Source organism: Pseudodesulfovibrio sp. S3 (assembly GCF_004025585.1).
In the GTDB taxonomy this organism is placed as follows: domain Bacteria; phylum Desulfobacterota; class Desulfovibrionia; order Desulfovibrionales; family Desulfovibrionaceae; genus Pseudodesulfovibrio.
The window spans coordinates 56665-113835 of sequence record NZ_QTZO01000009.1 but is presented as its reverse complement, the minus strand read 5'-3'; the positions used below and the strand labels follow the sequence as shown (position 1 = coordinate 113835).

Here is a 57171-nt window from a genome sequence, read left to right as displayed (position 1 = left end):
GGAACTGGAGGATGTGCTTGAAATACTGTATGAATGCCACGGCAGAATTACCCATTTCGAGGTGTTCAACACCAAGAACCTGACCCCGCTTCAGTCAAAGCAACGAAAGCCGTTCTGCCAACTGCAACGGGCCATCAACGAACAGAATGCGGTCAAGCTCAAGCGGTTGATCCGCGATTGCATGGAACGGGTCCGCAACTCCGGTGCTGCGGATGCCGAAGACCGGGAACGCGTGCTGGCTTCGGTGCTCGCCAGGTTCAACGTCCTGCTTGAATACTACAAGCGGTCCACCCTCAAGACCAAGATAGGCAGCGGCTCTACCGGACGGTCCACCCGAACGCACGGGATGGGATTCGCCGTTGTGGAGACCATGCCGTTGTCGGCACAGAGAGAGGTCCGGCGACTGAGGAAAGGCGACCGGCTCCCGGTGGAAGGGATAGCCATTAAATCCAAGGAATACACGCTTCCGCGCACCACGCCCGGCATCTTCGGCGCCATTAAAAAGATTGCCGCACAGTTGCCGGTGTTGCGCAACCTGTTGTGCCGCACACGCAGTCGATGGCATGTGCGAGAGTATCGGGTGGAGGAAGCGTGCTGCGGCAACGTGGTGGCACTGGGCGGCATGAGCCATGAAGGAAACGGATTGGATTTTTTCGAGCATGACAAGTCCGGCCACCAGAAACCCTCCATTGGCCACTTGAACTCATCCCTGATGAACCTGCTCAAGATATTTGCAGGGTTCGTCCCGGCATTCCTCACCTTCTATCTCACCAAGGAATGGTGGGTGCTGGCCTATCTCGGAGGTGTGATCTGGTTCTCCATCACCGGGCTGCGGAATGTTATCCAGTCCATTCTCGGCGGAGGAGGGTTCCGGCGCTCACCATACCTTACGTGGAACAGCTACATAGATTGGGAAAGGATATCCGATTCGCTCCTGTACACCGGGTTTTCCGTCCCCCTGCTGGATTGGCTGTGCAAATCGGTCGTGCTGGATTCGATGTTCGGCATCACCACCACGACCGGTCCGCTTCTGCTCTACTCCATCATGGCGCTGACCAACGGCATCTACATTTCGAGTCACAACATCATCCGTGGATTGCCCAAGGAAGCGGCAGCGGCCAACTTCTTCCGAAGTGTCCTGTCCATTCCCATAGCAATGCTGTTCAACACAGGTGTGGAAATACTCCTGAACATGGCCGGGACAGCGGATCCAATGGCCGTCCTCCAGCTGTGGGCAGCGGTCATTTCCAAACTCGCCTCAGACTGCGTGGCCGGAGTCATCGAGGGGTGCGCGGACCGCAGACGCAACATCGCCATGCGCCAATGGGATTATTCGGAAAAGCTCAAGCAGGTTTTCGAAATCTTTTCCCGGCTGGAGATCGAGTACCCGACACAGGATATGCTCAAGGTGCTGAACACGCCGGGCGCCTTTCTCCAACTCACCCGGGAATCAAACACAAAACACCGCCCGGAATTGATAGCCAACGCTCTGGATTTGTTATATATAATAGCATACAAACCGCGCGCCCGCGAAGCCCTGCGTCAGGCCATGGCGACCATGTCGCAGGATGAAAAAGCGGTCTTTCTGGCCTCACAGCAGATACTGGCCGAAGAGCAGTACGTATCCCTGCTTTTCGTTGAAGGCCTGGTCGGACGCAACTTTTCCAAAGCGCTCTCTTTCTACCTGTTGCGGTATCGGGACTATCTCGATCAGATAAACCGGATAGCCGGCATAACAGCCACGGATAAACTCGAAAAAAGGGGCGTGGTCAACGCTTGCAGTACTTAGCCCGCCCCTCCCTTGGAGCTTAGCTGCTCTTGCCCGGTATCACCACGGTGAAGGTAGCGCCTTCACCCTTGCGGCTGTCCACCGTAAGTTCTCCGCCCATGGAGTCTATGATGCTGTGACAGACCGACAAACCAAGGCCCGTTCCCTGACCCGGAGCCTTGGTGGTAAAAAACGGCAGGAATATCTTGGCCAGGGTGTCCTGGCTCATGCCGGAGCCGTTATCCTTCACGGTAATGACCGCATTGCCCCGCTCATCGCCGTGCGCGGCAACATCAATCCTGCCACCATGGGAGCCGTTGCGTTCCACCACCGCGTGAATGGCATTGTTCATCAGGTTTATCATGACCTGCTGCAACTGACCGGGGTCCGCTTCAATTGACGGAACACCCGCATCCACCTCACAACTCAGCTGCACACCGTGAACCGTGGCCTTGTTCTCGACCATGGCCCATACCTTCGGCAGGTAGGTGGTCAGGTCAATGGGCTGCAATTGCGGGGCATCCTGCCTGCCGAAACGGAGAATCTCCCGCGTAATGGCGGCGCATCGCCCGATCTGAATCTGAAACTGTTCGGCTATTTCCATAATCTCAGGGATAGTGGTGCTGTCCCCCTTTTCCTCCGCGACATCCTTGAGATTCAAATCGAGCAATGCAAGGTCGGTCTTCATTATCTGGAGCGGGTTGTTGATCTCATGGGCGAACCCGGCAGCCATTTCTCCCAACTCGGCCAGCCTTGCCGCCTGCAACAGCTGATTCTCCAGCTTGTACACTGCCTCTGCCTGTTCGCGCAGGGTATCCAGCAGACGACGGCTTATAACGAAAGCCAGAGACACGATTATCGCCCCGCCGACGAGAAGAACCAGCGCAACCGCATATGCCGCCATGACCGTGGAGTGAAATGCCTCCTCCTTCTTCTGACGGACGAGGAGCCGCCACTTGCCGCCATTGATCAGAGCGGAAGCAAACAGATAGTCCACGGCCCTGTCTTCTCCGGTAAAGGTCATGAGTCCGTCGGTCTGGGCAGGATAGACGCACGTATCCCGCTCCAGCAATGCGCCACCTGAGCGCCGCCGGGTCTGAAACCACCCATCATGATTCACTATATACGCCTCACCGGAATCGCCGATATTGACCACGTTGACGATCTTCCCGAACACGCCGGGATCAATGGTTGCACGCAAAACCCACGCCTGCCCGTTCACATGTCGGGCAACAGCGATCACGAAGTGCGGGACACCCCGATAGCCCAGGAAAACATCACTGACGTAGTACCCATTCTTCAAAGTCTCCAGATACCATTGAGCCTCCCGGTAATCCTTGTCGGTCAACTCGTAAGGACCGGCATAGGCCACATGCCGCCCCTGCGGACCAATGATTCCCATATCCTGAAAAACGGCCCTGCCGACGCTCTGCATGGCATCGACTTCGTCTCTGACAGCCGCTCCCGTCAACGATTCAGCCGGAATCATGGTTAAAAACGACTCCAGGTCGTTGCGCCGTTCCCAAAGAAAATCATCAATCATTTTCTTGTGATCCAAGGCGACCTGCCGGATGGAAGAAATCGCGAACCGCTTGGTCACATCAGAAAAAGAGAAAAAACCCACGGCCACCGACAGCAGGAGGGGTACTGCGGGCATGAGGATCATGGTTGTGAGGAGGAGTTTGTGAGTCTCGCAAGATTTTGCGTTCTTCTTCATGGTAAATCCGCCCGATTGTTGCAAGATATAAATTTTTTTAATGATACATTTCAACTGGTAATTAATTTAGCAATACCACCAGCGTGGCGAGATGCTCTCAAGGCAGATTTAGCAATCATCATGCCAGAAAGCGTTTGACAAAGACTTGAAGTGGGCATACCCGCAAGACATGGGAGAAGCTCGGCATGCTGTCTCCCAAAGCCTTACCAAAAGGAAGAACCGATGTCAGAACCCAAGACTCCGAACATGCAGACTCCCTCCCCAAGGCGCAAACAAGCTCCCGGTCTCATTCGCAAACTCGGGTTACGCGGAAAGCTCCTTCTCGCCCTGCTCCCGTCCATCGTGCTCATTCTCCTGATAACCGGCTATGCCTCATATACGGTATCTGAAGAATTCATCGATATCGCGCTCAAACGCACCGTGAAGATGCACACCATGGCCGTTGCCCATGAGATGGAACAATATCTGGAAGAATGCCGCTCGGACCTTCTGTTCTTTGCACAAGGGGAAATGGATGCGGAAGCGCTGTCCACAATGTTTGAAAGACGTCTGGCCTCCGGCGGAAAGCCCTATTTCGAGCTGTGCTTCCTCCCGGCATCGGGAGGCCGCCCCGTGGTTTTGGTCCGGCAGGGCAAAACCGTCCACGAAATCCAGGAACCTGAACTTGAAAAGGTGCAGCCGACCCCCTTTGGAGAGCTGAACAGGGTCGGGACTCTTACGCCGGGACAGGTTGTACTTTCGGACATACTCGAAGTGACCTACCCCATACCCACCGAAAGAACCTCCAACAGGTTCAAAACCTCGAACGTCATCCGATTCTACACCAGTACTCCGGGAGACGGCTCGACTCCTCCCGGCATCCTGTTTCTGTCGGTCGATGCCACACGATTTCGCAATATCCTGTCCTGGCACAACTCCAAACAGTCACCTCTGTGGGCCTTTCCTCGAAGTGATGAGCTGCGATTCAGCTATTTCCTGAACAACGATGGGTGGATACTCTTTCAATCAGAGGACTATGCGGACACCGACAAAAAGCTGACCACATACCACGCTCGTGACGGATTCAGCGGAGCCCTTGGCAAACCCGGCCACAGTGCTGCCTTCCGGCCCAATGACAAGCAGGCGCTGTACTGGAATGCGGTGGCAGAGTTGCAAAAGGGCAAAACCGGCCTCCAGAAGGTGCCGGAGACTCATGCCGGGAATTCCGCGGTCAGTTCTTTCTATTTCAGCTATGCCCCGGTAACCTTTCGCAAAGATGCCCACAGCGCTCCCTCGGTCTATGGAGGGGTGGTCTTTGTGGACAGAAGCCAACTCCCCATTGTGGCCGGATACAAAAACCTGGACATGATGCTCCTGGTGACAGCCGGGACCATCATCCTGATTTCGATCCTCATATACTGGTTCGGACGAATTCTGACCAAGCCGATCAGCATCCTTGCCGCCAAGGTGAACTCTCAGAGTCGTATGGAAGAGATGGAAGAAATTCACCTTCCCTACAGCGGATTCGACATCACCACCCTGCAGGACTCCATCAATAACATCATCCGGCGGGTCAAAAAACAGATGGTGGAGATTCAGGCCAAGGACGAGGCCATCCTCAATGTCAACAGACGGGAATGCGCACCCCTTGACCGCGAACGGGAAACCCTGCTCGAAGCGGAACTGAACCGCATCCCGGAAATCATCGGCACCGGACCGGCCATTTCCAATATGAAGGTAAACATTCTCAAGGCCGCCCAAGTGGAGGTGGACGTGCTCATCACCGGAGAAACCGGCACGGGCAAGCAGTTGGTGGCCGAAGCCATCCACAACCACAGTGCCCGTTCGGAAATGCCCTTTGTCTCCATAAACTGCGGAGCGCTTGACGAGAACCTTCTGCTCGACGCCCTGTTCGGACACGTCAAAGGCGCATTTTCCGAGGCGAAAGAAGACAGGAACGGCGCATTCATTGAGGCCAACGGGGGAACCCTGTTCCTTGATGAGATTCAGTCTGCATCGCCCAAGGTCCAGCAATCGCTGCTCCGGGCTCTGGCCTCGCGAAAGGTAAAACCCCTGGGAAGCGACCGGGAGCTGGTCGTGGATGTGCGCATCGTGGCTGCGACCAACGAAGACATCCCTTCACTTATCGAGGACAAATCCTTCCGCGAGGATCTGTACTATCGGCTCAAGGTGGTCTCCATCGCCACACCCGCCCTGCGCGAACACCGGGAAAACATCGCGTTGCTCAGCGTCTATTATCTGAAACAGGCGGAAGCCCTGGCCGGGCGCGAGAACCTCAACCTGAGCAAGGGCGCCCTGGCCAAACTGACGAGCTATGACTGGCCCGGCAATGTTCGCGAATTGGTAAACTGCATCACCCGAGCCGCCGTCATGGCGGAAAACGACATCATCCAGCAGGAGGAAATCCGACTGGAAAACGAGCTCTATGCATGGCCGGCACACCTGGCCCAGCCACAGTCGTCCACGGACAACACCAAGTCGGCAGAGATAACCGCTGAAGAGCCGGAACGACCGGTACCGACCCGGCCGCAGGAACCGGAATCCGCGTTGAATGTACGCCAGAAGGAAGCATGGACCGTCATTCGCAAACAGGGGACCGTTACCCGCAAGGACTATCAGGATCTGGTCGGAGGGAACCTGCCTACGCGTACCGCCATTTATGATCTGCAGGATTTTGTCAAACGGGGACTGCTGGTCAAGCAGGGAAAAGGGCCATCCACCCGCTACGAAGTAACTGCCAAAGACTGACGCTCCCCGAACCGTGCTTTTCCCAAGCCCCCGCGAAGCACCCTTTGCAGGGGCTTGCCTTCTTTTCCTGATGGGAGAGCCGCTGACGCCCAGATGCGCCACCGCATTGACATCATGGGCGCCATGGCCGAGGGGGGTGCCGTCGGCCCAGACAGGCGTCTCGTCGATGTATTCCCGCACGATCCGGGGATGGGTATTGCGTACGTCCGCCATGGATTCTCCTCGGTGAAGGGCCTGTCGGGAAAAAAAATCTGACCTTAGCCTTTCAATCAAAGCCTCTGAGGCATCAAGGGATTGCCCGGAGAACCAAAAGCCCGACAGCGCGCGACCCCCTTTCGCTGGTCTACAAAAGCCACTTGTGATCCGGGGAGGCAAACCTGTTCCATGCCGCGTCCCCATGACCAGACCACTCCGATCCGCCAACCTGCTCCCGGCTCTCGCGCACCTGGTTGGCGGCCAAAAACATCACGTAAGGGACGGCAGGACCAAGGGTTCTGAGACCGGCCCCGGCGGTTTCAAGGACGGCGTAACCTGCTTTTTTTATACAGACAGAGACGCCCTAAAAATTCTTAATTGAATCTAAAGGGTTTTTTAGGTTACTAGAAGAACACGGCACGGGGCCGTGCGAGGGTGGAAGCACCAACCGGGAGATATCGTTAGGAGGAACGCGATGCGTAAATTTCTTTTTTCCGTTTGTCTTATATTGGCCATGCCGATGAGCGCAATGGCGGCGTCCGACATCATCGCCACCTATACCTATTCCGACGGGACCATGGTCACCATGTGCACCAGGGACAACCAGCATGTGCGCATGGACACTTCGCCCACGACCTACACCCTGCTGTCCAACGGCAAGGTCTACTCCGTGACCTGTGAAGACGGCCAGTGCAATGCCATGGACATGGGTGCCATGGCCGGTATGGCCAGCGGGCTTTCGTCCATGTTCGGCGGAGGCGACGACCCGGCCAATTACGAAGTCCGTTACGAAAAAACCGGCAAAACGGAAACCGTGGCCGGATACAAGGGCACGATATACGAAGCCGTGGTCCTCGAAGACGGGAAAGTGGTCAGCCGGGACGAGATGGTGCTGTCCACACACTCCAACATAAAGAAGCTCACCGACGGATGGATCGCCATGGCCGAAGTCCTGACCCATTCCATGGGCCAATCCTTCCAGGATTCCCTGGATGAGGCCAAGAAGATGGGCTACGGCGGCATGCTCCGCTACGGCGACCAGATGCGCCTGACCAAATTGGCCGTCAAGAATCTTAACTCCGCATACTACCAACTGCCCAAAGGCACGCAGCAGATGCAGGCCCAGCAGCCGACCCAGCAACAGGACAGCATGGGCCTGGACAACGACGCCAAGGAAATAGGCTACGACGCCAAGGAAGCGACCAAGGACGAGATCAAGGGCGGCATCCGCGATGCCATCGGCGACCTGTTCAACTGACCCCGCCCGGCACAATTCATGGCCCTGCAAAAACCCTTTGCAGGGCCTTTCTTCTAGCTGCCGGAACGCAGCAGAATTAGTTGGCGTTCCTGTCCATTTCCATTATCATGATTCCCAATGCGCTGTGTTGTCCCTCAACGATTGAAGGACGGTGCATGACCGGGCGCGAACCGGCCCGGCTTCTTTTGAAAAAGCCCGCATGAAACCGGGAACTTTTCACAACAACCGTGGAGGATGCATGACCCGCAAGTTCACCATACCCGCTCTCATTGCCTTGGTTCTGGTGTTGTTCACCGGCAATGCCCTGGCCGTCAATCCCGCCGTCATCTATGACATGGGCGGCAAATTCGACAAATCCTTCAACCAGGCAGCCCATATGGGGGCAGAAAAATTCTCCAATGAATTCGGCATAAAGTACCGTGATTTCGAGCCTACCAATGAATCCCAGTACGAACAGGCCCTGCGTCGCTTCGCAGCCCGAGGCAACGACCTGATCGTGGTGGTGGGTTTTTCCTTTGCCTCGGCGCTGGAAAAAATCGCCCCGGAATTTCCCGACACCAAGTTCGTCATCGTGGACATGGTCGTCGAACTGCCCAATGTCCAGTCCATCATCTTCAAGGAACATGAAGGTTCCTTCCTGGTGGGCATGTTGGCGGCCATGAAATCGCAGACCGGCAAGGTCGGATTCGTGGGCGGCATGGACGTACCCCTGATCCGCAAGTTCGCCCTGGGCTACAAGGAAGGCGCACAATATACGAACAAGGACATTGAGGTTTTTCAGAACATGACCGGCACCACCCCGGCTGCCTGGGGTGACCCGATCAAGGCCGGTGAGCTGGCCCGCTCCCAGTTCGACCGGGGCGCAGACGTCATCTTCACCGCAGCAGGCGGTTCCGGCATGGGCGTGCTCCAGGCCGCTGCCGACCTGAAGAAGTTCTCCATCGGTGTCGACTCCAACCAGAACTACATCCATCCCGGTTCTGTCCTGACCTCCATGGTCAAGCGCGTGGACCTGGCCGTGTACGAGGCCATGCGAGATGCCAAGGACGACTCGTGGAAACCCGGCCTCAAACTGCTGGGGCTTGCCGAAGGCGGCGTGGACTATGCGCTGGACAAATACAACGAGGCCCTGATCACCGACGAGATGAAGGCCAAGGTTGAGGCCGCCAAGGCCGACATCATCTCCGGCAAGATCAAGGTTACCAACTACTTCGACATCATGGACCAGTAACGCGGTCCCTTTGGGCATTCATCTGACGGCGGGGGCACCGGCTCCCGCCGCCGAACGCACCAATTGGTTGGCGTTCCTGTACATATTAATTATCATGCAGCCCGCTGCACCGCACACCCTTCCCGGATGGAAGGACTGCGGTAAACCGGGCGCGAACCGGTCAAACTTCTCTTGCCACAACCGCGTGGGAGCAGGGAGTGTTCACAGATACGTGGAGGATGCATGTCCCGCAAGCTCACCATACTGACTTTCATTGCCTTGGTTCTGGCGTTGTCCGCAGGCAATGCCCTGGCCATCAGCCCCGCCGTCCTCTACGACCAGGTAGGCAAATTCGACAAGTCCTTCAACCAGGCCGCATATTTCGGTGCCGAAAAATTCTCCAGGGAATTCGGCGTCACCTACCAGGACTTCACACCGACCAACGAGTCCCAGTACGAACAGGCCATGCGCCGTTTCGCCTCCCGCGGCAACGATCTGATCGTGGTGGTGGGCTTCTCCTATGCTTCGGTGCTGGAAAAAATCGCCCCGGAATTTCCCGACACCAAGTTCGTCATCGTGGACATGGTCGTGGACCAGCCCAATGTCCAGTCCATCATCTTCAAGGAACACGAAGGCTCCTTTCTGGTGGGCATGTTGGCAGCCATGAAGTCACAGACCGGCAAAGTGGGTTTCGTGGGCGGCATGGACATCCCCCTGATCCGCAAGTTCGCCCTGGGTTACAAGGAAGGCGCGCAGTATGTGAACAAGGACATCGCGATCTTCCAGAACATGACCGGCACCACCCCGGCTGCCTGGGGCGACCCGATCAAGGCCGGTGAACTGGCCCGCTCCCAGTTCGACCGGGGCGCGGACGTCGTCTATCAGGCAGCAGGCAGCTCCGGCCTGGGCGTGCTCCAGGCAGCGGCCGACCTGAACAAGTTCTCCATCGGCACCGATGCCAACCAGAACTACCTGCACCCCGGCTCTGTCCTGACCTCCATGGTCAAACGCGTTGACCTGGCCGTGTATGAAGCCATGCGCGACTTCAGGAACGGCACCTGGAAGCCCGGCCCCAGACTGCTGGGTCTGGCCGAAGGCGGCGTGGACTACTCGCTGGACAAATACAACGAAGCTCTCATCACCGAAGAAATGAAGGCCAGGGTGGAGGCCGCCAAGGCCGACATCATCTCAGGCAAGCTCAAGGTTACCAACTACTACGACATCATGGACAAATGACATGACCCCTTCGGGCAGCCATCCTTCAACGACAAAAGCGTCGACTCCCGCAGTTGAGCTCATCAAGCTGAACAAGTTTTTCGGTCTGGTCCACGCCAACCGCGACGTGTCCATGTCCGTGGCTCCGGGGACGGTGCACGGCATCGTGGGGGAAAACGGTGCAGGCAAGTCCACACTGATGGCCATGCTCTATGGTTTCTATCAGGCCACCTCCGGGCGCATCAAAATCCATGGCCAAGAGGTCAGGATCACCAGCCCCTCCCATGCCATCAGTTTCGGCATCGGCATGGTCCATCAGCACTTTATGCTGGTAGAGCCGTTCACGGTGCTGGAAAACGTCATCCTGGGGGCGGAAGAGGGCGGCCTGATCAAGACCTCCCTCAACCACGCCCGAAAGGAACTGGCCCGGCTTGGCCGGGAATACGGCCTGGAAGTTGACCCTGACGCCATTGTCGGAGATCTGCCCGTGGGTTTGCAACAGCGGGTGGAGATTCTCAAGGCCCTGTACCGGGGGGCAGAAACCCTGATCCTGGACGAGCCCACCGGCGTGCTCACGCCCCAGGAAGCGGACCAACTCTTTCGCATGCTCGACACCCTGCGCTCCCAGGGCAAAACCGTCATCCTCATCACACACAAACTGCGCGAAATCATGAAAACCACCGACACCGTCTCCATCATGCGGCGCGGCACCATGGTGGCCCACCGCAAGACCTCGGAGACGAGCAAGGAAGAGCTGGCGGAACTCATGGTCGGGCGCAAGGTCCTGCTCCAGGTGGAGAAGACCGAGGCCACACCGGGTGAGCCGATCCTGGAATTGGATAACGTCGGCTATGCGGACGAAGCGGGCGTGAACCGGCTCAAGGATATTTCCTTCACCCTGCGCAAGGGCGAAATTCTCGGCGTGGCCGGGGTCTCGGGCAACGGTCAGTCCGAACTGCTGGAGGTTCTGTCCGGGGTCTCCAAGGTGGCCCGTGGCTCCATCAGATTCAAGGGCCGCACCATTGCCGGTCCGGGTATCCACACCAATCCTCTGGGTATGCACGAGCTTGGCGTGGGCCACGTGGCCGAAGACCGCCATCACACCGGCATGGTCATGGATTTCACCGCAGCCGAGAACATGATCCTCGGCTACCACAACGGCCCGGATATCAACGGCCCCATACTCATGGACCTGAAAAAGGTCGATACGCTTTGCAGGCAATACATGGATAAATTCGATGTGCGCCCGCCCGACCCGGACCTTCCGGCCGCGGACTTTTCCGGCGGCAACCAGCAGAAGATCGTCCTGGCCCGAGAGTTCGAACGCGACCCGGAACTGCTCCTGGTGGGCCAGCCGACGCGCGGGGTGGATATCGGGGCCATCGAGTTCATCCACAAGAGCCTCATCTCACTGCGCGATCATGGCAAGGGCGTACTTCTTGTGTCGGTGGAATTGGACGAGATCCTGTCCCTGGCCGACCGTATCCTGGTCATGTTCGATGGCCGGATCGTGGGCGAAGTGGCCGCAGACGAAGCCGATGTACGCACCCTGGGACTGATGATGGCGGGCTGCGACCCGGCCCGGCAGCCCCGGACCGAATCCCGCGAGGAGGTGTCCTAGATGGCACAAGCCAAACTCCCCGGCTGGGTCAACGCGGGCCTCATTCCGGCACTCAACCTCCTTGTCGCCTTCCTGGTGTCCGGTTTGGTCATCCTGGCCATGGGCGAAAATCCGGTAGAGGCCTTCGGCTACCTGATATACGGAGCCTTCGGCTATGCCGAGGCCATCGGCTACACCCTGTTCTACGCCACCAACTTCATTTTCACCGGTCTGGCCGTGGCCGTGGCCTTCCACTGCTATCTGTTCAACATCGGCGGCGAAGGACAGGCATACATGGGCGGCCTGGGCATCGGCCTGGTCTGTCTGTACCTGGGCGACCTCCCGTTCTGGGCCATTCTGCCCCTGGCCGTTCTCGGCGGCGCACTGTTCGGTGCGGCCTGGGCGGCTGTCCCGGCCTATCTCCAGGCCAAACGGGGTTCCCACATCGTCATCACCACCATCATGTTCAACTTCATAGCCTCGTCGGTCATGACCTTCCTGCTGGTGGAATGGATGAAACGGCCCGGCTCCCAACTGCCTGAGACTACCCATTTTCCGGACCAGACCTGGATGCCGAAAATTTATGAACTTGCAAAACACCTCGGCGTGGACATGGCCCATTCCCCCCTGAACCTCGCCCTGGTCATCGCCCTGCTTTGCTGCGTCGCGGTATGGATATTCGTCTGGCACACCCGCTGGGGGTACGAGATGCGCGCCGTGGGCAGGAACCCGGCCGCTGCCGTATACGGCGGAATATCTCCGGCAAAGGCGATCATGATCAGCATGCTCATCTCCGGCGCACTGGCCGGAATGATGGGTTTGAACGAACTCATGGGCGTACAGCACCGGCTGATCATCAATTTCACCAACGGCTACGGATTCACGGGCATCGCCATAGCGCTCATGGGCCGCAACCATCCGGTGGGCATCGTCCTGGCCTCGCTGCTCATGGGCGCGCTGTTCCAGGGCGGAGCCGAACTGGCCTTTGAAATGCCCAACATCACCCGCGACATGATCTGGACCATCCAGGGATTCGTCATCCTGTTCACCGGCGCACTGGAGCACATGTTTCGGCCCCGGCTGGAAAGGATCTTCATCAAAAAGGACACGGAGGCAGCGGCATGAACGACATCCTGATGCATCTGGTCCTGGTGGCCGACGCCACCATCCGCATGTCCACCCCGCTCATCCTGGCCGCCATGGCCGGGCTCTGTTCGGAACGGGCCGCAGTCATCGATATCGGGCTGGAAGGCAAGATGCTCGGCGGCGCATTCGTTGCCGCAGCCGTAGCCTACACCACCGGCTCGGTCTGGCTCGGGCTGATCTGCGCCGTCATTGCCAGCATGCTGCTCTCACTCCTGCACGGCTTTGCCTGCATCACCCATCGCGGCAACCAGGTGGTCTCGGGCATGGCCATCAACATCGTGGTGGCCGGGCTGGCCCCGACATTGGGTCACGCCCTGTTCCACATCAACGGCGACACCCCGGCGCTCCCGGCCACAGCCCGATTCATGTCCGTCACCCTGCCCGGTGCCGAACTGCTCCGTGGCGTGCCAATCATCGGTCCCTTTTACTCCGAGCTGATCAGCGGACACAACCTGCTTACCTATCTGGCCTTTGCCCTTATTCCTTTCATCTCCTGGATGCTCTACAAGACCCGATTCGGGCTGCGCCTGCGGGCGGTAGGAGAAAATCCCGAGGCTGTGGACACAGCAGGCATCTCCGTGGAATGGCTGCGCTACCGGGCCGTGCTCATAGCGGGCGCGCTCTGCGGCATTGCCGGAGCCAGCCTGTCCACGGCGATGGGTGCAAGCTTCATCCGCGACATGACCGCCGGCAAGGGTTACCTCGCCCTGGCCGCCATGATTTTCGGCAAATGGAAACCGGGGCTGACCGTAACCGCCTGCCTGCTCTTCGCCTTTACCGATGCCATCCAGGCCCGGCTTCAGGGCGTGGAGCTGCCGCTGGTGGGCGAAATTCCGGTCCAGTTCATCATCATGCTGCCCTACGCCATGACCGTGATCCTGCTGGCCGGTTTCGTGGGCAAGGTGGTGGCCCCCAAGGCGGACGGCATCCCCTATATCAAGGAACGCTAGGTGACTCCCATGAAGAAACTCATCCGACTGGCCGTAGAAGCCCGCAACATGGCCCACGCGCCTTACTCCAACCATCCTGTGGGCGTGGCCCTGGTTACGGATACAGGCGAGATATTCACGGGCTGCAACGTGGAGAACGCAGCCTACCCGCTGGGCAGTTGCGCCGAACAATCCGCCATCAGCGCCATGGTGCGCGGCGGCGGGCGCGTCATCTCCGCACTGGTGGTGGTCGGCCCATCAAACGAGGCCTGCACCCCGTGCGGCGGTTGCCGCCAGCGCATCCGCGAATTCGCCACACCGGACACCGTCATCCATTCCTGCAACGAACAGGGAGTCCTGCTGACCATGACCATGGATGAACTGCTGCCCGAATCCTTCGGACCGGAAAACCTCAACAACCGAAAGATATGAAAGACAAACTGCACACACTAACGACCGAGGCCGCAAAGGTCCGGGCAAACGAAACCTATGCCCTGCGCACCCTGACCTCCATGGACCTGACCTCCCTTGGCGAGGACGACACCGATGCCATGATCATCGACCTGTGCGGACGCGCAGTCACGCCCAAAGGGCATGTGGCAGCCGTGTGCGTGTACGACAAATTCATCCCCTTGGCCCTGAAGGAACTGACCGGAACCGGGGTCCGCGTGGCCACGGTCTGCAATTTCCCCCACGGCACGCCGGATGCGGTTGCGGCCGTGGCCGAGGCCCGTGCCCAGGTGGCTGCCGGTGTTCATGAGGTGGATGTGGTTTTGCCCTACAAGCGCTACAAGGCAGGCCACCAGGACACGGCCATCGCCTTGTTGCAACAGGTCCGAGAGGTCTGCGGCGAAAGGGTCAAGCTCAAGGTCATCCTGGAGACCAGCCAGCTCCAATCCCTGAAGATCATCGAAGAGGCCAGCCGGGACGCCCTCATGGCGGGCGCGGATTTCATCAAGACCTCCACCGGCAAGGTGCCGGGAGGAGCCACCCTGGACGTGGCCGCGGTCATGCTCTCGGTCATCCGGGAAATGCAGCCCAAGGTGAGCCGCCCCCTGGGCTTCAAACCGTCGGGCGGCCTCAAGACCGTTTCCGATGCCGCAGGCTACCTGTATCTGGCCGACCTGATCATGGGCGAAGGCTGGGCCACGCCCGAGACCCTGCGCTTCGGTGCCAGCAGCCTGCTCAACGACGTCTTGCAGGAACTCGGCCTGGCCCCGGGCACAACAGACAACAGCAACTATTAAGACGCTCACTATAACGACACCCCCACCCGCGCAACGGCACTATCAAGTTTCGGAAAAGGAGGGATGGGGGGTCCGGGGGCACTCACATGACGTTCATACCGCAGGAAATCATTCGCAAAAAGCGAGACGGTTTGGCCCTGACCAGGGCCGAGATCGAGGCCATGGTCAGGGGCATCACGGACGAAACGGCCTCCGAAGGCCAAGTGGCGGCCTTTGCCATGGCCGTGTTCTTTCAGGGCATGACCATGGAAGAACGCATCGACCTGACCAGGGCCATGAAAAACTCGGGCACGGTCATCGACTGGCCGTCCCTCGGCTTTGCATCCGGGGTGGTGGACAAGCACTCCACCGGCGGGGTGGGCGACAAGGTCAGCCTGATCCTCGGTCCCCTGGCTGCGGCGTGCGGAGCATATAATCCCATGATCTCCGGGCGCGGCCTTGGGCATACGGGCGGCACGCTGGACAAATTCGACTCCATCCCCGGCTACAACACTGCACCGGACCTCGACACCTTTGCCAAGGTGGTCCGGGAAGCGGGCTGCGCCATCATCGGCCAGACCTCGGACCTGGCCCCTGCGGACAGGAGGCTCTATGCCATCCGCGACGTCACGGCCACGGTGGAATCGCTTGATTTGATCACCGCATCCATCCTGTCCAAGAAACTGGCAGCCGGGTTGCAGGGGCTGGTCATGGACGTGAAATTCGGATCAGGCGCGTTCATGACAAAATATGAGGACGCTGAAGAACTGGCCCGATCCATTGCCACGGTTGCCACAGGTGCAGGCGTGCCCACGGTGGCCCTGCTCACGGACATGAACGAGGTGCTTGGTAACAGCGTGGGCAATGCGCTGGAAGTGCAGGAGGCCGTGGATTTCCTCACGGGCAGAAGCCGGGAACCGCGCCTCAAGCAGGTCACCCTGGCCCTCACCGGCGAGATGCTCCTGCTGGCGGGCGTTGTCCGCAACATGGGCGAGGCCATGACCCGCATGAATGCGGCCCTGGACAGCGGCGCAGCGGCGGACCGCTTCGGCACAATGGTCGCGGCCCTGGGCGGGCCGAAGGATTTCGTGGAAAAGGCGGACACATATCTCGACAAGGCCCCTGCCAAACTGGCGGTATATCCCGAATCTGCGGGCTTTGTGACCGCCATGGACAACCGCGCCGTGGGCATGACCCTGGTGGCCATGGGGGGCGGCCGTTCCCGTGCGGACCAACCCATCGACTACGGGGTGGGCATGACGGATTTCGCCCACATCGGCGATCGGGTTGGGCCGGATGTCCCCTTGTGCTGGATATTTGCGCGGGACAAGGAACAGGCGTCCATGGCTGCCGGACGCATCCGCCAGGCCTTTGAGGTCGGACCGGACAGGCCTGCCGACAGGCCCGTGGTCAGAGAGCGAATCACCGGGGAAATGCCGTAATGGGCCGCGCCTTCATCCTTGTGCTGGACAGCCTCGGCATAGGCTGGGCACCGGACGCCGACCGGTTCGGCGATGCCGGAGCCGACACCCTGGGCCATATTGCCGAGGCGTGCACCAACGGCAAAGGTAACAGGGAAGGGGTACGCTCTGGGCCGCTTCACCTGCCGTGCATGAGCTCGCTGGGCATGGGCATGGCCGCCCAATTGGTCACCGGGGTGGTTCCGCCCGGTCTTCAATCGCCGGTCCTGCGCGGCCGGTTCGCGGCAGCACGCGAGATCAGCCGGGGCAAGGACACGCCCAGCGGCCACTGGGAGCTGGCAGGCGTGCCCGTGCATTTCGACTGGGGCTATTTCCCGCCGGATTTCCCGAGCTTTCCCGCACCGTTGATCGACGCACTCATCAAGCAGGGAAACCTGCCCGGCATCCTGGGCAACTGCCATGCCTCGGGCACTGAGATCATTGCCCGGCTCGGACAGGAGCACATGGAGTCGGGCAAGCCCATCTGCTATACTTCGGCGGACTCGGTCTTCCAGATCGCAGCCCACGAGAAAAGTTTCGGCCTAAACCGGCTCCTTGAATTGTGCGTCCTCACCAGGAAACTGCTGGAAGAGTATAATATCGGTCGGGTCATCGCCCGCCCCTTTGTCGGCGAACCCGGTGCCTTCACACGCACTCCCAACCGGCGGGATTACTCTCTGCCGCCGCCGGCCCCGACCCTGCTGGACAAGCTCCAAGAAGCCGGACGCGAGGTAGTCTCCGTGGGCAAGATTGCGGACATCTTCGCCCATCAGGGACTGACAAAGAAAGTCAAGGCGCCGGATTCGGACGGGTTGTTCGATCTGGTGGAGGAAGAGGTGGCAAACGCACCGGACGGCTCCCTGACCTTTGCCAACTTCGTGGAGTTCGACTCGGAATGGGGGCACCGCCGGGACGTGGCCGGATACGCGGCAGCCCTTGAGAGCATGGATAAGCGGATTTCCGGCCTGATCCCGCAGCTCAGGCCCGGCGATCTGGCCGTGATCACCGCCGACCACGGATGCGACCCCACATGGAAAGGGACAGACCACACCCGCGAATGCGTGCCGGTACTCCTGTTCGGACCGGAAGTCCTGCCCGGCACGGCAGGAGTGCGCGAGACCTTTGCCGACGTGGGCCAGACCGTGGCCGCGCACCTGGGCATCGATCCGCTTGATGACGGCAAGGCCATCCCGTTACGCTAAATCACGCCCCGAAATCGTCCAGCGTTTCCTGCATGAACTCGTAAAAGCGGCCCATGTGCAAGCCGTCGGCCAGGGCGTGGTGGACCTGCACGTTCACGGGCATACGCCAACGGCCGCCATGCTCCGTGAACTTGCCCCAGGCCACACGGGGAAAGCTGTCGTCCGGCCCTTGCACCGGGTGGTGCATGGAGGTGAAGGATACCCACGGCAGGCAGGTGGTGAAAATGAGGTCGTCGCGAGAACCGGAATCGTCCTTGAGCTCGGTCTGTTGCTTCCCGGCCTCAATGGCGCTGGAACAGGCCGCGTTGAACCCCTCCCACTCCGGCACATGGTCGAAATAGCAGAATGCAAACCGGTCACCGTCGATGGGCACCGTGGGCGCAGGGTGAACCATGTCGTACTGAACCACATCACGCCCTCGAAAGCGCTGCCTGAATTCCGGTATCCGGTTGCAAGCAGCCATGACCGCATACAGGCAGGCATTGAACACCGACACACCGCGCGGCTTGGCCGACAGGATCAGATCGGTCACATCCACTTCGGCGGTCAGGGAAAAATGCGGAGACGACAGGTTCCGAAAATAATCGTGAAGGCTCTTTCTCGGCCATGCAGTCATATCGATTTTCTTCATGACCCTTATTTTACTGGAACAATTGCCGGCTGTCAAAACAACCGGACAGCGACCATTATTTCAAAATCATCGACAAAATAACCCAACCGCCAAAATGCACTCGAAGAGAAGTGGGCCGAACCCGCCCCTCTTTTGAACGCAAATAATAATCATTTTTTTATTTTATTTTTTTCCTTTTGAATTTCAGCATCTTTTCTTTCAATTGACAGACTTCGAAACACTGACAAGTCGATGACGCGGCCAACAATTTTACACAGCAAGTTGTTTAAAAGTTTTGTAAACACTTATTATAAACCCTTAAACACCTGTGGTTGTGATTGTTGGTATGGCTTGGTCAAAAACAGCCATTCTATGAATTTGCACAGCTTAACGCTCACGGATTCCTGAATAATTCAATATTGACAATATATGAAGTTTAACCTAATTATTATGTAGGAAAACAAAATTATTTTTTCTTAAGAATAAAGGAGTGCATCATGTCTGAACAAGTACGCATAGACCTGCCCGGCTCTGGCTCGGAGCAGACCTACCAAATGATGGCTGATGCCCCGGTCCGATTCAACTTTGATATCACGGAAGCCGTACTCACCAGTTCCGGCAATGATCTGATCATTACCGTTGAGGGTGGCGGCTCGGTTGTTCTTCAGGATTATCTGACACTGGCCCAGGAAGGCTCTCTGCCGGTTTTCGAGCTCATGAACGGCGAGCAAGTTCCCGGCGATATCTATCTGTTCGCTTTTGGCGAAGTACAACAGACCTCAGATGCGGTCGAGACCGCTGCCGACGGCGCTGCCGGCGGCTCCGGCGCCGGCACATACTCCGACGACGCCGGCTCTCTGGGAGACGCGCTGGATGCGCTCGGCGGTCAGGACGACGCCTATGGCAGCACCACTTTGGCTACTGCCCCCGAAGACAGCGCCCCCCTCCTGGCTGAAAACGGCGCAGTGGTCTATCCCGAGAATGAAGCCGTACAGATCGTGCTCAACCCGAGCTACGAAGCCTCCAGCTATGGCGGAAGCAACTGGACCTATCTCAACGATGTGGATCACTGGAAGAATACCGGTGGCCCGCAGCAGCGTGCGGAAAGCTCCGGCTCGCAGCCCCACAGCCCCATGGAAACCTGGGGCCCCCGCATGCCGCAGACGCCTGAGGACGGTGTCCGCCACATGGAACTCGACTCCGTGCGAAACTCCGTTGATCAGCTTTCCCAGACCATCGCCACCCAGGAAGGCGAAGAGGTGACCATAACCTTCAATTTCGCCCCGCGCGTCGGCGGCGCCGTTGACAGGCTCGGCATGGATACCAACGACTTCGAGGTCACCCTGGGCGAACAGGTCGTGGCCACCGTCACCTGGGACGCCGAGTACGAAGACGGCGCATGGCTCGTGACGCTAGGCGAAGGCGTGACCACTGCCGACGGCAGCTCAGAGAACTTTCACTTCGTCAACTACGGCTATGAATACGGCCCGGACGAGTCCAGGAGCACAGACTGGACCGAGCTGTCCTTCAACGTGACCGCTGACCAGGATCACGCCAGCCTGACCTTCTCGGAATTCGCCGAGCATGACGACAGCTATGGAACCCTGATCGATTCCGTGACCGCTGTCCGCAATTTCCACACCTACACCGTGGGCGAAAACGGACATGAAGGAACCGAATACATCCAGGGCACCGACGGCGACGACGCCATCTTCGGCGCTTCCCGGGATGTGGTGGACGGCACCGAGCGCGATTTCGCCATGGCCGACGTCATCGACGGCCAGGGCGGCGACGATGCCTTGTACGGCGGCCAGAACCTGATCAACATCATCTCCGGCGGCGAAGGAGACGACTTCATCGTGGCCGGTCGACCCCTCGGAATCGGCGAAGGAGACGACAACGGCATCGGTTTCAACCTGATCATGCCCGGCAGCGGCAACGACTACGTCCGCATGGGCGAAGGAAGCGACGGCATCATCATCAATCAGGATGCCATGGTGAACGGCGAGACCATTCTGGTCGAGAACTTCACTGTGGGACGCCACCATGGCGGCGATGAATCTCAGGCCATATTGGGCGGCATCCTGGACGGTTCCGACCACATCTTCCTGGCCGACGGCCTGAGCGTCACAAATCAAACCTACGACGGAGACCTGCATCTGTTCGTCTCCGACGGCAGCAACACCATTGAAGTGACCCTGCTCGGCGTGAGTCCGTCCAGCATGGATTCGTTCGTCCATGACGGCCCTGAGTCCGATGCCCTGAACGACCTCGTGCAGAACATCATCGACTCCGGCACCAACTCTGTCGCCTAATACTCAACGAACATCCGAAACCGAACCCGGTCCCTTTTGGGGCCGGGTTTTTTTACACGAAAAACGGCCCCGACTGCATGAGCCGGGGCCGTATATCATTTTCGAATCAACAACCGCTATTCCACGACGAACCCGCCCACCGACTTGGGAGGGACATCCGTCCCGGCCTTTGCGGTTCCCTTTCCGGCTCCGCCCTTGCCGAAACCGCAGCTCTTCCTGGCTGAGGTCGAACTGACAATCTCCGTGACCGAAGCGACCATGCTGGCCATGTTGCCCAGATCCGCCGGGATGATCATGGTGTTGTTGGTCTTGGCCAGATTGCCGAATTCCTCGATATACTGCTGGGCCACCTTGAGGTTCATGGCTTCGGCACCGCCCGGCAGGTTGATGACCTCGGCCACCTTCTGCAAACCCTGCGCCGTGGCCTCGGCCACCAGCAGGATTTCCTGGGCCCGGCCCTGGGCCTCGTTGATGCGCTTTTGCTTCTCGCCCTCGGAGATCTGCACGGCCTCCTGCTTGAGCCCCTCGGAACGGTTGATACGGGACTGACGATCACCCTCGGACAGGGCGATGTCGCCGCGCTTTTCACGCTCGGCCTTCATCTGCCGCTCCATGGCCTCCATGACCGTGGCCGGAGGAGTGATATCCTTGATCTCGTAGCGCATGACCTTGACGCCCCACTCCTGGGCGGCCTCATCCACGGCCTGAATCACGGAATAGTTGATGGTCTCACGCTCTTCAAAGGTCTTGTCCAGGTCGATCTTGCCGATGGCGGACCGCAGCGATGTCTGGGCCAACTGGGATGCTGCAATATAATAGTTTTCGATACCGTAGCAGGACATCTTGGCGTCGATGACCCGGATGTAGAGCACGCCGTCGATGGTCACGGAAACGTTGTCCCGGGTGATGCAGCTCTGCGCCGGAATGTCCATGACCTCTTCCTTGAGGCTGCGTTTGTAGGCTATCTGGTCGATGAACGGGATGAGAATGTGCAGGCCCGCCCCGATGGTCTTGGAATACTTGCCGAGCCGCTCCACCACGAAATGGCTTTTCTGCGGCACGACCACGGCGGTCTTGACCAGCAGGACCACCAGTATCACGACGAATACCAGGGCCGTTATCAGGGATGTCAGGGTTGCTGGATCCATATCAATTCTCCTTTTCCACCACGAAGGCGTTTACATCTTTTTCGTCACGCTTGACGATGCGTACCACAGCCCCGGCGGGTACGGTCTCGCTGCAATGGGCACCCCAGAAGGAGCCCTGGAACTTGATACGGCCCGGCTGCGGGGGTTCAATGGCTTCCACGACCTCGGCCTGTCCGCCGATGGCTCCATCAACCTCCTCGTCTCCGGCCGTGGAACCGGAAAAAGTCGATGCCATAACCCTGCGAAACAAAAGAAGCAGGGCCAGGGAAGACACCCCGAACACCACGAGTTGCACCTGGATCGTGGACCCGAAAAAGGCCGTGACGCCGGCAATGAGCGCGCCCACTCCGAAAAAGATCACGATGAAGGCCGGCACCATCAATTCGGCAACGAGAAAGGCCACGCCAACGCCCAACCATATGAGCCAGAGCACATTTTCCACTGAGTTGAATATTTCCATGAATCCTCCTGAGGGAATATAGTAAATACCCTTCAAGGCCTTTGTTGTCGACTGCAATCGGGTGGAAATGAGAATAATCGAAACCTCGCTCCGGAAACGGGCTCCCTCCTTGCGCAACCGCTACCTCTGGTATAGTGTGCCTTTCGTGTTTAGATATTAAAATGTAAGAGTTGTTGAAATATATGAAGATTCGCATTTTCCTCCTGGCCATGACGCTCCTGCTGGCTGCGTGGCCCGCACAGGCTGAAGAAACAGACTACCTGGCCCTCATGGCCCAAAAATCCGAAATCAAGGCCATTGCCAAGGTCTCCAAGGTGCAGCGCATGAGTCCCAACGCGGACGGCACCATCAAGAGCGTCACCTTCAAAAAGATTTATGAAGTCACACCCTATACGCCCATGGCTTTCACCGGAAGTTGCAAGACCCTTGAGAGCAGTTGGCAAAAAAAAGCCGCAGGCATGGTCTATTTCAACCCGAAACCCGGCCAGCTTGTCTTTGTGACCATCACCACCAACGAGGGGGCCATCACCAGCTTCACGCCCATCACCCCCGAATTGGAACATGTGATCCGCACGGAACCCCACCGGCTGACCTACAGCCACGGCAAAGCCAAGATCACCCCCAAGGATTGGTAGCCCCTTTTTTTTGTAAAGAGACAGGCCCTGCCCCTTGACATCGTCCAACGTTTGGCTATATTGCCAAACATAAGGAGCGCAGACAACCGATGCAGGCAGATATCGTATTGAAAGACAGATTCGAAGAGCGGGCCAAGGTCATCAAGGCCATGGCGCACCCGTCCCGGCTGCTGATTATCGACGAGCTCTCCCGCGGCGAGAGGTGCGTATGCGACCTGCGCGACCTGGTCGGGGCGGATATGTCCACGGTCTCCAAACACCTCACCGTTCTCAAGAAGGCGGGCATCGTGACGGACGAACGGCAGGGAAAGCAGATATATTACCGGCTCAAGGTCCCCTGCGTGCTCAACTTCTTTCACTGCATCGAATCCGTGCTCGAGTCCAACAAGCGCTAAAAAATTTAACCCATCACTTGGCAAATCGGCCAAACGAGGTCCCATGTTCACACAACCAAACAACATTTCCTGCAATTGCCAGTCTGAACAAACCGAAAAGAACGGCGGGGCCGGGAATTCCGGCCTGCTCCGCACCCTGCTCATGGGAGGGGCGGCCCTGGCCGTCTGGTTCGTTGTCTACGAGCAATTGCTGCCGTTCTCGAACTGGTTTGCCTATTCCCTGCTCGGCATGGGGCCGGAGAGCCATCTCGGCTCGGCCGTCCAGTTCTTTGTCTATGACACGCCCAAGGTGCTCATGCTCCTGGTACTGGTCGTGTACGGCGTGGGCATCCTGCGCTCCTTCGTGACCGTGAACTGGACGCGCAGCTTCCTGGCCGGAAAACGGGAATCCGCGGGCAACGTTCTGGCCGCCCTGCTCGGCGTGGTCACCCCCTTCTGTTCCTGCTCGGCCGTGCCGCTGTTCATCGGGTTCATGACCGCAGGCATCCCGCTGGGCGTGACCTTCTCCTTCCTGATCGCCGCGCCCATGGTCAACGAGATCGCGCTGGTCCTGCTGTACGGCCTGCTCGGCTGGAAGATTGCGGCCCTGTATTTCGTCACCGGCATCAGCATCGCCGTGGTGGCGGGCTGGGTCATGGGTCGCCTCGGCCTGGAAGAGCATGTGGAGGACTGGGTCAGGGAAATACGCGCCGGTGAGGCCGCCAGTGAAGAAAGCATGACCTGGGCCAAACGGCTCGACTACGCCCTTGATTCCGTCAAGGATATCGTGGGGCGGGTCTGGAAATTCGTGGTGCTCGGCATTGCGGTGGGCGCGGCTATCCACGGCTACGTCCCCGAAGGCCAGTTGGCCGGGATCATGGGCAGCGAGGCGTGGTGGTCCGTGCCCTTGAGCGTCATCCTGGGCATCCCCATGTACACCAATGCCGCAGGTGTCATCCCGGTGGTGGAGGCCCTGCTCGGCAAGGGAGCGGCGCTCGGCACGGTCCTCGCCTTCATGATGTCCGTCATCGCCCTGTCCTTCCCGGAGATGGTCATCCTGCGCAAGGTCCTCAAGCCCCGGCTCATCGCGGTCTTCATCGCGGTGGTGGGCTGCGGCATCCTCATTGTCGGCTACCTTTTCAACGCCGTCATCTAATCAACCTATCAGGAGTATATCATGAAGATTCTGGTCATGGGCCCCGGCTGCCCCAAGTGTGAACAGGCCGAAAAGACCGTACGCGAAGCCGTTGCCGAAGCAGGCATTGAAGCGGACATCGAAAAGGTCAAGGACTTCCAGGAAATCGCCAAGCACGGCATCTTCTCCACCCCGGCCGTGGTCATCGACGGCGAGGTCAAGGTGGTGGGCAAGGCTCCGAGCAAAAAAGAAGTGCTCGGCTGGTTGAAATAATACCCCCGCAAAAACAAAGGATCACTGTCATGTCAAAATGTGCCTGTTCATGCGAAGCGGCTCCGAAATTCGTGTTTTCCTGTTCCGGCGCAGCAGACGTCGGCGAGGTGGCGGACCAGGCTGCCAGAGAATTGTCCCGGCAGGGTAAGATCAAAATGTTCTGCCTGGCCGGAATCGGCGGCAAGGTGTCCGGCATTGTGAAAAGCACCGAGGCAGCGGACCAGATTGTCGCCATTGACGGCTGCCCGCTGAATTGTGCGCGCAAGACCCTGGAAGAAGCCGGTTTTTCCGGTTTTGAGCACGTGGAACTCGACGGTCTTGGCCTGAAAAAAGGCGAGTCGCCTGCTTCCGCGGAAAACATCGATATCGTCGTTCAAGAAGTCTCGAAACGTATTCAAGGATAAAATTCGTGTTCAAAAGAGTGACTGTTCTGATCTCCTGTCTGATCCTTGTGGGGATGTCCCATGCCGCTTGTTCCGAAGAAGCACCGATGCCGGACAAGACAACTGCATCGGCGTTGGATTTGATTTCCGGCGAACCTCAAAAACTGCCGATTCAGGGGATGGTCACCATGGTGGACATCGGCGCCCACGCCTGCATCCCCTGCAAGATGATGACGCCGATAATCGAAGAACTGTCAAAAGAATATGAGGGGCGGGCCGCCATCGCCTTCATAGATGTGTGGAAACACCGGGAACAGGCCTCCAGGTACGGCATCAGTGCAATACCCACCCAGATCTTCTACGACCCTCAAGGCAAGGAACAATATCGGCACACGGGCTTCCTGGACAAGCAAAGCATCGTTGCAAAGCTGGCTGAACTTGGTGTGAAAGAGGATTGAACGTGGACCAGTTGTTCCTTCTCATCAATGAGTGGATGACATCGGGGCTGCTGCTCGGTGCGCTGGGATGTTTCCTATGGGGAATGGTCAGCGTACTGTTCAGCCCCTGTCACCTGGCTTCCATCCCCCTCATAGTCGGGTATGTGGCCGGTCAGGACAGGCTCATCGAGGGACGGCAGGCGACCGTCTATGCGGCCGTTTTCACAAGCGGGCTGTTCATCACCATCGCAGCCATAGGCGTCATCTGTTCCTTGCTGGGACGCATGTTGGGCGATCTGGGCCCGTATTGGACCATTCTCGTCGGCGCAATACTCCTCTGGGTGGCTCTCGACATGTTGGGGGTGGCCAGGTGCTCCCTGTCCGGAGGGTTGATGTCCAAGCTGAAAGTGAAAGGAATGCCCGGGGCATTCATCCTCGGACTGGCCTACGGAGCGCTCTCAGGGTCGTGCACTTTCGGTTTCATCGCCCCCATCCTCGCCATCATCACGGTGCAGGAAAAAGTCCTCACCGGCGTCGCCTTCATCGTGCTTTTCGGCATCGGGCACTGCATCCCCATCGCCGTGGCAGGCGGCTCCACCGCCATGGTAAAGACACTTATGGCAAACTCCGCCTGGCAACGCGGGGGAAAGATCTTCCGGCAAGTCGCCGGGGGATTGATCGGACTCCTCGGACTGTATTTCGTTGTCCAACCTTTCCTCTAATCGATCGAAGCGCAGACCGCCCGCAAAGCCAAACGGGATGCGTAGAGCGGAGTTGATGTCCTCAATGATCCCGTCGAAAACAGCATCAAAAAAACCCCTGCCGGCGCGAAGCTGGCAGGGGTATTTTTGAGGCTTGTGCGCCGCCCTACAGAATGGGCAGATACTTGTCTAATTCATACTCGGTAACCTGGGTGCGGTACTCGTCCCATTCGGCAAGCTTGTTGTCCACCAGGGCGGTGTGCAAATGATCGCCCAGTACTTCCCTCATGAAATCGGACTTCTGCAGGTTCATGGTGGCTTCGTACAGGGAGCCGGGCAGGGCCTTGATCTTGTTGCGCTTGAGCTGGCGGTCGTTCATGGAGAAGATATCCTCTTCCACCGGAGCGGCCAGGACGTAGTTTTCTTCCATGCCCTTGAGGCCCGCGGCCAACTGGACCGCAAAGCAGAGATACGGATTGGCGGCCGGGTCCGGGCAGCGCAGTTCCATGCGGGTGGCGTTTTCCTTGCCGGGCTTGTACATGGGCACGCGCACCAAGGCGGAGCGATTGCGCCGTGCCCAGGCGATATAGACCGGAGCCTCGTATCCGGGCACCAGCCGCTTGTAGGAGTTAACCCACTGGTTGGTCACGGCCACGAACTCGGGCGCATGTTTGAGAATACCGGCGATGTAGGATTTACCCTCGGCGGACAGATGGTATTCGTCGTTGGCGTCATAGAATACGTTGCGGCCGTTCTTGAACAGGGACTGGTGCACGTGCATGCCCGATCCGTTCTCACCGAAGATGGGTTTGGGCATGAAGGTGGCGTAGCAACCGAATTTGCGGGCGGTCTCCTTGACCACGACCCGGTAGGTCATGGCCGTGTCAGCCATTTTCATGCCTTCCTGATAGCGCAGGTCGATTTCATGCTGGGACGGGGCCACCTCGTGGTGGGAGTACTCCACCTGGATGCCCATGGCGTCCAGGGCAAAGATGATGTCCCGACGGATGTTGTTGCCCAGGTCAAGGGGCGGAGCGTCGAAGTAGCCGCCCGAATCCAGGGTTTCGGTATCCTTGTCGTCGGCGAACAGGAAGAACTCCAGTTCCGGGCCCACGTAAAATGTGAAGCCTTTCTCGGCTGCCTGGCCCATGACCTTCTTGAGGACATAGCGGGAATCCGCCTCGAAGGGCGCGCCGTCAGGACTGACTATGTCACAGAACATGCGGGCCACGGGCTTTTCGCTCGGACGCCAGGAGCATATCTGGAAGGTGGTGGGATCCGGCATGGCCACCATGTCCGACTCGTCGATGCGGCAAAATCCGAGGATGGAGGAACCGTCGAAGCCCATGCCTTCCTCAAAGGACGCCTCAAGTTCGTTCGGGGTGATCTGAAAGCTCTTCAGGGTGCCGAGAATATCCACGAACCAGTACTGGATGAAGCTGACATTGTAATCCTTGACCGCCTTCATCACGTCGTCCGCGTTCTTGCAATTGAAAACCGGGATACTGCTCATGAGTCCCTCCACTATGTTGGGTGTTCTTGATAACTCTTTACGACAGCCTGCGGATGCGAACCGCAACCACGGTCCTGTCGTTGGTTCAATATGCAACGAGGCTTGCATGGTACCAGCACGGCAGTGCCAGGGACAACAGAAATGTGGCTCATTTTGTGACAAACCGGGAAAACCGTTTCCCGGCGCACAATCAGGCGCTGCAAAAAAGCTCCGGTCGAGCCTTGAGGCTATTTCACCACCAGGACGGGCTTGCCCGTGGTCTGCAGCACCTTATGGGTGACGGACCCGAGAAACAACCCTTCCAGATCCGACTTCCCCTTGGACCCGATGACGATCAGATCGCACTTTTCCACTTCAGCCACATTGGTGATGACTTCGGCCACGTCTCCGCCGATGACCAGTTCGATGAAATCGACACTGGCGTTGTTCAGCCTTGCGCGGTAGTGGGCCATGACCCCTTCGGCCTGCTTGTCCAGATGCGCCAACAGGTTGCTGGCATTGGGCTCACCCAGGCCGGTGGGCACGGTCCTGCGCACATGCAGCAAGACGACAGACGCGCTCTCCCCGGCCAGGTCGATGCACACCTCAGCAGCGGCATCGGACAGACGGGAGCCGTCCACAGGAAGAAGAATACGCGAGATATTCATGATTCAGCTCCTTGTTTTCAGGTTGCAGCCACCCTCCACAAGGGAAGGATACGCTTTCTTCATACCTGAAGGAGCGGCCTCATGCCAGCACGATTATAGCGCGGCTAGAGCAGCCCCATAAAAGAAAGAATGGCGTTGTCGGACTTCTCCGGGGCTTGGCCGGCGTCGGACTCATCAACGAGCACGGTCCTGACATGATCCGGGATGACATTGAGCTGCCGGAAAAACACTTCGTCTTCGGCCCTTCGGAAGATGATGCCGTCGCAGGATTTGAACCCGGCCTGAGTGAGGGATTTGGTAATACCGAAAAGCAGTCTGCGCTTCAGCCCGGAGTCACGGGTAAAGGCGTACCCAAGCCCGGACACGATGGCAAAAACCTGCTTCTTTTCCCCGACCCAGGCCATGCGCGCGGCCAAAGAGCCATAGATCATGGCCTTGGAGGTGGTGGAAAGAACCATGTCCGGCCTGATGCGGTAGAGCACCTGTTTGAGATGGAGCAGCGAACCTATGTCGGCCATGGGAGTGAACCCGCGTCTGGTGAGCGGAATCATCGAGTATTCGACACCCATGGCCTCGAATTTCAAGGCCACGTCCGGCTCCAGGGCCGGAGCCAGTGCATGGACGTTGTGGCCCATGCGAACCAGGGCTTCCAACAAGGTTCCGCGCTCTTCGATAAGGGCCGGCGCATACCCGTGAATAACGGCGATCTTCATGAGGGTGGTGTATCAAAAGGAGCGCGGCTTGGGAATGGCGGGGCAGTCTACCAAAGTGCCTCGGCCAAAGACCCCTCCATCTCAAGGGGGAATGATTCCTTGCCCACGGTCATGTCACCTCGCAGGCGGAAATAGGTGCGGAAAAGATTATTGGGGTCGATGACGGCCGTCCCCGTGGACTTATAGGTGATGGGCAACCTCATGGAAAAATCCCGCACCTCCATGTTTTCATTCTCTATTTCTGCGGTAAAGGCCAGGTCTTCAAGGGTTTTCTCTCCCGGCAGAATCAACTGCTGCGACCGGACATCCACCCATCCGTTTTTGGGAAGCCGGGCTCCGGCCGGGAGAAACAGACTGCCCGAAGCGCGCAGGATGCCCTTGAAATCGCTGTACCCCAGAAGGTAGGTCAGGTTGAGATCACCTTCGAAATCGAACACGCCGTTGGAAAAAAGCTCCAGCCGGCACTGCGAACCGCCGGTGTTCAGACGCACCGTTGCCAGGGGGGAAAGACCCACGGTCACATAGGCGTACTCGAAATGGAGCAATCCCGGGGTCTGGGCAACGTTGATCTTGAAATCGCGTACCCGGAAACTCAACGGACCGTCCCGATCGATTGCCCCCCAGGTCAGGCCGACAGAGGGCAGTCTCTCGTCCAGGCGGGTCAGGGCCGAAGCCCATATCTTGTCCCAGGGCGTGAACAGCCACACCCCAACCAACAAACCCAGGGTCATGAGAACCAGACGGGCCAGGATACGTCCGGGCAGGGATGAAGATTTGCTTCGGGCCTTGGGCATGGTCACGCCTTTACCTGGCCAGGACAAGGTGCATGTCCGCCAGCCGCGGATCATCGGGATTGCGGGTCAAAGTAAAATCAGGGGTTTGCAGACTGGCCCGCTCGCGCACATCCTGCAGGAAATCCGTCAACATGATCAGGGTCAGCCCGTTCAACGTCACCTGGACACTGTCCGCTTCCTCCCTGAGTCGAGTGGTACGCATGGAGGCTACGTAGTCTTCGAGCTTCCTGTCTTCGATAATGCGCTGGACCGCCTCCCCTGGGGCGAGGTGAACCAGGTCGCCCTGGTTGGCGCGCAACCTGGTGATATTCTGCACGATGGGAACCACCAGGCCGTACTGTGCCTTTTCCGCCTCAATCTCCTGGGTCAAGGTGCTGGTAAAAAGAAACACCCCCACAAACACGGCAAAAAACAAGCCGCCCAGCCCGGTGAGCACGAATCTGAACAAGCGCTGCTGTGCGTCGGGCGGCCAACCGCTCCACGGATATGTGCTGCTTGAACCGGCCATGTTACTGCGTCTCCACGCGAAGACTGAACACAACGCCTCCGGTTGTTTCCTCGCTCTTGTACAGGGAGAAAAGATAATGGTCGTCGTCGGACAATTTGGAGAAATACGCCTCAAAACCGAACGGATCACCGCTGAAGAAGCCGCGAATCCTTCCGCTGGTCCCGGTCAATGTCAGCCCATCCAACCGCACATCCTGCCCGGACGGACGGCTCAGTGCCGCCAAGACGCTCAGGGGGTCCAGCCCGATCCGGTTGCTGGCCAGAAGCTTGCCGTGCTCAAACTGCAAACGTCCGAAGGGGGAACCGCCGATGTCCGGTCCGAGCACGGACCTGTAGAGATTCTCTGTTTCAGCCCTGATATCCATCAACTGGACCCAATTGAGATAATACCGCAGCCCCTGACCGCCCAAAAAAAGGGCACCCACGGCCAAGACCCAGACCAGGTTCCTGAGAAACCGTCTGGAGGCCTTGCCGGACCTGAATTCAGGCACCCGGTAGGCGGTGCCGGGCTGCTTGGTGAATTTCGTCATGGCTGTCACATCCGATCAAATACGCGAAAGAGTTGAACCGGGCAAGCAGGGTCGATCACTGATCATTGCCATCCGCAAGCAACAAAGCCACAGACAATCAGCGCAAACAAAACATACAATTATCTGTGGCTTCACTGTTCCAAAGAAGGAGTGTGTGGATGCCCGGCCCTTATGACGCTACAAGCTCGCCGCGTCCCGCTCCACCGACTCCTTGAAGCCGTCCCGGGCCTGTCTGATCTTGGCGGACAGGGTCTCGTCGCTCAGGGCCAGGATTTGGGCTGCCAACCAGGCGGCATTCTTGGCGCCCACCTTGTCCAGGGCCAACGTGCCCACCGGAAAGCCCGGAGGCATCTGCACCGTGGCCAACAGGGCATCCATGCCGCCCAGAGGAGAAGCGGTCAGGGGCACGCCCAACACCGGCTTTGTTGTCTTGGCGGCCACAGCTCCGGCCAGGTGCGCGGCCAGCCCGGCGGCACAGATGAACACCTGGCAGCCGTCAGCCTCATATTCCGCAACCAACCGGGCGGTCCGCTCCGGTGTGCGGTGCGCCGAAGACACCGTGAAAACATGCTCCACGCCCAATTCCTTGAGCAGATCGGAACACGGACGCATCTTTTCCTCGTCCGAAATGGACCCCATAAAAATCACAACCTGCGGCATTGCATGCTCCTTTTTGGTTCCCCCCGGATCCCCCTTCCCTCTTTTTCCAAAACTTTATATCGCCGCTTCGCGGGGCTAGTGGGGAGGAAGCTTCTTCAGTTCTTTATTCCATACGACTAATCTACGCCGTCGTCATTCCTTAATGATTCCCCTTTTTCTCCCTGGGGCGTAGCACCAAGATATTCGGGAGGGGCCAGGGGGGGGAATCCTGTTCAAAGGGTTCCCCCCCTTCTGGTCGCCGAAAGCTAAACTATTTTGACCGCTTCAGGCCCTTGTCGGCGATGTCGCGGCGATAGAAGCTGTTTTCAAAGTGGATTTTGTCCACGGCTTCATAGGCTTTTTTCTTGGCAGCGGCCAGATCGTCTCCGAGCGCGGTGACGCAGAGCACGCGGCCACCGGAGGTGACGATCTTGTCGCCTTCGACCCTGGTTCCGGCCTGGAAGACCTTGACTCCGTCCATGGCATCGGCGTTCTCCAACCCGGTGATTTCCATGCCCTTGGGATAGGAACCGGGATAACCCTTGGCGGCCATGACCACGCCGCAGGCGGCCTGGGGAATGGATTTGACCTCAATCTGATCGAGCTTGCCTTTGATGCAGGCGAACATGATCTCCAGCAGGTCCGTCTCCAGCCGCATGAACAGGGGCTGGCATTCCGGGTCGCCGAAACGGACGTTGTATTCGATGACGGAAGGGCCGTTTTCCGTATACATCAACCCGGCATAGAGCACGCCCTTGAACGGCTCGCCCTTGGAGGCAAGATGGCGCAGGATGGGCTTGATGCATATCCTGGCGGTCTCGGCGTATTTTTCCTTGGGCAGGATCGGGGCCGGGGAATAGGCCCCCATGCCGCCGGTATTGGGACCGGTGTCACCGTCGAAAACGGCCTTGTGATCCTGGCTGGAAGGGAGCACGGCGTAGTTGATGCCGTCGCAAAAAGCCAGAAAGGATGCCTCCTCGCCCTTGAGGGCCTCTTCGATGACCACGCGATCTCCGGCTGAACCGAAGACCTTCTTGACCATCATCTGCTCCACGGCCTCAAGGGCCTCTTCCACGCTGGTCGCCACGACCACGCCCTTTCCGGCAGCCAGACCGTCCGCCTTGACCACGATGGGCGCGCCTTTCTTGCGAATGAAGGCCACAGCCTCATCAAATTCGTCGAACACGCGGAAAGGTGCAGTGGGAACACCCACTTCAGCCATGACGTTCTTGGCGAATGCCTTGGATCCCTCCAGGTTGGCGGCAAAGGCATTGGGGCCGAAGCAGGGGATGCCCTCCTGCCTGAGCGCGTTCTCCAGCCCAAGGACCAGGGGCAATTCGGGACCGACGACCACAAGGCCCACCTCGCGTTCCTTGGCCAGAGAAACCAGGCCCGGAATGTCGTCGTCACTGATCGCTATATTTTCGCCTACCTGGGCGGTGCCGCCGTTGCCCGGCGCACAAATTATGGACTCCACTTTCGGGTTCTGGGAGAGCTTCCAACACAAGGCATGCTCACGGCCACCGGAACCGACCACAAGAATTTTCATTATTTCCCCTCCAAGATGTTTTCGGGATGTACACGGTGTAAGGAAAATCGGTGTTTTTTTCAAGAACTATGGCCAATCGACCTCGCCCGATTCAAGCCCAGACTCCCTACCTGCCCACCAATTATGAAATCCCTGTTGACGAAAAACACAACGCGCTGTAATGGCTAAATTAATCGCATATCCGGTCGGAACCCAAAGGAAACGACCGGGCGGGATACGGAATTGGCGCGGATTGAAACAGTATGGAAGCCGGATCGCAGGCTCACATCCTGTCCCTGCTTCCAGGATCTATTATGTTGGAGCCTTATCATCATGAAAAGCATTTATGTCGGCAACATTTCCTTCAGTGCTACAGAAAACGACCTGCGCGACCTGTTCGCACAACACGGCGATGTCGCATCCGTAAAACTCGTCGAAGACCGTGAAACAGGACGCTTCCGCGGTTTCGGTTTTGTGGAAATGGATGATGCGGGTGCCGCTGCGGCCATCGAGGCCCTGGACGGCTACGACTTGGCCGGTCGACCCCTGAAGGTCAACGAAGCCAAGCCTCGCGCCCCTCGCCCCAGACGCTAGCCGGGCAAAAACCTTTCAAGGCAGATCGGGCAGACGCCTGCCCGATCTTTTCCAGTGCCTGAAATTCCCTTACAGGGCTTCCCTGCGCTGAAGCAAAACCTTTTGCGAGGCCTTGTACGCGGCATAGTACATCTGGATGTGGGCCACATAGGCCGTTGTCTCGCGTCCGATAAGATCAAAGGCGGCCCATTCCGTATTGCCGAACCACCTGTTCGGGTCCAATCCCATTGAAACGGCCCTGCTGCGCACCTGCATGATCCTGCCGGGGCCGGCATTGTAGGCGGCCAGGGCAAAGTCCATCCGGGCGTCCGAGTCCACGTCCTTGAAATAATTGTCGCACAAATAACGCAGGTATTTGATCCCGGCGTGAATGTTGTTCTCCAGGGTGGAAACATCCTTGATGTTCACGGCTGGTTCGGCGGCAGTGGACGGTTTGATCTGCATCACCCCCACCGCGCCCATGGAACTTTTGCGCTGCATGTCGAAATGCGACTCCTGATGGGCCAGAGCCGCTATTTTGAGCCAATCAAAACCATATATCTCGCTGTATTTGATGAAAAGTTTTGCCATGGGCTTGAGCTTGCCGACCTCTATGGATTCCAGAGAATACGTCAAATGGTCCACGTTTTGATAATAGCGGTTATAAAACATGTTCCCGAGCAGCGTTCCCTGCTGCACCGAAGTTGCGAACCGGCTCAGGCTCTGCTGCAGGGCCTTGCTTTCCGGGCGCACGGCCCAGGCCATACTGCCCCCGGAGTTGATATCCCAATCCGATACTATTCTCAGCCCGGGGAGGGCCTCCTTCCAGACTGCCGCCACCTGCTCGTCAGCGACGGTATACTCGATGAGACCTTGAGCCGTCATTTCCAGCAGATCCTCAGTGACCAGATTGGGATCTGCCCGGACCACTTTCACGGGCGCTTGCCCCTTGGCCACCAGCCGGGCATTGTCGTCGGCCAGGTGTTCCGCATAGCTGCTGCCCGCCATGACGTGCACCTGCCTGCCGGAAAGATCGGCCACCCCGTTGACCGCTCTTCCGGAAACACTACCGACCACCAGCTCCCTGACGCCCGTGCGGTAAGGCTCGGCAAATGCGACCTGCCGCGCGCGCTCGGCCGTAACCGTCAGCCCGGCCGCAACAATGTCCCCATGCCCGGCCAACAGGGCCGGCACGAGCTCTTCAAACGGGACAGGCACAAAGACCATGCGGATCACGTCATCTTTGTGCGTTTCCACCAGATGTTTTTCATAGGCACGCATCATGTCGACCTCCAGGCCGCGCATGACGCCATCCTTCATGAAGAAATTTGTTCGGTTGTAGGAAACGAGCACCCGGATCGGACGCCGCTCGCGAAGCAGTTCCGGCAAATCTCCTTTCCATGGCCTGGATACACGCTCAAGATTGTCCGGCGTTTCGGATGACGGCGTAACCGACGCCGGGATCACTGCAACCAGACAACAAGACCAAAGGAGAGCCCGTAACCAGACCATCACACTTCCGGACCGTATTTGATGATCACCAGGGTGATGTCGTCATCGGGTTTGGACCCGCCGGTATACCTGTGAACCGCATCAAAAACCGCATTCAGGATCTCCCTGGCAGTGCCGTCCGCGTGTTTCCTCAAAATCTCCTTGTACCGCGCCTTGCCGAACATCACCCCCTCCCGGTTTCTGGCCTCCCAAATGCCGTCGGTTCCCACCGCGATGATCTGGCCGGGCTTGAGCTCGCCGGTCTCATCGAAATAGCGGGTTTCCCTGATCACCCCAAGCGGCAGTCCGGCTTCGGTCCCCAACTCGGTGAAGACGTCGAGAACCGGGCAGTAGATCACTGCCGGGTCATGCCCCGCCCGAACCCACTGGGCCTTGGCTTCTTTGGAGTCAAGCCGCACATAGAACAGGGTCATGAACCTGCCGGAACCGTAGAGGTCATCGGCCAAATGGCGATTCATTTCCGTGATGATCTGACCGGGGCTTCCGGGTTGACCCGCCCTCATGCGCAAAAAACCCCGCGCAGTGGTCATGAGCAAGGCCGCGTCCACACCGTGGCCGGAGATATCCCCGACCGCCACGGAAAGCGCCGGATACGCCGCGTCCACATCCTCGAGATAGTCGAAATAATCGCCGCCAGCGACTTCACTGGCCACGGACGAACCGGCCACGTCCAACCCCTGAACCTTGGGATCTTTGCGAGGCAACAGGCTTTTCTGCACCTCACCCGCCAGATCCATTGCTTTTTTCTGCTCGGTCAGATCGGCGACAAAGGCCACGTTTCCGAGAAAATTCCCGCCCTCGTCCTGCAACGTGTTGGCGTTGATCAGCACCGGCACCACATGTCCGCCCTTATGAACCATGCTTCCCTCGAAACGCCGGTGCACCTGGGTGCGGAAGCGCTCGGAATTGGATTCAAGGAATCGCTGGTATTCCAGGGTGGCAAAATCGTGAGGACGGCGGCCCAAAAGGTCCTGGCGTTCATATCCGAGCATGCGGCAGTAGGCGTCGTTGACCTCCTTGATGACGAGATTCTCGTCCATGAGCAAATACCCTTCAGCCGCACCCTCTATGGTCTTTCGGAATTTGTACTCGCTCGCGGCCAGGGCCTCTGCGGCCAGTTTGCGACTGGTGATGTCCAACAGCACCCCCTGATTGAAGAGGCGATGTCCCTGTTCATCCCGGACCACGGAAGTCTCATCCGACACCCAGCGAATCTCTCCATCCGCAGCGACAATCCGGTACTCCTGAGCATATTCTTCAACATTTTGATCCTGGTACTTCTGGATTTCAAGGGAAAGCCGGTCCTTGTCTTCTGGGCAGAGTATGTTCTCAAAGGCAGCTTTCCCGGACAGGAAATCCGTTGCTGAATAGCCCCACTGGCTGAGATTTTCAGAGACATAGACCAGCTTGCGCGTGTCGTCGGCCAACCTGCGGAACAGCACCGCCGGGGAATTCTCCACGATCAGATTGGCCAAACCAACGGTCTCCCCGGCCTCGTGCAACTGTTCGATTTCGGACTTGACCCTGGCATGACACTCAACCTTTTCCAGCACCTGCTCACCGCACGATCCCAATTGCGCACGCAGTCGCTCCACCTCGGCAACAAGCTCTTCCCTGGTCATATTCGCGGTTTCAGCCATATGATTCCTTATTTATCAGCTACGCCCCCATGCGCCAGGGCCATGATCATCCTACTTTTACAGGCTCGGGCTGCATTGATCAACACATTCGGCCTCCCGATGATCCAGCTACGACACGGCATTGGAAAAACCCGGCCTCGGCCCTCACAAAAAAAAGCACTGCCGTTACCCATGGGCTGATACCGCCCCGGAGGAGGTGCACGCCTGCAAGATATCTTCTTTCTCCAACCTTTCTTTGCGTCAATTTTGACAGTATATTGTCATTCTGTCATAGTGCTTACATGAACGGAAAACAGACACCTCTGGGCCGAAGCCCTGCCCATCGTTCGGAGGCCGGAGAAGAAACGGCCCGGTTCATTGCCGAGACGTTCCGCCTGCACCGGGAGCTGCTCCGTGCATCCGAGAACCTGGCCGCCGAATTCGGGCTGACATCTGCACGTTGGCGGGTGCTCGCCGCCTTCCGCGACAAGGCCCTGACCGTATCCTCGGTTGCCCGCCGCCTGGGCCTGGCCCGTCAGAGCGTGCAGCGAACGACCCGTTGTCTGGAGGCGGACGGATTCGTGGTTTTTTCCGGAAACCCGGATCATAAACGGGCCGATCTGGCGGGCCTGACGGAAAAGGGGGAGACCATGCTCAAGGAAATGGCAGCCCGACAGGGGGACTGGCTTGAGGCCCTGAGCACGGAGCTACCTCCGTCCAACCTGCGCATCGGCGTGGGCATGATGCGCGGCCTGATCAACCGGTTGTCGGAAGGGTCGGAATAACGACTTGGGAGGATCGGCTAACTTAACGGGTCTGCAAAGGCCAGACGGATACCCAGGCATACAAACAGGGTGCCTGCGGCCCGCTTTATCCACGATCCGTACTTCCCGCCGCCGCCGAAAACGGCGGAAGCCTTGGCCGCGAACCAGGCATACCCGAGATTGACCAGGGTGCCGTTGACAGTGAAAACAACCCCCAGGCACAAAAAGGCCAGAGGCTTGTTCGCCGCATCCGTCGACACGAACTGGGGCAGAAAAGCCATGAAAAACAAGGCCACCTTGGGATTGAGGGCGTTGGTCAGAAACCCCTGTGAAAACACCTTGCGCCTGGACATCTTGAAATAGTTTTTGTCCGCAGCATCCTGGCCGTTGCCGTTGCGCCGCCACATGGACAGCCCGACCCAGATCAGATAGCCCGCACCCGCAAACTTGACCACGGTAAAGGCCATGGCCGAAGTGGCAAGAATGGCGGACAGGCCGACGGCGGCGGCAAAGACGTGCACGAAACACCCTGCCCCCACGCCCAACGCGGCCACAGCGCCCATCTTCCACCCCAGGGACGACCCCCGACTGACGATGTAGAACACGTCCTGTCCCGGCGTGATGTTCAGGAGCAGAGCCGAAAACACGAACAAAACGAAATCATGTGTACCGAACATGAGGCTATTCCTTCACCTTTACCGGTGCAATCGCATGGGGCATGGGCCAGACCACATCATAGGCCCAGTTGAAAAGATAGGCATACACCAAATAGAACAAGGCAATTCCGATGTCGGCAACAAAAGCGGCCCAAAGGGAAATGTCCAACCACCAGGCCACAAAAGGCGTTGTCACGATAATCAGGCTGGCTTCGAAGGAAAAGGCATGCACAACGCGAAGCCAGGGCGGACGCACATGCACCAAACGGCCCATCTTCACCAACAGATGATCAAAGGCGAGGTTGAAGATGTAGTTGCACACCATGGCGGTCAGGGAAATGATGATGGACATGACCCCGACGCGCATCAGATCGCGGTCAAGCCACCAGGAAGCCAATGGCGTGCAGGTGACAAGGCCGAAAACCTCGAAACAAATGGTGTGGCGGAGCCTGTCTGCCTTCGTGCGCATGGACAAGGTCATTACACCCGCTTGAGTCGCTTGTCCACGGCCACCGGACGGAATTAATAATCGTCGAAATTCGGGTAGCTGTGGCCCCTCTTCTCATAGATGGGCCTGAGCTTGCCGTTCTCATGCAGGGTACGCATCCCGTCGTCGTACATCTTCATGACGACACTGCTGCGCGGGGAGGAGCTAAACATGGGATGATAGGAACGGTTGCCAGCCTTGCGGAAATCAAACAGCTTCCTATCAAATCTCGGCCCTTCGGCTATGGATTGCTGAATGAAGGACATGTCGTCCACGTAAAAATCCGAACGACCAAGAAGAACCATCTCCAGGCACTTCAGACCGGAGGACATCTCCCGGATGCGGACCGGCACCGGAAAGTCCCAGGTATGATAAAACCCCTTCTGGGCCACCACCTCCATACCCCTCAGACTCTCGGGGCCCTGCCAGGGACCAATACGAGCCTTGTCGAAAAACACATAGTAATCATTCACATAGAGGGGATAGCGAGCCAAACGCAATGGCTCCATAGCCTTGTCGTCGCAGATCATCATGTCCGCCCAACCGAGCCGGACCAGCTCATCGGCCCTGTCGGAAGGGACATAATCATGGCGCACCCTCACGTTATACAAGGCGAACACGGCATCGAGCACCTCATGGTACAGGCCGGTCCCATCCCGATTGGTGAAAGTGTCCCAGAACGGCCCGGCAGAGACCACTTCGGAAATAGTGTCCTCTGCCCCTGTGTCTGCCTGAGCCTGGAAAGACAAAAAACAGCAAAGAAGAATCAGAACCCAATTAACACGAATGATATTTCTCACGCATATTTCATAACGTCTTCAAGATATTAAAGTCAATCTCATTCCTAGTTAGCCACTCCCCGTTCGACACCTTTTCCAACTTTTTTTTGTGAGCATATGCTCATTTTACTTGACGGCACCATGCATGAGCGTATTTTCATCTGACGAAATGTTCATATCAGCGAGGGACCATGGGAAGACGGAAAAAAAGACGGATGGTGCAGCAGGAACCCGATGTGACGTATTACAAGCCACAAGGGATTCCCATGCTCGAACTGCAAAACGCCACTTTGACCTTCGAAGAACTTGAGGCGATTCGCCTAGCCGATGCCCAAGGGCTTTCCCAGGAAGAGGGGGCCAAAGTCATGGGTGTGTCCCGTGCGACCTTTGGCAGGGTGCTTGGCAAGGCCCGGCTGGTCGTTGCTACCGCATTGACCGGTGGCCACGCCATTCGGATCGAAGGCGGCCACTACACCCTTGCCGACAAGGCATGGGAATGCCCTGCAACAATGCCGGACGATCCGTCCGCAAACCATGGAGAAAATATCATGCCAGGGAAAAATGGAACTGGACCGGGCGCCGGAGGCGGCGGACGGTGCATGGGTGGCCAGGGACGCCGAATGGGCGGTCAGGGCCAGGGAATGGGCCAGGGACGTCGAATGGGCGGCCAGGGTCAAGGAATGGGCCAGGGACGCGGAATGGGTGGCCAGGGCCAGGGAACAGGAGCTGGAAACCAAGGCTCCACAACCGCAAAATTCAAGGATACTGCCGTGAACAAGATTGCCGTTACTGCCGAAGGCCCCACTCTGGACGACCGCGTCGACCCCCGTTTCGGTAGGTGCGGAGGCTTTGCCATAGTGGACCCGGAAACCATGGAAGTCGTGCAATACGTCGACAACGGCGGCTCTCAGGCCATGGCCCAGAGCGCCGGAATTCAGGCCGCGGAAAACGTGGCAAATGCTGGAGCCAAGGTGGTTTTGACCGGCTATGTCGGTCCCAAGGCCTTCTCCGCCCTGCAGGCCGCCGGCATCGGAATCGGACAGGATGTGGACAACCTGACCGTCCGTGAAGCCGTGGAAAAATTCAAGGCCGGAAACGTGCCCATGGCCGACAACCCCAATGCCCAGTCCGGAGGCAACAAATGATATACGCCGTAGCCAGTGGCAAGGGCGGAACGGGGAAGACCACAGTGTCTTCCTCGCTGGCCGCCTTATGGGATACCCCCGTGGCCCTGGTGGACCTTGACGTGGAGGAACCCAACCTGCACCTCTTTCTCCAGCCGGACCTGACCGACATCAGCAAGGCGTATATCGAAGTGCCTGAAGCGGACGAATCCAAATGCACCAGGTGCCGGGCCTGCGTGGATATCTGCCAGTTCAAGGCGATCACGATCATGGCCGACACCCTGCTCGTGTTCCCGGAAATGTGCCACGGATGCGGCGGCTGCCTCGAAGTCTGCCCCGAAGGAGCGCTTTCTCCGGGCAAACGAGAGCTGGGCGAGATATGCCGGGGCACGGCCGGGAGCCATGAGTTCATCATGGGACGGCTCCGCGTGGGCGAGGCCATGAGCCCGCCGCTCATGCGCCAGATTCGCACACTGTTCCCGGACCTCGGCACACGCGGCGACATCCTCATCGACGCGCCGCCCGGCGTGAGTTGTCCGGCCATAGCGGCGGTCACGGACGCGGATTGCATTGTCCTGGTCACGGAACCGACCCCGTTCGGCTTCCACGACTTCAAGCTTGCCTGGGAAGCCTTCAAACCGTTCGGAAAACCCATGGGCGCCGTGATCAACAGGGCGACTCTGGGCAACAATGCGGTCAAGGAGTTCTGTCAGGAGCACGACATCCCCATATGGGCTGAGATTCCCTACTCGCGGGATATTGCCGAAGCCTATTCCAGGGGCGAAATCATCTCCCTGCTGCTCAAGGGATTGGAAGAGACCTTCATCGACCTGCGACGCAACATGAAAGCGGCCGCAAAAGGCGAGGTGCGCCATGCGTGAGATCGTCATCATCAGCGGCAAGGGCGGCGCAGGCAAGACTTCCGTGGCCGGGGCGTTCGCGCACTTGGCAGATAACGCCATTCTCTGCGATCTGGACGTGGACGCCCCGGACCTGCATCTGCTCCTGAACCCGCAAATTGACTCGGAAAAGCAATTCTGGTCCGGCTTTGAGGCGATCATTGACCAGGAAAAATGCATCAACTGCGGCCAATGCGCCACCTTGTGCCGTTTCGACGCCATCACCGAGGGCGAAGACGGATTCAAGGTAAACCCCTTCGCCTGCGAAGGATGCAAAGTCTGCGTGACCCTGTGCCCGGAACAGGCCATCGACTTCCCGGAAAAACACTGCGGCCAGTGGTATGTTTCCCAGACCCGTTTCGGTCCCATGGTCCACGCCCAGCTCTTTCCGGGCGAGGAAAATTCCGGTCGGCTGGTCACCCTGCTCAAGCAGACAGCACGAACCATGGCCGAAGAACAGGGACTGGACCTGGTGCTCTGCGACGGAGCGCCCGGCATCGGCTGCCCTGTGATCAGCTCCATGGCCGGGACCGATCTGGCCGTGGTGGTCACCGAACCCACCCCGTCAGGCCTGCACGACCTCAAACGCGTGGCCGAGTTGTGCGACGGCTTTCGGACAAAGGTCACCGTGCTGATCAACAAATGGGACATCAACCCGGACATGACCGATCAGATCGAAGCTTGGTGCACAAGCCGGGGTCACGCCCTGGCCGGACGATTCCCCCATGACAAATCCGTGGTGGACGCCATGCTGAAAGGCAAGGTGATCACGGAATTTCAAGACAACCCAATGACGGATTCATTGAAACAGTCCTGGGCCGGAATTCTGGCCCTGCTGGATACCTGCAATTAACCAACTTACAAGGAGTTTTACCGTGAATACAAGAATTGCCATCCCCACTGCGGAACCCGGCGGCATGGACGCCGTCATCGACGCCCACTTCGGCCACTGCGCCATGTACACCTTGGTGGACGTGGAAGACGGGACCGTCAAAGAGGTTTCCATCGTGCCGAGCTGCCCGCACGTACAGGGCGGCTGCATGGCCCCGGTCAACTACCTGGCCGACAACAAGGTCAAGGCCCTGATCTCCGGCGGCATGGGTATGCGTCCCCTCATGGGCTTCAACGAAGTGGGCATCCAGGTGTATCACGGATCAGGCGCGCCCACGGTAAAAGCGGCCATTGAGGCTTTCCTGCACGACAGCCTGCCGGTCTTCACCGTGGATCAGACCTGCGGGGGCGGGCACTAGCCATGTCCATTGTCGTGGCAACCACACGCGCCGACACGCTGACAGGATTCATGACCGCCCTGGCGGTCGAGAGCGGGCTGGACATCGAGGTGCTCACCTCCGGGAAATCGACCCTGGAAAAAGTCAAGGTCCAAAAACCCCGACTGGTGGTCATCGACGAGGGGCTGCCCGACCTCAAACCCCTGGAACTGGTCCGTGAGATTCTCATGGTCTCGGCCATGACCCTGACTGCGGTGATCACCGACATGGCTGAAGAGGACTTTCACGAAGCCAGCGAAGGATACGGCGTACTCAAGGCGCTCCCGTTGGAACTCACACGGGACCACGGAAAGGAACTGGCCGGCCTGCTGGCCGGGGTATAGGCTCACCAAAGCAGAAACAAAGCCCTCCCGGCATACGTCGGGAGGGCTTTTGGGCGTGATTTCATTCGATGCGCTACCCCTCCCGGTCCATGGCCCGGTAGTTGATGGCTTCGGCCAGGTGGCCGTCGGTGATGGTGTCTGCACCGGCCAGGTCGGCGATGGTGCGGGCGATACGCAGGATGCGCGTATAGGCACGGGCGGAAAGGCCCAGGGATTCCACGGCCTGTTTCAGGAAACCGTGTTCGGCCTTGCCCAGTCCGCAGAACTCTTCCAGGGCAGAACCATCCAACTCGGCATTGAGAGAAAAATGACGCTCCTCGTACCGTGCAGTCTGGATATCGCGGGCGGCCATGATGCGCTCCCGCATGACCGCGGAATCCACTTCGGAGCGGGACTGCTTGAGGTCGTCATAGGGCACGGCTGGCACGTTCACGTGCAGGTCGATACGATCGAGCAGCGGCCCGGAAATCTTGCCCCGGTAACGCTGCACGGCCAGGGGGCTGCACGTGCAGGTATGGGTGTCGTCGGACATGTAGCCGCACGGACACGGGTTCATGGCCGCCACCAGCATGACGTCAGCCGGATATTTCAAGGTCATGAGCGAACGGGAGATGGAGACCTCGCCGTCCTCAAGGGGCTGACGCAGCACTTCGAGCACGGATTTCTTGAACTCCGGCATCTCGTCCAGAAAGAGCACGCCCCGATGGGCCAGGGATGTTTCGCCCGGCTGGGGGTAGCGTCCGCCGCCCACCAGGCCGACATCGGAGATGGTGTGATGCGGAGTGCGAAAGGGGCGGGTCACCATGAGCGCCCGGTTCTTCGGAAGCAATCCGGCAACCGAATAAACCTTGGTCACCTCCAGGGCCTCTTCGAAACGCAGGGGCGGCAACACCGTGGGGATACGCTTGGCCAGCATGGTCTTGCCCGAGCCGGGCGGGCCGATAAAGAGCAGATTGTGACCGCCAGCCGCCGCGATCTCGATGGCCCGCTTGGCATGTTCCTGGCCCTTGACCTCGCCGAAATCATTCAGATGGGCCCGACGCTCGCTCCACAGGGTGTCGATATCCACCGTTGCAGGCTGGATATCCTCTTCACCGAGCAGCATCCGCACCACCTGACCGAGATCGGACGCGCCCATGACGGCCAGGTCTCCGGCCACGGCCCCCTCGCGTCCGTTGGCTTCCGGGACAATAATGCCCTTCCCTTTGTCCTTGCGCGCAGCCAGGGCCAGGGGCAGGACGCCGGGCACTGACTTCAGGTCGCCGGTCAGGGACAATTCTCCCGCCATGAACCAGCCGTCAACGGCCTCCTGTTCGATGACGCCCATACCGCAGAGGATGCCCACGGCCAGCGGCAGGTCGTAACCGCTCCCGGCCTTGCGCACGTCCGCCGGGGCGAGGTTCACGGTAATCCGTGCGGGCGGCACCTTGAACCCGCAATTCTTGAGGGCGGAAAAAACGCGCTCCTTGGATTCCCTGACCGCACCTTCGGCCAGACCGACCATGGTGAAACAGGGCATTCCCGAGCGGGAAAAGTCGACTTCGAGCTGAACCTTGAAAGCGTCTATGCCCATGAGGGCGGCGCAAGCTATTTGGGCGATCAACATGAACCTCTGGATTAAAGTGTCAACAACCCATAATCGCTCTCATATTGTTTATCAAGAAAACGAACCTGAAATTTATTCAAACAGGCAACACGCCCCGTCCGCAAAGCAAGACAATCTGCCGCTTGTGCTTCCAGGCCCTCATGGGCTATGCACTGTAATCATCAGAGCTTTGGCCTGTTGTTAGACTCCGGAAAGTCCTGCATCCCCGCCGCCTGTGCGGCAGCCACAGTACCGGCCGCATTCCTGATGCTCACATTCACGAACACTCCAACCCGCAGCAACCCGATGAATCAAAACAACGACACCCCTCCTGCCCGATTTTTCCTGACAAAGATCTCTCTGCCCGTTCACAGGCTCATGACCGCCATGGCCGTGGAATGCGCAGGTCAGGTCGCGGCACTCCTCTCCTTTGACAAAAAAGCCACCTTCGGCCTCAAGCTCGCGGTGGACGAGGCGTTCTGCAATGCCGTGGAGCACTTTTCCGGGCCTGTTGATGAAGACGAACAGGTGCGCATCGAATTTTTCGTGGAAGGCGATGCCCTGATCGTCTCCATCAGGGAGCGGGGTATTCCCTTTGACTTGTCCCAGGCGGAGCGGTTTACCCCCGACACCCCGGAGGGCATGAACAAGCCCGGGCTGGGCACCCTGCTGATGCACCAGGGCATGGACTCGGTGGAGATGTTCATCCATGGCCGCGAGGGCAAAGAGGTCCGCCTGACCAAAAAACTGACCTTTGGCTGTCTGCCCCTGGGGCTGCTCGAAACCAAGACCGTCAAAGCCGGACGGAAACGGATCAGTGTGCCTGAGCCCCTGATCCGGCTGGCCGGCATTGACGACTTGCCCAAAATCTGCAGACTGGCATGGCGATGCTATGGGTTCACCCAGGAGGCGACCCTTTACGCTCTGGACGAACTGACCAAAAAAACCGAAAGCGGAGAGTACAAGTCCATGGTGGCCTTTGACCCTGCAAGCGGTAACATGATCGGACATTCGGCACTCAAGTACCAACCTCTGGGTGTCAATACCCCGGAACTGGGACTGGCCTTCGTGGACCCGGCCTACCGCTCTCCGGGTCTGCCCAAGAAAATCGCCGAAGCACTGTTCGATCTGGCCCGCAACCGAGGGGACAGGGGCATCTTCAGTTATTCCCTGACCACGCACACTTTTTCCCAAAAAGCACTGCACGAGGTTGATTCCCTGCCTTGCGGCCTGCTCCTGGGCATTGCGTCCCAGGATATGCAGATCAAGGAACTGGACACCTCAAGGCAGGTAAAAGGCTCGACCGTAACCCACTTTCACGTCCTCGACCGATCACCGGACACAATCTTCGTCCCTGACCGCCATCGGGAGATCGTAAAAGAGATCTACAGGCAGTTCGGACTCCCCAGGAACTTCGGTACTCCTGCTGTAGAACCGGCCACAGGGCTGTCCTCGGTCTCCACCGCGCTTCTGTCCAAGGAGACGAACGTGGCCTTTGTGACAGTGCACTCGATCGGAGCCGATACTGCCGGAGAAATGGCCGAAAGCCTGCGACAGTGCCGCCGGGAGCACCGTGACGCCGTATATGCATTTCTGCCGCTCGGCAATGCCGGCACTCCCCTGTTGGCCGAGGAGTGCGAACGCCTGGGGTTCTTCTTTGCCGGGATCATACCCCGCATCCATGACGGGCAAGACCGACTGCTCATGCAATATGTGGATATCCCGCTCAATACGGACGCCATCAGGGTCTATGGAGACCTGTCCCGAAAGCTGCTTTCGTACATCCTGAGCGAACAGGAACGCATCAGGAAGCTGCGGTGACGGCACAGCCCTGCGGGGGAATCCACCGCTTCGAATAATCAAGCCGGGCTCATGGGAACGCTGACCCTGAACAGCGACCCTTGCCCTTCTTCACTGGAAACCGTGATTTCGCCGCCCAATTGGTCCACAAGCCGTTTGACGATGGCCAGGCCGAGTCCCAGACCTCCCCGTGCCCCTGACGCATTGTCGACCTTGGTATAGGCCTCGAAAATGCGCTCGTGATCCGCCTTGGGGATGCCGATGCCGGTGTCCGTCACCGTAACGGTCAACTCCGTTCTCTCGGCTTTCTGAAAGGAAAAATGGACCGATATCCCGCCGTGTTGGGTGAACTTGACCGCATTGCCCACGAGGTTCAGGACGATCAGACGCAGGGCGGATTCGGAGCCGAGAATATGTTCCGGGATGTCGTTTTCAACGACAACCTGCAGTTCCAACTGCTTGGCGTCCGTCTGGGTCTGCGCCACATGGCGAACAAACTCCGCAAAGCCGGGCAGACTGAAGGCCTTCATCGTCACCGACCGATCACGGCTTATCCGGTTGAACTCGCGGACATCGTCGATGAGAACCGACAGATTCCTGGCGGCATTCATGGCCAGCTCGGCACTTTCCCGCCGCTCCGCCTCAGTCTCGGACAAATCCATCAGCTGAAGGGCTCCCACGATTCCGCTGAGCGGACTCTTCAGCTCATGGCATGCCACATCCATGAACTCCTCCTTGGATTTTGCCAATTCCTCAAGGCTGCTGTTGGCCTGTATGAGTTCGTCATGCACACGATTCAGGTCACAGGTTTTCCTTCTGAGATCGCGCAGACGCAGGACAGCGAAAACAACAAGACAAAGCAGAATGACGGGAACAATCAGGGCCAGCTCATCCAGCTCGAAAGACTCGTGCGCCCGGCTGAACGCGTAATACCATTCAAACGCATCGGTTTGGGCAAACAACAGGTAGCCTGTGCCCAACACGCCAACGTACAACATGATCTCTTTCCAGTACCTGTCCATGCCCACCTCGCTGTACGCTGTCTTTCCTCTCTTCCGGAATCAACCAGCCTGCCGGACCAGGTTCATTCCATTGGAACCTGTCTTGATAGGCTATGCTCCTTTGAACTCGCAAGGAAAGAACCTGTAAACGCCCGAGGGATCGACCTTTTTTCCTCGAACATAGTTGTATACGTTCATGTCGTGCACCACCTGCAGCCACAAGGGACCGGTCTCAGCCTGGATGACCGGGGCCACGTCATGTATGGAAGGATGATCCACCCAGAAAACCGTGTGCGGAGAATCCGGCCGCTCAAGCAGGGAAACAAAGGCATTGGTCTCGTCTTTGAAGTCGTAGAAGTCCCCTTCATGGAACTGCAGCCCGTTGGGAAAGTTAATGTACAGCGTGTCCGCGGGCTTGATGTCCTGCTCGTTGAGAGTCTCCACGACCCCGTGCAGACACTGCACGAAACCGATGGACAGACCGTCGTCGTTGTCCAGGCGGGTGGTCAGAAACCATTCGGCCTTTGGAGCGAGTTCCCGCATCTTTCCCCGCACCGTGTCCATGATCGTGTTGAACGCGCCGCAGAATACCGGCGTAAAATTGGGATACCTGGCGTACACGTCGATCAGGGCCTTGTACCGGGCCGGTGTCTGCTCATCAAAGAGAACCAGCCAGGTGAAATCCTGATTCACCTGGGCCTTGACCGTGGGAAAACAGTACTTTTGGAACAGCTCGAAACGCAGCGACAACCAAGTGTCCAACAACCGATTGGGAAAATCGATGTCATATATGTTCACGTTGAACCGGGTGATGATAAAATGATGGTACTTCACATGACTCTTCCCTTTTCGGATGAAAACACTAGGAAATGGATATCATCCTGATTGGTGCCGAACAACCAAAAATAGATACGCATCCAACTCTGGATTCTCAGTCCGTTACCTGCTAAAATTGATTCTTCACACCAACTCACGGAGGATCCATGCGGACCATATTGCTTGCCTTGCTTATGACGTTGACCCTTGTTGCCTGTGGGACCAAGGACGATACCATGGAGCAGCCCGTGCCCGACTCCGTTCCCGCCACTCAAGAAGCCACCGCACCGGCCCAGGACTCCGACGGGAAACCTGCCTCAACACACACCCTCAACGACGTAGTTCCCGAAGGCCCGGTCGGCACCCTGCAACTGACCAACGGCACCACCGTCGAACTTACCGAACTGATCAAGCTCGGCAATTATTATCTGTATATCTCGGGCAAGCTCAACGGACGTTCCTCCACCGTGATCAGCCTGACCCGCTTCCGCGATCTCCAGCGATGGGAAGCCTTCATATTCAAGGACAAGAACACCTTCACCATCACCACCAAGCAAGGCAAGGAACTCGTTTTCATGGACGCCCGCCTCTACCTGGGCAACGGCAGTTCGGACACCTACTCCTTCTATACCGTCAACGACCGGTTCGATAAGGTCCAGATTGACGTAAAGAAAAGCGACGTGGCCACCATCACACTCAAATAACCGGCCCCTTGCAGTTCTCCTGCAAGGTCTCCGGCAGCAAAAGGAAAAAGCTCTCACCGCCTTGACGTCTAGACGTTTTCTAGATAATAGATCGGTAAGTTTCGTTTTCTATTTTTCTTTGCTTCACAAGGGTGACGATTGGTGACGATTCAATACCAGGAGGACTGATGATCCGACTCGCTTTTGGTTCCATACCGCAAAAAGTGGTTGTCAGGCTTGGCAGAACGAACGCACTCACCTCAAGAATACAGACCCGGCCGGCCGCTGTTTCCTGTATCTGGAACAGCCGTTTCCGGACCAGGCCGAAACGCCTCAGCCTCAGTACCAGAACCACTTCCATAATCAGCCCAAGGATGAACAGCTATCATGGCAGATACCTATACTCATAAAGACCTGGCCACACTCTGCGGCGTTTCCGAAACCACCATCAAAAGCTATCGCCGCAAATTCCCCGGATTCATCCCGGTCCTGACCAGGGGCAAGCCCATCCGGTTCAGCCACGAGGCGGGCGAGGTCTGCCTCCGTATCCGCGACTGCTTCGCCAAGGGCATGTCCGTCAACGAGACCTTCAAAGTCTTAAAGGAAAACTTCAAGGAACAGCCGACGGCCAAGCCGCGCCGGGCCACAGCGCCGGAAACCGGCGCTTCGGGAACCATAAGTGAAGAATACCTGCAAAAATTCTTTGCCACCGCCGGACAGATGATGCAGGGCATGGCCGGATTGGCCACGGCCCAGGTCAAGGCGGAACAACGGCTGCGCAAGGTCGAATCCGTCCTGGGGCAACTTCTGGAGCTCGAGGCCCGGAACGAGGAAACCTTCGGCAAACTCCTGGAACAACGATACGCTGCGCCCGACCCCACATTTGGATCTTCCCCGGTCTCCGAACCTGTGTCCGAGCCCACGCCCGAACCTGTGTCCGAACCTGCGCCAAGGCCCGAGCCGGAAGCCAGGATTCGGGCGCGCAAGATCGTCAATGTGCGCGGGCCCGAAGGCGCAGTCGAATCCTATGCCCTGGAAAAGGACCAGGAGCAGTCCGCCCGCATGGAACAGCCGTCCGACGCCTTTCTCAATACGCCCATAGTCATCCACAACGATCAGGGAGAATTTCTGGGCGTCCCCGGCCGTTTGCCTTTGTCCGGATTCGTGAACGCGCTCGTCCGTGAGGCCGAGGAGACAGGCGCTTCCGTGACCGCATGGACACGAAAGGATGACGCCTGGGTTTTCACCATGGACGCACCCGGCGGCGACACCCATGCCCTGCATTTCAGCTCCACGACCACGCCCCGCGGCAATCTCGTGGTGCTCCTGGGTCGACTCGACGTCAACGGAACTCAAACCACACCGCAATTCCTCCAGGAGTTCTTCCGTCAGGTGAAGGACAAAATCTAGCCTCCGGCAGCTTGAGGAAGGAGGGAGAGATTTTCCCTCCTTTTGATCAGCCCATACCTCCCTCTCTTCCCAAAACGTATTGCGGCCTGTTTGCGGAGTGAGAAGGAGGGAAGCCCGAGACAGTGAAGATCATGAAAATCCTATTGATCGACAACAATGACAGCTTCACCAGAAACCTGGAGCACCTGCTGGTCGCAGCCGTAAACAAGGCCGTCGTGACCGTGGTGCCGTATGCCTCGCTTCCAGCGCTCCCCCTTGACGAACAGGACCTGATCGTCATTTCACCGGGGCCGGGCGATCCTGCCGAGTATCCCGGATACGACCGAATCTTTGCGGCGGGTGTGCCGGTGTTGGGAGTCTGCCTCGGTATGCAGATCATCAACCGGCACTTCGACGGTTGCACCGGCAAGCTGGCCGGATGCGTGCATGGCAAGACGGACGTTGTCCAACTGAATGGCCGCGAGCATGTGGTGGCCCGTTACCATTCACTGCATGTGGTCAAGACGGGCCAGGGGCTGGATGTCCTGGCCTCCAATGCCGACGGCGTGGTCATGTGTCTGGGCAGTCGGCAAAAACACGTTCTCGGATTTCAGTTCCATCCCGAATCCTTTCTCTCACCGGACGGAGGCTGGTTCATTGCCTATGCACTCGATTATCTTGCGCTCGATTAGCCGAATCCAGGTTGACCGCTTTGCCGGTGATCTGGCCCGTACCGACGGGTGCGACATGCTCCTGTCCGCTGACGGCTATCCGGCACAAACCGCATCCGTGATCGGGGTACGCCCGGTGGACGAGTTGGTGTTCACGAATACGACCGCGCCCGAGACCGTCAAAACGTTCTGCTTCGGCTCGCCGGGTCCGGCCCTGGGATTCGTCAGCTACGAATACGGCATGGGCCTGCGCAACGTCTCCTCCTCCAAATCCCATGATTTCCCGCTGGGCCATCTCAAAAAATACGCGGCTGTCATCACGTACCAGGACAACCGGGCCGAGATCGTTTCACCTGACACGCATCTGGCCGAGGCCCTGGCCGACCGTTTGAGCCGAACACCGAATGCACACAGCGCCCACGCCGTGATCGGTCTCCCGGGGACCGCCCCGGAATTATCCCTTGACCAAACAGCGTATGAGGCGGGTGTTGGCGAGACACTGGAACGCATTCTGTCGGGCCACACCTACCAGCTCAACCTGTCCACCCGTTTTTCCTGGCACTGTCCCGATCTCGACGCCCTGGGCCTGTTCCTGAGCCTGAAGCAGCGGCATCCCGCGCCGTTCTATGCCTGGATCACCAGCGGTCCCAAACGGGTGCTGTCCACCTCGCCGGAACGGTTCCTGCGAGTGCAGGAGGGCCGGGTGCTGTCCCAGCCCATCAAGGGAACCTGCCGCCTCGGCAAAGACCGGCTCATGGCCGAAGAACGTCTGACCGGCTCGGCCAAGGAGTCGGCGGAACTGTCCATGATCGTGGACCTGGTCCGCAACGACATCTCGGCCAACTGCGAATACGGCTCTGTACGGGTGGAACACCACAAATCAGTCTTTGCGGTGGACGGACTGCTCCAGATGTATTCCGACGTCTGCGGCGTTCTGCGCAGCGACCGGGACTGCCTGGACCTCTTTTTCGACGCCTTTCCCGGCGGTTCCATCACGGGCTGTCCCAAGAAACGGTCCATGGAGATCATCGAGGAGCTGGAGCCGCACACCAGGGGCGTGTACTGCGGATCAGTCGTGTGCATCCGGGACGAGCGGAACATGGATTCCTCCATTGCCATCCGCACGGCCGTCCACGACACGGACACCGGGGTTCTGGAATCCTACGCCGGAAGCGGCATCGTAGTGGACTCGAATCCCGCAAGAGAGTATCAGGAAACCCTGGCCAAAGCCGCAAAATTTCTTGCCCTGGGAGAATCATGATCCATTACCGCAACAACGGCTACACCCTGGAAGGGATCAGCCTGGACCCGTCGGCTCCGGCCTTTCGCTACGGTGCCGGCTTTTTCGAGACCCTTTATTACAACGGTCGCGACGTCTGCCACCTCGACATGCACCTCGACCGCATCCTCCACTCGCTGCGGTCCTATGACATTCCCTATACCACCGTGGATTTCGAAGAGGTCATCCACCAGATACTCAACCGCAACGGCCTTGAAAAACAGACCGCACGCGTGAACATCTTCTATCCCATCGAGACCGAAGCGGCTTCGCCCGTCATCACGGCCGCACCCCATGACCCCAAGCCGTACAAGGCCTATCGGCTCTGCGTATGCAAGGACCGCCATGTCTCCACCCTCAACGGCCAAAAAACCACCAACTACATGTTCTTCCACCTGGCAATGCGCCGGGCCAAATCACGCGGATTCGACGATGCAGCCCTGTTCGACCTGGAAGACAATCTCCTGGAGGCCGCCACAGGCGCCCTTGTCCTCCAGAAGGAAGGCCAATTCGTATGCGTGGATTCCCCCTACCGGCTGCCCTCCACTGCACTGGCCCTGGCCAGAGAGGTCCTGGACATCCTGCCCGTACGGTTGCCTATGGAGGAACTCACCTCATTCCGGCATGCCTATATCCTGAACTCCGTCATCGGGATGCGTCCGGTTGTCTCCATCGGCGAAACCGCCTTTGTGCCCAACGACGATCCCTGCAAAGAGGTCATGCAACTCGTCCTCGGGGATGTAGAATCCTGACCCGGACCAACAGGCATCCACGCCTGACCGCAACCAGGACTTCCTCCGAAGCGGCAAGTCTCTGGTTGCCAAGAGGCCGCACTGTCCTTATCAAAATCAAAGAATCCCATAGCATTTTTAACTTGATTTATTAGATGGTAATAATTACTAAATAAACGCAACATATCTGACCTCCCGGCCGCATCAACCCAAAACACAGGAGACTGCCATGAGCAAGACCACGGAAAATCTGAAAACGGCGTTTGCCGGTGAATCTCAGGCCAACCGCAAATATCTGGCCTTTGCCGAAAAGGCTGAAAGCGAAGGCAAGCCCGGCGTGGCCAAACTATTCCGCGCTGCCGCAGCCGCCGAAACCATCCATGCACACGCGCACCTGCGCCTTCTGAAGGGCATCGGCACCACTGAGGAAAATCTCAAGGAAGCCATCGAGGGCGAGACCTACGAGTTCAAGTCCATGTACCCGGAGATGATGGAAGACGCCAAAGCCGAAGGCGAAAACGCCATCCTGCGCTATTTCGGGTTTGCCAACGAAGCTGAAAAAATCCATGCCCAGCTCTACACCGCTGCCCTTGAGGCCGGAATCGACACCTTTGCCGATGCCGAATTCTACATCTGCTCGGTCTGCGGCCACACCCAGGACGGCGAGCCCACGGAAAAATGTCCCATTTGCGGCGCAGCACCCAAGGCCTACAAAAAAGTCGACTAATCCCGGCCCGAACGCCTCATTTACGCCGCCCAACCCGACAAATTCGGACTGGGCGGCGCTTTCGTATCGTGGCTGCCGGACACAGGCCTGTACAAAAACCGGCAGTAAAGGTACATGAATCATCATGATGGTCAACGTGGAACGCCTCTCCTACAACTTTGGAGCCTACTGGGCGCTCAAGGACATTTCCTTCAAGCTGGGCAAGGGTGAATTCCTGTTCCTGACAGGCCATTCGGGCGCAGGCAAGACCACCTTGCTCCGCCTCCTCTACGGCGCACTGCCGGTCGAACGCGGACGGGCCTCCGTGGCCGGATTTCAGCTCAACAACTTGAAAAAACGGGATATTCCCAAACTCCGCCGCAAGGTCGGTGTGGTTTTTCAGGACTTCAAGATCCTGCCGGACCGCACTGTCTTCGATAACGTGGCCATGGCGCTCGAGGTGCGCGGCATGCCACGGACCCACCTGGAACGGCGGGTGCGGGCCATTGTCCGGGCCTTGGGACTCGAAACCAAAAGCTATTCCCTGTGCGAACGACTGTCCGGCGGTGAACAGCAGCGCGTGGCCATAGCACGGTCCATGGTCGCCAACCCGGAACTGATCCTCGCCGACGAACCCACCGGCAACCTGGATGTGGACCTGACCATGCACCTCATGGAAATCTTCAAGCAGTTCCATACCTACGGCACCTCGGTCATCATGGCCACCCACAGCCCCGAGGTGCTCGAATGCGTACCCAGCGCGCGCATACTCCATCTTCAGGACGGCCGCATCGTCGAAAACGGCATGACCGCCCCGGAGGAGTTTCCTGAAGACGAGCCCGAACTCGACGGGGTTGGATTATGACCGGGCAATTCTTCCGACTCACCCTGCGCGGCGTGGCGGACCTGCGCCTGCACCCCTTTGCCCAACTGCTCACCCTCATCGCCGTGGGCATGGTCACCCTGCTCACCGGGCTGATTCTGGTGGGGCTGCACAACGTCAACCTCGAACTGCTCAAATCCCGCGGCCAGGTCGAATTCCAGATCTATTGGAAAACCGACATCGATGCGGCCGTGGTGGTCAAGGACTGGGATGTCATCCGCGCATTGGAACACCTGACCGCGTTCAAGACCTTCACCCCGGAAAACGCCCTGACCGAACTGGCCACCACCCTGGGCGAAACTGGTGACTTCTCCTGGCTGGCCGACAACAACCCGCTGCCCTATTCCGGCCTGGCCTCCTTTGCAGTGCCCCCGGAAGCCCAAAACGAGGGATGGGCCGTGAAACTGCTCACGGAACTCAAGTCCCTGCCCGGCGTGGACAAGGTCAACTATGCCCCGTTCCAGGCCGACCTGGCCCAAGGATGGCGAACCCTGTCCCAGATGGTCATCTGGCCCATCCTCGGCTTCCTGGGACTCATCGTCTCCCTGGTGGTGCACAATACCATCAAACTTTCCCTGCTCACCCGCATGGACGAAGTGGAAATTCTCTCCCTGGTCGGTGCCAGCCCCAGCTATGTCCGCTGGCCCATGCTTACCGGCGGATTCTTCCAGGGCATCCTCGGCTCGGGACTCGGCATAGGCCTGCTCGCACTCACCCACTCCATGGTGGCCGAAGCACTCAATTTCCCGCCATTCCTCATCGAAATCCAATTTCTGCCGCTGAACCAACTGGCCATCCTGGCCGGAACCGTGACCCTCGTCTCGGTCATCTCCAGCTGGGTCGCCATCAAGTAGGATCGTTGTCTCCGGCAGCTGGGGGGAAGGAGGAGGAAACCTTTTGAAAAAGGTCTTCTCCCCCTTCCCCCCATCCCTCTCTTTCCAAAACTTTTTGGTGCCGCTTTCGCGGGCCTTTGCACGTTTCCTCACCCGAGCAAAAAGACACCAACGAAACGCTGTGGCTCACCCAACGGCCCGAGGCTTGGGAGAATGGATCAGACGCGCAGTCAACACCGCTTTTCACCCCTCTCCTACACATCCACGACGACAAAAGACACCAGCGAAGCGCTCTGCCTCTCCTACCACCGGCTCAAAATTTGGGAGAATGGATCAGAGATATACAGTTAACGCCATTTGCACGCTCCTACCCACACCCCCCTGTCCCCCAAAGACACCAGCAAAGCGCTGTGTCTCCTCCCCAACGATCAAGGCATGGGGGAGTGGGCCGGATATACAATTAACGCCGCCCTCCACCATAACAAAGACACCAGCAAAGCGCTGCGTCTCCCCCCAACGGCCCGAGGCTTGGGAGAGTGGGTCAGATGTGCATTTGACGGGTGCAGCCGACCCGCAGGCGTAGCAGCGCTACGTCGAGGACTCGGCAAACCCGGCAAATGTGCAGATGGCCCGCTCTCCCAAGCCGACACCGTGACAAAACAAAAAAGAGCCGCTCTTGTCTGGATGGAAAGGATGAAACTTTCCAGACAAGAGCGGCTCTAACCCGCTTGGTCGTGGGGAGCTGAACGCTCCCGAAAAATTATGCGCCCCTGGTGAACAGGGTCAGGGCGAATGCAGCCATGGTTGAAACCATGGTTGCGGAAGCCGATCGACGACTCCGGTTGTTCCTGCGCGAACGAGCAGGAGTCTGACGGTGAGCATTGTTGCTCATGTTCATCATGGCCAGACGGGTATCGTTATCCATGCTCATTTTTCTGTTCCTTTCCTTGTGCCGCCAAACGGGCGTGTTTCCATACCTGCACATCTACGGATGTCGGTGTAATCAATCCAATTGTTTTGTTTGATGTACTTGTTCAGAAATACTGATGGTATTTTAATTCTCAATCGGGTATGATTATGGGGGACATAAAAGGAGCTGATCAAGACCATGGAACTCTACCAACTCAACATATTCGTGGTCGTGGCCGAGGAGGGACACCTGACCCGCGCATCGGTCCGGCTGCACACCAGCCAGCCCTCTGTGAGCGCGCACATCAAGTCGCTGGAAGAGGAGCTTGAAACCAAGTTGTTCATCCGCACGCCCAAGGGAATGCGGCTGACCGAGGCGGGAGAGCGACTCAAGGTCAAGGCGGAAAACGTGCTCAAGGCCGCCAGAGACCTCAGGATCGAGGCACGGAACATGGGCGACGAGCTGGTGGGAGACCTCTCTCTCGGACTGAACACGGACGCGGAGTACCTGCGAATAGTACCGCTGCTCACCACCCTGGCCGAAAAACATCCCAAGATCACCCTACAGATTCAGCAACGGGCCTCCACTTCAGTGCAGGAGACCGTCAGGGACGGTGTGTTGGACTGCGGTTTCATTTTTGGTGAGCCGAGACACCCGGAGATCAAGACCGTTCCTCTGGAGAACACTCATTTTTATGTGGCCGTGCCGGATATCTGGAAAGACCGCATGAAGGGAGGCCTGGAGGCCCTGGCTGATCTGCCCTGGATCACGGACCCCTCGGACAACCCGGTACAAAAACTCGTGGAACAGTTTTTCAAGTCGCGCAATATCAAGCCGATTACC

Annotated in this window: 58 protein-coding genes (2 of these 58 cut by a window edge); 37 read left to right on the top strand and 21 right to left on the bottom strand. The window is 58.3% G+C overall.

From position 1 onward, the window contains the following. A protein-coding gene (locus DWB63_RS11535; RefSeq protein ID WP_128328984.1) for a hypothetical protein crosses the window boundary here: on the top strand, positions 1-1789 show its 3' portion. Its footprint begins 1262 nt before the window's first position; the window shows 1789 of its 3051 coding nt (coding positions 1263-3051); the start codon falls outside the window, past its left edge; the stop codon is at positions 1787-1789. 19 nt (positions 1790-1808) lie between these two features. On the opposite strand, the gene DWB63_RS11530 is transcribed toward DWB63_RS11535, so the two are convergent. Further along, positions 1809-3485: a sensor histidine kinase gene (locus DWB63_RS11530; protein WP_128328983.1), complete on the bottom strand. Its 1677-nt coding sequence runs from the start codon at positions 3483-3485 to the stop codon at positions 1809-1811. 222 nt (positions 3486-3707) lie between these two features. On the opposite strand from DWB63_RS11530, the gene DWB63_RS11525 reads away from it, so the two are divergent. The 11 genes from DWB63_RS11525 to DWB63_RS11475 all read left to right on the top strand — a co-directional run bounded on the left by DWB63_RS11525 (position 3708) and on the right by DWB63_RS11475 (position 17674). After that, entirely contained in the window at positions 3708-6233 is a 2526-nt protein-coding gene (locus tag DWB63_RS11525) for a sigma-54 dependent transcriptional regulator (RefSeq protein WP_128328982.1), read from the top strand. A 670-nt stretch (positions 6234-6903) separates the two neighbouring features. Continuing rightward, entirely contained in the window at positions 6904-7686 is a 783-nt protein-coding gene (locus DWB63_RS11520) for a hypothetical protein (RefSeq protein ID WP_128328981.1), read from the top strand. 238 nt (positions 7687-7924) lie between these two features. Next, positions 7925-8917 carry a BMP family ABC transporter substrate-binding protein gene (locus DWB63_RS11515; RefSeq protein WP_128328980.1) on the top strand — a complete coding sequence of 331 codons (993 nt, stop codon included), beginning with the start codon at positions 7925-7927 and terminating at the stop codon, positions 8915-8917. Between the two features lie 222 nt (positions 8918-9139). Beyond that, positions 9140-10132: a BMP family ABC transporter substrate-binding protein gene (locus DWB63_RS11510; RefSeq protein ID WP_128328979.1), complete on the top strand. Its 993-nt coding sequence runs from the start codon at positions 9140-9142 to the stop codon at positions 10130-10132. A gap of 1 nt (position 10133) precedes the next feature. Further along, positions 10134-11732, top strand: a complete 1599-nt coding sequence (locus tag DWB63_RS11505) for an ABC transporter ATP-binding protein (RefSeq protein WP_128328978.1) — start codon at positions 10134-10136, stop codon at positions 11730-11732. Continuing rightward, the gene (locus DWB63_RS11500; protein ID WP_128328977.1) at positions 11733-12836 is read left to right on the top strand and encodes an ABC transporter permease; all 1104 of its coding nucleotides are present in this window, start codon (positions 11733-11735) and stop codon (positions 12834-12836) included. Continuing rightward, positions 12833-13807 carry an ABC transporter permease gene (locus DWB63_RS11495; protein WP_206613156.1) on the top strand — a complete coding sequence of 325 codons (975 nt, stop codon included), beginning with the start codon at positions 12833-12835 and terminating at the stop codon, positions 13805-13807. Before DWB63_RS11500 ends, DWB63_RS11495 begins: the two co-directional genes overlap by 4 nt. 9 nt (positions 13808-13816) lie before the next feature. Then, the gene (locus tag DWB63_RS11490) at positions 13817-14218 is read left to right on the top strand and encodes a cytidine deaminase (RefSeq protein ID WP_128328976.1); all 402 of its coding nucleotides are present in this window, start codon (positions 13817-13819) and stop codon (positions 14216-14218) included. Next, a complete protein-coding gene (deoC, locus tag DWB63_RS11485; protein ID WP_128328975.1) occupies positions 14215-15033 on the top strand; it encodes a deoxyribose-phosphate aldolase in 819 nt (272 codons plus the stop codon). Before DWB63_RS11490 ends, deoC begins: the two co-directional genes overlap by 4 nt. Positions 15034-15119: 86 nt before the next feature. Beyond that, entirely contained in the window at positions 15120-16454 is a 1335-nt protein-coding gene (gene deoA / locus DWB63_RS11480) for a thymidine phosphorylase (RefSeq protein ID WP_128328974.1), read from the top strand. Further along, positions 16454-17674, top strand: a complete 1221-nt coding sequence (locus tag DWB63_RS11475; RefSeq protein WP_128328973.1) for a phosphopentomutase — start codon at positions 16454-16456, stop codon at positions 17672-17674. Before deoA ends, DWB63_RS11475 begins: the two co-directional genes overlap by 1 nt. A gap of 1 nt (position 17675) precedes the next feature. On the opposite strand, the gene DWB63_RS11470 is transcribed toward DWB63_RS11475, so the two are convergent. Beyond that, entirely contained in the window at positions 17676-18305 is a 630-nt protein-coding gene (locus DWB63_RS11470; protein WP_128328972.1) for a CatA-like O-acetyltransferase, read from the bottom strand. 476 nt (positions 18306-18781) lie between these two features. On the opposite strand from DWB63_RS11470, the gene DWB63_RS11465 reads away from it, so the two are divergent. After that, on the top strand, positions 18782-20599 hold the full coding sequence (locus DWB63_RS11465) for a hypothetical protein (protein ID WP_128328971.1): 1818 nt from the start codon (positions 18782-18784) through the stop codon (positions 20597-20599). 116 nt (positions 20600-20715) lie between these two features. On the opposite strand, the gene DWB63_RS11460 is transcribed toward DWB63_RS11465, so the two are convergent. Both DWB63_RS11460 and DWB63_RS11455 read right to left on the bottom strand, forming a co-directional pair. Then, positions 20716-21747: a stomatin-like protein gene (locus tag DWB63_RS11460; protein ID WP_128328970.1), complete on the bottom strand. Its 1032-nt coding sequence runs from the start codon at positions 21745-21747 to the stop codon at positions 20716-20718. A gap of 1 nt (position 21748) precedes the next feature. Further along, a complete protein-coding gene (locus DWB63_RS11455; protein ID WP_128328969.1) occupies positions 21749-22207 on the bottom strand; it encodes an NfeD family protein in 459 nt (152 codons plus the stop codon). A gap of 182 nt (positions 22208-22389) precedes the next feature. On the opposite strand from DWB63_RS11455, the gene DWB63_RS11450 reads away from it, so the two are divergent. The 7 genes from DWB63_RS11450 to DWB63_RS11420 all read left to right on the top strand — a co-directional run bounded on the left by DWB63_RS11450 (position 22390) and on the right by DWB63_RS11420 (position 26166). Further along, the gene (locus tag DWB63_RS11450; RefSeq protein ID WP_128328968.1) at positions 22390-22842 is read left to right on the top strand and encodes a hypothetical protein; all 453 of its coding nucleotides are present in this window, start codon (positions 22390-22392) and stop codon (positions 22840-22842) included. 89 nt (positions 22843-22931) lie between these two features. Further along, positions 22932-23237, top strand: coding sequence for a metalloregulator ArsR/SmtB family transcription factor (locus DWB63_RS11445; protein ID WP_128328967.1), 306 nt, complete (start codon positions 22932-22934; stop codon positions 23235-23237). A gap of 43 nt (positions 23238-23280) precedes the next feature. Further along, positions 23281-24372 (top strand): permease, encoded by a 1092-nt coding sequence (locus DWB63_RS11440; RefSeq protein WP_128328966.1) that lies wholly within the window; start codon positions 23281-23283, stop codon positions 24370-24372. 21 nt (positions 24373-24393) lie between these two features. Further along, entirely contained in the window at positions 24394-24624 is a 231-nt protein-coding gene (locus DWB63_RS11435) for a thioredoxin family protein (protein WP_128328965.1), read from the top strand. Positions 24625-24653: 29 nt separating this feature from the next. After that, positions 24654-25028 (top strand): putative zinc-binding protein, encoded by a 375-nt coding sequence (locus DWB63_RS11430; RefSeq protein ID WP_128328964.1) that lies wholly within the window; start codon positions 24654-24656, stop codon positions 25026-25028. 86 nt (positions 25029-25114) lie between these two features. Further along, the gene (locus DWB63_RS11425) at positions 25115-25465 is read left to right on the top strand and encodes a thioredoxin family protein (RefSeq protein ID WP_241648816.1); all 351 of its coding nucleotides are present in this window, start codon (positions 25115-25117) and stop codon (positions 25463-25465) included. A 2-nt stretch (positions 25466-25467) separates the two neighbouring features. Continuing rightward, entirely contained in the window at positions 25468-26166 is a 699-nt protein-coding gene (locus tag DWB63_RS11420; protein ID WP_206613154.1) for a cytochrome c biogenesis protein CcdA, read from the top strand. A gap of 145 nt (positions 26167-26311) precedes the next feature. Here DWB63_RS11420 and DWB63_RS11415 read toward each other — a convergent pair whose 3' ends face one another. From DWB63_RS11415 to purD, 8 genes are all read right to left on the bottom strand, one after another. Continuing rightward, positions 26312-27658, bottom strand: coding sequence for a glutamine synthetase family protein (locus DWB63_RS11415; RefSeq protein WP_128328963.1), 1347 nt, complete (start codon positions 27656-27658; stop codon positions 26312-26314). 227 nt (positions 27659-27885) lie between these two features. Continuing rightward, positions 27886-28305, bottom strand: coding sequence for a universal stress protein (locus DWB63_RS11410; RefSeq protein WP_128328962.1), 420 nt, complete (start codon positions 28303-28305; stop codon positions 27886-27888). 104 nt (positions 28306-28409) lie between these two features. Next, positions 28410-29018, bottom strand: coding sequence for a glycosyltransferase (locus tag DWB63_RS11405; RefSeq protein ID WP_128328961.1), 609 nt, complete (start codon positions 29016-29018; stop codon positions 28410-28412). 47 nt (positions 29019-29065) lie between these two features. Further along, on the bottom strand, positions 29066-29812 hold the full coding sequence (locus tag DWB63_RS11400) for a hypothetical protein (RefSeq protein ID WP_128328960.1): 747 nt from the start codon (positions 29810-29812) through the stop codon (positions 29066-29068). 10 nt (positions 29813-29822) lie between these two features. Continuing rightward, the gene (locus DWB63_RS11395; RefSeq protein WP_128328959.1) at positions 29823-30320 is read right to left on the bottom strand and encodes a hypothetical protein; all 498 of its coding nucleotides are present in this window, start codon (positions 30318-30320) and stop codon (positions 29823-29825) included. 1 nt (position 30321) lies between these two features. Next, on the bottom strand, positions 30322-30849 hold the full coding sequence (locus DWB63_RS11390) for a hypothetical protein (protein ID WP_241648813.1): 528 nt from the start codon (positions 30847-30849) through the stop codon (positions 30322-30324). Positions 30850-31026: 177 nt separating this feature from the next. Then, positions 31027-31509, bottom strand: coding sequence for a 5-(carboxyamino)imidazole ribonucleotide mutase (gene purE, locus DWB63_RS11385; protein ID WP_128328958.1), 483 nt, complete (start codon positions 31507-31509; stop codon positions 31027-31029). Positions 31510-31759: 250 nt separating this feature from the next. Next, on the bottom strand, positions 31760-33037 hold the full coding sequence (purD, locus tag DWB63_RS11380) for a phosphoribosylamine--glycine ligase (RefSeq protein ID WP_128328957.1): 1278 nt from the start codon (positions 33035-33037) through the stop codon (positions 31760-31762). A gap of 309 nt (positions 33038-33346) precedes the next feature. Between purD and DWB63_RS11375 the strand changes: the two genes are divergently transcribed. Next, complete coding sequence (locus DWB63_RS11375) at positions 33347-33610, top strand: RNA-binding protein (RefSeq protein ID WP_164879865.1); 264 nt, start codon at positions 33347-33349, stop codon at positions 33608-33610. 69 nt (positions 33611-33679) lie between these two features. Here the strand turns inward: DWB63_RS11375 and DWB63_RS11370 are convergent, their stop codons facing one another. Beyond that, positions 33680-34978, bottom strand: a complete 1299-nt coding sequence (locus DWB63_RS11370) for a transporter substrate-binding domain-containing protein (RefSeq protein WP_164879862.1) — start codon at positions 34976-34978, stop codon at positions 33680-33682. Between the two features lie 122 nt (positions 34979-35100). Continuing rightward, entirely contained in the window at positions 35101-36741 is a 1641-nt protein-coding gene (locus DWB63_RS11365) for a SpoIIE family protein phosphatase (RefSeq protein WP_128328954.1), read from the bottom strand. Positions 36742-37022: 281 nt separating this feature from the next. On the opposite strand from DWB63_RS11365, the gene DWB63_RS11360 reads away from it, so the two are divergent. Further along, positions 37023-37505, top strand: a complete 483-nt coding sequence (locus DWB63_RS11360; RefSeq protein WP_164879861.1) for a MarR family winged helix-turn-helix transcriptional regulator — start codon at positions 37023-37025, stop codon at positions 37503-37505. Between the two features lie 17 nt (positions 37506-37522). Here the strand turns inward: DWB63_RS11360 and DWB63_RS11355 are convergent, their stop codons facing one another. Genes DWB63_RS11355 through DWB63_RS11345 form a run of 3 tightly spaced genes read right to left on the bottom strand, consistent with a single transcriptional unit; the run spans position 37523 to position 39427 of the window. Continuing rightward, positions 37523-38161: a LysE family translocator gene (locus DWB63_RS11355; protein ID WP_128328952.1), complete on the bottom strand. Its 639-nt coding sequence runs from the start codon at positions 38159-38161 to the stop codon at positions 37523-37525. A gap of 4 nt (positions 38162-38165) precedes the next feature. Beyond that, complete coding sequence (locus DWB63_RS11350) at positions 38166-38609, bottom strand: PACE efflux transporter (protein WP_128328951.1); 444 nt, start codon at positions 38607-38609, stop codon at positions 38166-38168. A 53-nt stretch (positions 38610-38662) separates the two neighbouring features. Beyond that, complete coding sequence (locus DWB63_RS11345) at positions 38663-39427, bottom strand: transporter substrate-binding domain-containing protein (protein ID WP_241648810.1); 765 nt, start codon at positions 39425-39427, stop codon at positions 38663-38665. A gap of 170 nt (positions 39428-39597) precedes the next feature. On the opposite strand from DWB63_RS11345, the gene DWB63_RS17480 reads away from it, so the two are divergent. The 5 genes from DWB63_RS17480 to DWB63_RS11315 are packed head-to-tail and all read left to right on the top strand — an operon-like array spanning position 39598 to position 43041. Continuing rightward, positions 39598-40551, top strand: coding sequence for a DUF134 domain-containing protein (locus DWB63_RS17480; protein WP_241648808.1), 954 nt, complete (start codon positions 39598-39600; stop codon positions 40549-40551). After that, positions 40548-41411, top strand: coding sequence for an ATP-binding protein (locus DWB63_RS11330; RefSeq protein WP_128328950.1), 864 nt, complete (start codon positions 40548-40550; stop codon positions 41409-41411). The genes DWB63_RS17480 and DWB63_RS11330 overlap by 4 nt, the downstream gene beginning before the upstream one ends. Beyond that, a complete protein-coding gene (locus DWB63_RS11325) occupies positions 41404-42282 on the top strand; it encodes an ATP-binding protein (RefSeq protein WP_128328949.1) in 879 nt (292 codons plus the stop codon). Before DWB63_RS11330 ends, DWB63_RS11325 begins: the two co-directional genes overlap by 8 nt. A gap of 22 nt (positions 42283-42304) precedes the next feature. Next, positions 42305-42679, top strand: a complete 375-nt coding sequence (locus DWB63_RS11320; RefSeq protein WP_241648807.1) for a NifB/NifX family molybdenum-iron cluster-binding protein — start codon at positions 42305-42307, stop codon at positions 42677-42679. 2 nt (positions 42680-42681) lie between these two features. After that, entirely contained in the window at positions 42682-43041 is a 360-nt protein-coding gene (locus DWB63_RS11315) for a response regulator (RefSeq protein WP_128328948.1), read from the top strand. Between the two features lie 73 nt (positions 43042-43114). Here the strand turns inward: DWB63_RS11315 and DWB63_RS11310 are convergent, their stop codons facing one another. Further along, complete coding sequence (locus tag DWB63_RS11310) at positions 43115-44644, bottom strand: YifB family Mg chelatase-like AAA ATPase (protein WP_128328990.1); 1530 nt, start codon at positions 44642-44644, stop codon at positions 43115-43117. A gap of 288 nt (positions 44645-44932) precedes the next feature. On the opposite strand from DWB63_RS11310, the gene DWB63_RS11305 reads away from it, so the two are divergent. Then, positions 44933-46447: a GNAT family N-acetyltransferase gene (locus DWB63_RS11305; protein WP_164879860.1), complete on the top strand. Its 1515-nt coding sequence runs from the start codon at positions 44933-44935 to the stop codon at positions 46445-46447. 38 nt (positions 46448-46485) lie between these two features. Here the strand turns inward: DWB63_RS11305 and DWB63_RS11300 are convergent, their stop codons facing one another. Together DWB63_RS11300 and DWB63_RS11295 are read right to left on the bottom strand one after the other, a co-directional pair. After that, positions 46486-47448, bottom strand: a complete 963-nt coding sequence (locus DWB63_RS11300; RefSeq protein WP_128328946.1) for a HAMP domain-containing sensor histidine kinase — start codon at positions 47446-47448, stop codon at positions 46486-46488. A gap of 90 nt (positions 47449-47538) precedes the next feature. Next, positions 47539-48261 carry a glycosyltransferase gene (locus DWB63_RS11295; protein WP_128328945.1) on the bottom strand — a complete coding sequence of 241 codons (723 nt, stop codon included), beginning with the start codon at positions 48259-48261 and terminating at the stop codon, positions 47539-47541. Between the two features lie 149 nt (positions 48262-48410). Here DWB63_RS11295 and DWB63_RS11290 point away from each other — a divergent pair, with 149 nt between their 5' ends. From DWB63_RS11290 to DWB63_RS11255, 8 genes are all read left to right on the top strand, one after another. After that, positions 48411-48947 (top strand): hypothetical protein, encoded by a 537-nt coding sequence (locus tag DWB63_RS11290; RefSeq protein ID WP_128328944.1) that lies wholly within the window; start codon positions 48411-48413, stop codon positions 48945-48947. A gap of 366 nt (positions 48948-49313) precedes the next feature. Next, the gene (locus tag DWB63_RS11285) at positions 49314-50336 is read left to right on the top strand and encodes a MerR family transcriptional regulator (RefSeq protein WP_128328943.1); all 1023 of its coding nucleotides are present in this window, start codon (positions 49314-49316) and stop codon (positions 50334-50336) included. Positions 50337-50467: 131 nt separating this feature from the next. Further along, positions 50468-51007, top strand: a complete 540-nt coding sequence (locus tag DWB63_RS11280) for an aminodeoxychorismate/anthranilate synthase component II (protein ID WP_128328989.1) — start codon at positions 50468-50470, stop codon at positions 51005-51007. Continuing rightward, a complete protein-coding gene (locus tag DWB63_RS11275; protein WP_128328942.1) occupies positions 50979-52247 on the top strand; it encodes a chorismate-binding protein in 1269 nt (422 codons plus the stop codon). Before DWB63_RS11280 ends, DWB63_RS11275 begins: the two co-directional genes overlap by 29 nt. Then, positions 52244-53017 carry an aminotransferase class IV gene (locus tag DWB63_RS11270; protein ID WP_128328941.1) on the top strand — a complete coding sequence of 258 codons (774 nt, stop codon included), beginning with the start codon at positions 52244-52246 and terminating at the stop codon, positions 53015-53017. The genes DWB63_RS11275 and DWB63_RS11270 overlap by 4 nt, the downstream gene beginning before the upstream one ends. 208 nt (positions 53018-53225) lie before the next feature. Further along, the gene (locus DWB63_RS11265; protein WP_128328940.1) at positions 53226-53723 is read left to right on the top strand and encodes a rubrerythrin family protein; all 498 of its coding nucleotides are present in this window, start codon (positions 53226-53228) and stop codon (positions 53721-53723) included. Between the two features lie 127 nt (positions 53724-53850). Further along, positions 53851-54567: a cell division ATP-binding protein FtsE gene (gene ftsE / locus DWB63_RS11260; RefSeq protein ID WP_241648815.1), complete on the top strand. Its 717-nt coding sequence runs from the start codon at positions 53851-53853 to the stop codon at positions 54565-54567. Then, on the top strand, positions 54564-55439 hold the full coding sequence (locus DWB63_RS11255) for a permease-like cell division protein FtsX (RefSeq protein ID WP_128328939.1): 876 nt from the start codon (positions 54564-54566) through the stop codon (positions 55437-55439). Before ftsE ends, DWB63_RS11255 begins: the two co-directional genes overlap by 4 nt. 739 nt (positions 55440-56178) lie before the next feature. Here the strand turns inward: DWB63_RS11255 and DWB63_RS17325 are convergent. After that, positions 56179-56343, bottom strand: a complete 165-nt coding sequence (locus tag DWB63_RS17325) for a hypothetical protein (RefSeq protein ID WP_164879859.1) — start codon at positions 56341-56343, stop codon at positions 56179-56181. 183 nt (positions 56344-56526) lie between these two features. Here DWB63_RS17325 and DWB63_RS11250 point away from each other — a divergent pair, with 183 nt between their 5' ends. Beyond that, on the top strand, positions 56527-57171 hold the 5' portion of the coding sequence (locus DWB63_RS11250) for a LysR family transcriptional regulator (protein ID WP_128328938.1). It continues 237 nt past the right edge of the window; only the first 645 of its 882 coding nucleotides appear in the window; the start codon lies at positions 56527-56529; its stop codon lies beyond the right edge, outside the window.

Excerpts from the sequence above, each read along its gene's own strand:
- DWB63_RS11530 (WP_128328983.1), bottom strand. The coding sequence starts at position 3,485 with ATGAAGAAGAACGCAAAATCTTGCGAGACTCACAAACTCCTCCTCACA.
- DWB63_RS11525 (WP_128328982.1), top strand. The coding sequence starts at position 3,708 with ATGTCAGAACCCAAGACTCCGAACATGCAGACTCCCTCCCCAAGGCGC.
- DWB63_RS11520 (WP_128328981.1), top strand. The coding sequence starts at position 6,904 with ATGCGTAAATTTCTTTTTTCCGTTTGTCTTATATTGGCCATGCCGATG.
- DWB63_RS11515 (WP_128328980.1), top strand. The coding sequence starts at position 7,925 with ATGACCCGCAAGTTCACCATACCCGCTCTCATTGCCTTGGTTCTGGTG.
- DWB63_RS11510 (WP_128328979.1), top strand. The coding sequence starts at position 9,140 with ATGTCCCGCAAGCTCACCATACTGACTTTCATTGCCTTGGTTCTGGCG.
- DWB63_RS11505 (WP_128328978.1), top strand. The coding sequence starts at position 10,134 with ATGACCCCTTCGGGCAGCCATCCTTCAACGACAAAAGCGTCGACTCCC.
- DWB63_RS11500 (WP_128328977.1), top strand. The coding sequence starts at position 11,733 with ATGGCACAAGCCAAACTCCCCGGCTGGGTCAACGCGGGCCTCATTCCG.
- DWB63_RS11495 (WP_206613156.1), top strand. The coding sequence starts at position 12,833 with ATGAACGACATCCTGATGCATCTGGTCCTGGTGGCCGACGCCACCATC.
- DWB63_RS11490 (WP_128328976.1), top strand. The coding sequence starts at position 13,817 with ATGAAGAAACTCATCCGACTGGCCGTAGAAGCCCGCAACATGGCCCAC.
- deoC (WP_128328975.1), top strand. The coding sequence starts at position 14,215 with ATGAAAGACAAACTGCACACACTAACGACCGAGGCCGCAAAGGTCCGG.
- deoA (WP_128328974.1), top strand. The coding sequence starts at position 15,120 with ATGACGTTCATACCGCAGGAAATCATTCGCAAAAAGCGAGACGGTTTG.
- DWB63_RS11475 (WP_128328973.1), top strand. The coding sequence starts at position 16,454 with ATGGGCCGCGCCTTCATCCTTGTGCTGGACAGCCTCGGCATAGGCTGG.
- DWB63_RS11470 (WP_128328972.1), bottom strand. The coding sequence starts at position 18,305 with ATGAAGAAAATCGATATGACTGCATGGCCGAGAAAGAGCCTTCACGAT.
- DWB63_RS11465 (WP_128328971.1), top strand. The coding sequence starts at position 18,782 with ATGTCTGAACAAGTACGCATAGACCTGCCCGGCTCTGGCTCGGAGCAG.
- DWB63_RS11460 (WP_128328970.1), bottom strand. The coding sequence starts at position 21,747 with ATGGATCCAGCAACCCTGACATCCCTGATAACGGCCCTGGTATTCGTC.
- DWB63_RS11455 (WP_128328969.1), bottom strand. The coding sequence starts at position 22,207 with ATGGAAATATTCAACTCAGTGGAAAATGTGCTCTGGCTCATATGGTTG.
- DWB63_RS11450 (WP_128328968.1), top strand. The coding sequence starts at position 22,390 with ATGAAGATTCGCATTTTCCTCCTGGCCATGACGCTCCTGCTGGCTGCG.
- DWB63_RS11445 (WP_128328967.1), top strand. The coding sequence starts at position 22,932 with ATGCAGGCAGATATCGTATTGAAAGACAGATTCGAAGAGCGGGCCAAG.
- DWB63_RS11440 (WP_128328966.1), top strand. The coding sequence starts at position 23,281 with ATGTTCACACAACCAAACAACATTTCCTGCAATTGCCAGTCTGAACAA.
- DWB63_RS11435 (WP_128328965.1), top strand. The coding sequence starts at position 24,394 with ATGAAGATTCTGGTCATGGGCCCCGGCTGCCCCAAGTGTGAACAGGCC.
- DWB63_RS11430 (WP_128328964.1), top strand. The coding sequence starts at position 24,654 with ATGTCAAAATGTGCCTGTTCATGCGAAGCGGCTCCGAAATTCGTGTTT.
- DWB63_RS11425 (WP_241648816.1), top strand. The coding sequence starts at position 25,115 with ATGCCGGACAAGACAACTGCATCGGCGTTGGATTTGATTTCCGGCGAA.
- DWB63_RS11415 (WP_128328963.1), bottom strand. The coding sequence starts at position 27,658 with ATGAGCAGTATCCCGGTTTTCAATTGCAAGAACGCGGACGACGTGATG.
- DWB63_RS11410 (WP_128328962.1), bottom strand. The coding sequence starts at position 28,305 with ATGAATATCTCGCGTATTCTTCTTCCTGTGGACGGCTCCCGTCTGTCC.
- DWB63_RS11405 (WP_128328961.1), bottom strand. The coding sequence starts at position 29,018 with ATGAAGATCGCCGTTATTCACGGGTATGCGCCGGCCCTTATCGAAGAG.
- DWB63_RS11400 (WP_128328960.1), bottom strand. The coding sequence starts at position 29,812 with ATGCCCAAGGCCCGAAGCAAATCTTCATCCCTGCCCGGACGTATCCTG.
- DWB63_RS11395 (WP_128328959.1), bottom strand. The coding sequence starts at position 30,320 with ATGGCCGGTTCAAGCAGCACATATCCGTGGAGCGGTTGGCCGCCCGAC.
- DWB63_RS11390 (WP_241648813.1), bottom strand. The coding sequence starts at position 30,849 with ATGACGAAATTCACCAAGCAGCCCGGCACCGCCTACCGGGTGCCTGAA.
- purE (WP_128328958.1), bottom strand. The coding sequence starts at position 31,509 with ATGCCGCAGGTTGTGATTTTTATGGGGTCCATTTCGGACGAGGAAAAG.
- purD (WP_128328957.1), bottom strand. The coding sequence starts at position 33,037 with ATGAAAATTCTTGTGGTCGGTTCCGGTGGCCGTGAGCATGCCTTGTGT.
- DWB63_RS11365 (WP_128328954.1), bottom strand. The coding sequence starts at position 36,741 with ATGGCTGAAACCGCGAATATGACCAGGGAAGAGCTTGTTGCCGAGGTG.
- DWB63_RS11360 (WP_164879861.1), top strand. The coding sequence starts at position 37,023 with ATGAACGGAAAACAGACACCTCTGGGCCGAAGCCCTGCCCATCGTTCG.
- DWB63_RS11355 (WP_128328952.1), bottom strand. The coding sequence starts at position 38,161 with ATGTTCGGTACACATGATTTCGTTTTGTTCGTGTTTTCGGCTCTGCTC.
- DWB63_RS11350 (WP_128328951.1), bottom strand. The coding sequence starts at position 38,609 with ATGCGCACGAAGGCAGACAGGCTCCGCCACACCATTTGTTTCGAGGTT.
- DWB63_RS17480 (WP_241648808.1), top strand. The coding sequence starts at position 39,598 with ATGGGAAGACGGAAAAAAAGACGGATGGTGCAGCAGGAACCCGATGTG.
- DWB63_RS11330 (WP_128328950.1), top strand. The coding sequence starts at position 40,548 with ATGATATACGCCGTAGCCAGTGGCAAGGGCGGAACGGGGAAGACCACA.
- DWB63_RS11325 (WP_128328949.1), top strand. The coding sequence starts at position 41,404 with ATGCGTGAGATCGTCATCATCAGCGGCAAGGGCGGCGCAGGCAAGACT.
- DWB63_RS11315 (WP_128328948.1), top strand. The coding sequence starts at position 42,682 with ATGTCCATTGTCGTGGCAACCACACGCGCCGACACGCTGACAGGATTC.
- DWB63_RS11305 (WP_164879860.1), top strand. The coding sequence starts at position 44,933 with ATGAATCAAAACAACGACACCCCTCCTGCCCGATTTTTCCTGACAAAG.
- DWB63_RS11300 (WP_128328946.1), bottom strand. The coding sequence starts at position 47,448 with ATGGACAGGTACTGGAAAGAGATCATGTTGTACGTTGGCGTGTTGGGC.
- DWB63_RS11290 (WP_128328944.1), top strand. The coding sequence starts at position 48,411 with ATGCGGACCATATTGCTTGCCTTGCTTATGACGTTGACCCTTGTTGCC.
- DWB63_RS11285 (WP_128328943.1), top strand. The coding sequence starts at position 49,314 with ATGGCAGATACCTATACTCATAAAGACCTGGCCACACTCTGCGGCGTT.
- DWB63_RS11280 (WP_128328989.1), top strand. The coding sequence starts at position 50,468 with ATGAAAATCCTATTGATCGACAACAATGACAGCTTCACCAGAAACCTG.
- DWB63_RS11275 (WP_128328942.1), top strand. The coding sequence starts at position 50,979 with ATGCACTCGATTATCTTGCGCTCGATTAGCCGAATCCAGGTTGACCGC.
- DWB63_RS11270 (WP_128328941.1), top strand. The coding sequence starts at position 52,244 with ATGATCCATTACCGCAACAACGGCTACACCCTGGAAGGGATCAGCCTG.
- DWB63_RS11265 (WP_128328940.1), top strand. The coding sequence starts at position 53,226 with ATGAGCAAGACCACGGAAAATCTGAAAACGGCGTTTGCCGGTGAATCT.
- ftsE (WP_241648815.1), top strand. The coding sequence starts at position 53,851 with ATGGTCAACGTGGAACGCCTCTCCTACAACTTTGGAGCCTACTGGGCG.
- DWB63_RS11255 (WP_128328939.1), top strand. The coding sequence starts at position 54,564 with ATGACCGGGCAATTCTTCCGACTCACCCTGCGCGGCGTGGCGGACCTG.
- DWB63_RS17325 (WP_164879859.1), bottom strand. The coding sequence starts at position 56,343 with ATGGATAACGATACCCGTCTGGCCATGATGAACATGAGCAACAATGCT.